The following is a 57,671-nucleotide window of genomic DNA, read 5'->3' on the forward strand; positions in this document are numbered from 1 at the left end:
GCATACCCAGTCCGTACATCAGTTGGTAATATTCAGGATTCTTGAATGCGAAGCTCCAATAGGCCTCGGCGTGTGCTTTGAGTAGTTGCTTTGGGTCCTGGTATTTTTTCTTGTTCTTTTCGAGCGTTCTTTCCAGCAACCGAAAACCATCCATAGAAAGTTCAAAAAGGATGGCTTCTTTATTTTCGAAGTGATCGTAAATGACAGGAACGCTGTACTCAATGGCATCGGCGATTTTCCGGATCGACAGGGACTGCCAACCTTCATCCTTTACCAGCTGCAAGGCAACGGACAAGATATTGGTCCGCATGTTTTCTTTCTGCCTTATTCTTCGTTCAACTATTCCCATTCTTCAAAATATACCTAACGGTGTTAGCAAAGGTAGGGGTGTTGTTTGAGTTTGTCAAGCATTAATCCCATTTGTTTTCCTCAATGTCGCTTTTCAGAATGTTATTGATGGAAACTTTTGCATCAAGGAGCACATAAATGCTCGTTCCGTGCTCCCGTGCGTAGGGGTTTTCTACTTTTCCAATGCGGCGGATTGTCCCGAAAAGCGGTTTTTCCTTGTTACGTTCCGGATCGTCATCATCTGCATTCTGAACCAGGATCAAATGTTTAATTTCTTCATCCAGAGGCACCCAGTTGATGTAATCCGCATTCATGGTCACTGCCTGGATATTTTTGAATTTGGAATAATAGTTAATCGCACCTGCCTGTCCGTAATTATCGCAAAGCACAACGGTGTGTTTTTTGTCACTGATTTTCGCGTATTCCGCATCCACTTTTTGTGCAAGTTCCTTCCAGCCAAGCATATCCGCAAAGTCCTGGGGCAGCTCATGGTCTTTTCCATCTTCCCAGCGAAGCAAGCCGAGTTTTTGATACGGTTTTGAATTTTTCGCAATTTCAGACGGACTTTTAGTCGGAAATGCCACCTGAAAAATAGGAATGAACAACGCCAAACTGATCACAATAGACACTGGCCGGAGCCATATCAGGCGATTTTGAAATAAATATTCAAGATAAACCGCTCCGAACGCGATGAAGATCGGATAGAGCCCGATGGCATAATATCCCTTGGCCCTCAGATAGGTAAACAATGCGAGCGTAAACACAAGCGACCAGAAAAATGCCTGGTATTTTCTGAATGCAGGATAGGTAAAAAAAGAAGCAAATGCAGCCAGGATAACGAAGATCGAGCCTATAAAATAAAGGAGTTGCTCTTTGAGAAAATCAATCCTGTTCACATTCACCAGCTGCGATTTGGCGAGCAGTTTCATGTGATGAATAACCGGAAAATTGTTTTGATACTGCCAAAGCAAATTCGGCAAGATGATAATCAGCGTAATGAGTGCTGCAATGTATAATGACTTGTTTCTAAGTATTTTAAAGTTTCCTGTAACCAACAGCGCAGGAGCCAGGCCAGTCACCAGGAACACAATGTTATATTTATTCAGAAAACTAAAACCAAGCACAATGCCGGCTATGTAAAGCCATTTATTTTTTTCTGTTTTGAGATAATGCAGAATGCAAAAATAGAGCAGTGTCCAGCCCAGAATGTCGGCGGAATTGGGCTGATAAAGCATATTCATGCGCAATAGCACCGAAAAAGTGATGGCTGTTGCACCTAACAGCAATGCATACAAACCACCGCCCAGCGCCTCGATGGCCTTCCAAACCGTAACCAATGTTAACACACCAAAAAGCGCCGGGAAAAATCTCACCCAAAATTCACCATTTCCCAGCAGCAGGATAATATAAGAGATCCAGGAAGTGAACGGTGGCACCGACAAATATCCCCAGGCCATATGTTTACCCTGATCGAGATGTAAATATTCATCCCGGTGCAGATCATATTCCGGCGCAATGATCACATAATGCAGGATAAATTTTACAAGTATAAAAAGGCAGAGGAACAGCGTTTTCCTATTCATTTCAAGAGGTTGAAGGCAGATTTTCTTATTTTCGTTTTGAAGTAACTAAGTTGGCAATTCGCTTGCACTTTCAATGAGCAATCCAATTTTTTTTATCATAATTAGCTGAAAAATGGAAATAACTTACAAAGCCTGCATAATGGTTCTACTTAACAGGCAGTATAGTTATTGAGTTACAGCTTTGAGCCGAATAAAACGCTTATTCGGCTCAAATTTTGTATATATTTGAGCCGAATAGAAAATCTAATCGACTCATGGCTTATAATTGGGAACTTTCGGACTGGCCCGAGTTTGTGTTTTCAAGCAACGATGTAGAGGCAATACTCTATGATTTTGCTATGGAAACTGGTGAGATCACTGGTATTCTCAGATCTCTGCCAGCGGATATTCAGCAGGAATCGCTCTTAGAACTGATGCTTTCCGAGGCTATCAAAACATCGGAGATCGAAGGAGAGTTTTTGAGTCGGCTCGACGTAATGTCGTCGATAAGGAATAATCTTGGCCTTAACGAAACGCATGAGCAAGTCCGCGATCCAAAGGCTCGTGGCATAGGCGCACTCATGGTGGATGTGCGTAAAACATTCTCCGAACCGCTTACTGATAAAGCATTATTCCACTGGCATAAGCTCCTCTTTACATCAGAAACCCGCATTCAGGTGGGGCGTTGGCGAACGGGCGCTGAGCCTATGCAAGTGATTTCTGGGAGCATAGGAAAAGAAGAAGTGCATTTTGAAGCGCCGCCATCAACTATTGTTCCGGCAGAAATGGAGCGTTTTCTTGTTTGGTTTAACGAAACAGCGCCGGCCGGAAACCGTGTCATTAGCAGCGCACCGGTTCGGGCTGCCATTGCGCATTTGTATTTTGAAACCATTCACCCTTTTGAAGATGGGAATGGTCGGATCGGCCGTGCAATTGCCGAAAAAACATTATCCCAAACGTTAGGGCGCCCCATTATGATGAGCTTGTCGCGGACCATAGAAGCCGACAGAAAGGGTTATTATGCCGCTCTGAAAAAGGCGCAACGGAGCAATCACATTACAGAATGGATCAACTATTTTGTAAACATTACATTGCAAGCGCAGCGCGAAAGCCGTGAACTGATTGATTTTACATTAAAGAAAACACAGTTTTTTGACCAGCATAAAGAGCGTCTCAATGAACGCCAGCTGAGAGTGGTTCAACGCATGCTCGAAGCAGGTCGAGCCGGTTTTGATGGAGGAATGTCAGCAAAAAAATACATGAGCATTGCCAAAACCTCAAAAGCCACAGCCACCCGCGATTTGCAAACACTGCTCGAAATGAACGTGTTACAAGCCGAGGGCGGCGGCAGGAGTGTCCGTTACAATCTCACGATTGGCTAAAAGATTATATAAAGAACTGCCAGCTTCAGCAACCTGAGCGATAATCACAACAAACAAATAACACAATGGCATGGAATCCGGAGACGTATAATAAATTTAAAGATGAGCTGACCGGGTTTCAAAGACTTTCACCTGTTCTGAATATCGAGGACTATGCGCGGATTTTGTTTGAAAACGGAGGAAGTGAGATTACGGTTTAAAAGGATCATTATATCAGCTGTATTTTAGGTCGGCAGCATGACTGGCCTTGTTGTCGGCAACCATTTCGTTTAATTCGTCAAGGATTTGTTTCATCTCCCGATCCGAAACGCCGCTATGGCGAAGCTGTAAGATGCCAGCCAGCTGTGCATTAAGCCTTTTTAATTGCCAGTATTTGGAATGATTGGGCCCAATAGGAGGGTAAAATGTGTTTTCATCAGGATCCTTCACTAGTACGATGAGCTCGAAAGCCACCCGTGAATGATTTTGTACAGCATTGGCAAAAACCTTTACACACCTCCCGGTTTTCAAGGTAATTTCACGTTCGAAGTCCATTGAGTAGTGATGCTTTTTAAGGGCGATAGTCTGACACAAGGAGTAAGGAAGCGTATCAAACGTTGCACACAAAAGCATTTTTATTCTCAGGATAAGGCATACAGGCAGCTAACTGGCTGGAACAGATAGCCATGTTGCTTTTGCAAAAAATCTTTATTTTATCAGTCAACTATTCTGCCGACGCTGTCAGCGACAATTTGAGATCGGACATAAGTTTGAACATGGCATTATTGACCCCGTCAAGGTCGGCTTTTGCATTTTTCAGGTTATTTTCCGCTTCCGTGCGTTTTTTCTTGCTTTGCTCGGTTTTGACGGCCACTTCCTTTTCCATCACGGCATCATTGTCCTTTACCCCCAGCCTGACGGGGCTGTGCGTGGTAGAAATACCGTCCAGCTTGTCAATCCGGACATTGTACTGCTGGTCTTTGCATTCAATGGTGAGGTCAAAACGGACATATTCATAAGTAATGCTGGACACTGGCGCATAGCTCGTTAGAATGAGCTTACCCAGCTGTGGGTCTTCAAATGTGACGGCGTTTTCATAATTGCCAAATGTCTTGCTGATCCAGTTCTGGGCTTCTTTAAATATTTCCGATTTCGCTTTCTTGGGCTGTCCGGAATCGGAATAGAACACATTTTTCTGCGCGTCGAGCGGGAGTAAGCCGGATTGGGGAAAGCCTTTTTGGCCAATAAAAAGAAGCAGGATCAGAAGTAATTTTTTCAAAATGATTGCGGATGTTTTGGGTGATAAAGGTAATAACAAAAGTTTTGGCAGCGTGATCGGCTGCCGGTTCCCCCGGAATTAATATATTCGGGCTGCCACTTATCCTGAACCCATATGAGAGAGTATTTATTGTTCCTGGTTATATTTTTGACTTGCCTTGCCTCGGCTCCCCGCCGGATTTCCTGGGTCGCCATCGGCGATTCGATCACTTATCTGAATGATCACCAGGACGAAACCGGCAACCGAATTACCAAAGGATATATGACGTTAATTAGCGAAAAATTTCCGCGTGTCAGCTACATTAATAAGGGTTACAACGGCTGGACGTCGATCAACATTGCGGATAAAATTGAAACGCTGGAATTGCCTGAGGCGGAAGTTTACAGTGTTTTTTTAGGGACAAATGATTGGTGGCAGGGCAAGGATCTTGGCACTATTTCTGATTATGAACAAAAAACGGGGACTAAGACCGTATATGGCGCATTTCGCGTGATTACCGACAAATTAAAGCAGTTGAATAAAAAGGCGAAGATCATTCTGATAACGCCCATGCAAAGAGGTGATTTTGTCTATATCAACAACCAGAAAAACAACGCATTCGGCTCCTATAAACCTAAAAACGGGCAGAACCTGGAAGAATTTGCAAACGCCATTTCGGCCATTGGCAAACTCGAAAAAATCCCTGTTGTGGATCTTTATCATGATAGCGGTATGACGGTTGAAAATTTGGTTAATTTTAAAAAACTCAAAGACCCAGCCACCGGCAACTACACGAACTTCACCTACCCAGACTACACCACCATCCCCTTTGATCCCGAAAAAGATGAATATCCCTATCCTCCGGAATCTATAAACATGACCTATGATGGCTTGCACCCATCCGACAAAGGCTACAAGATCATTGCGGAGATGGTTGAAAAGAAGTGGAAGGGTTTGCGGTGAATAATGAGAAGGCAAATTGCCGACAATTGGGTATATTTGAGTTAAGAAAACACGCAGGATTATGCTTACTGTTATAGAAGGCACCTATGAAAATGGACAGGTTATCCTTGATCATAAGCCAAAAATTGAGAATAAAACCAAAGTCGTAGTCATATTCGAGGAAACTGAAATGCCTGCTCAAACTTTAATAAGACGCCCTTTTGGTATTTCAAAAGGGAACATCACACTAAGCCCGGACTTTAATGATCCTCTGGACGACTTAAAAGATTATATGTAAATGAAAGTTTTGCTGGATACACATGCTATGTTATGGTTTATCGAAGGTGATCGCCAATCTCACACAAAGCCAGACAAATTATAGAAGATACGAATAATGAGGTTCTGATAAGTGCGATAAGTCTTTTCGAGATTTCGATTAAGCTCAAACTGAGCAAACTGACCCTGCGTAAATCGCTGACGGATATATTTCAAGACATTAAAAATGCCGGAATTGTAACTATCTCAATTGAAAATAGGCATCTTCTGGAGTATCATAGCCTCGAACTTAATCCAGAACACCGTGATCCCTTTGATCGTCTGATCATTGCAACTGCAATCTCGGAAAAAGCAGCGATTGTGAGTGTCGATCAGCATTTTGCTTACTATCAGAATCTGGTGGAAATTCTTTGGTAGGGTTGAAAAATTGGAGGAAACGGAACAACTGTACTGATTTTGACTGTTACCTTACAAGAGCGCAATTTTTCCACTTCAAATGGGCATTGGGAAAAAAATCAGTTACCTTTGCGCCATAATTCGATACCATGATCTACTTTTTTGCAGACGAACAGAACACTGTTTTTGCGGTCCAGATAGAGCGAACGCTAACAGAATCAGATACTTCCAAATTAAGCTGGCTTTTTGGCGGCGCGGAACTCCGGGATGAAACCGTCATCACGGAGTTTTTTGTTGGTCCCCGTGCGGCGATGATTACGCCGTGGAGCACCAATGCCGTTGAGATTACCCAGAATATGGACATCCAGGGCATCATACGCATTGAGGAATTTAAAAAAGTGTCAGTCGATTTTACGGATTTCGATCCGATGCTTTCGCAGAAATACAGCGAGCTGAACCAGGACATTTATACAATCAGCATTCAACCGGAATCTATCCTGGAAGTGGCTGATATTGCTGCTTATAACAAGCAGGAAGGCCTTTCGTTGAGTGATGAGGAGGTTGATTATTTAAATAAATTAGCTGAAAAGCTGAACCGCAAATTAACGGATTCAGAAGTTTTTGGTTTTTCTCAGGTCAACTCGGAGCATTGCCGTCACAAGATATTTAACGGAACGTTTGTGATTGACGGTGAGGAGCAGCCGGTTTCATTGTTCAAGCTGATCCGTAAGACTTCGGAAGCAAATCCGAATTCGATCGTTTCTGCATATAAGGATAATGTTGCGTTTGTGAAGGGGCCGGTTGTGCAGCAATTTGCGCCAAAAAGACCAGATGTTCCTGAATATTATGAGATTAAAGATTTTGAATCCGTTCTTTCACTGAAAGCGGAAACGCATAATTTCCCTACAACCGTTGAACCATTCAATGGTGCCGCAACCGGTTCTGGTGGAGAAATCCGTGATCGACTTGCAGGCGGACAAGGCTCTTTGCCTCTGGCAGGCACGGCGGTTTATATGACGGCATTGTCTCGATTGGAGGAAAACCGGCCTTGGGAAAAAGGCGTTGAGGAGCGCGAATGGCTTTACCAGACGCCTATGGATATCCTGATCAAGGCTTCTAATGGGGCAACTGATTTTGGGAATAAATTCGGGCAGCCGCTGATCGTAGGATCCGTGCTGACATTTGAGCATGAGGAACTGGGCCGGAAGTTGGGTTATGATAAAGTGATCATGCAGGCAGGTGGCGTTGGTTATGGCATTGCAGATCAGGCCAAAAAATCCAAACCTGAAACCGGCGATCAGATCGTGGTGATGGGTGGTGAGAATTACCGGATCGGCATGGGCGGTGCGGCGGTTTCTTCTGCCGACACGGGCGCGTTTGGTTCCGGCATCGAGCTTAATGCGATCCAACGCTCCAATCCTGAAATGCAGAAGCGCGTTGCCAATGCTGTTCGCGGGATGGTGGAAAGCGGTAACAATTCAATTGTTTCTATCCACGATCACGGCGCCGGCGGACATTTGAACTGCCTTTCCGAGCTTGTTGAAGAAACAGGCGGGCACATTAACCTGGATAAATTGCCTGTGGGCGATCCGACGCTTTCTGCCAAAGAGATCATTGGTAATGAGTCTCAGGAGCGTATGGGGCTGGTAATCGGTAAGGAAAATCTTGAAACATTGAAACGCATTGCCGACCGTGAACGCGCACCACTTTATCAGGTGGGTGAAGTGACCGGTACGCATCGTTTTACATTCGAGTCTGAGAAAACCGGTGCGAAGCCGATGGACCTGGAAATGGATGATATGTTTGGCAGTTCGCCTAAAACGGTGATGGCTGACAAAACCATTGAAAGAAATTACGGGCCTGTCACTTACGAAATTGGCAAGCTGCATGAATATTTGGAACAAATGCTGCAACTGGAAGCAGTAGCAAGCAAAGACTGGCTGACGAACAAGGTGGACCGTTGCGTGGGCGGGCATGTGGCCAAGCAGCAGTGCGCGGGACCTTTGCAGTTGCCGTTGAACAATGTCGGCGTTATGGCGCTTGATTTTCAGGGAAAAGATGGAATCGCAACATCAATCGGTCATGCACCGCTTTCGGCACTGATTGATCCTGCTGCGGGAAGTCGTAATGCCATTGCGGAAGCGCTCTCCAACATTGTTTGGGCACCATTGAAAGATAATCTGACGAGCGTTTCGCTGTCTGCAAACTGGATGTGGGCTTGCAAAAACGAAGGAGAGGATGCGCGTTTGTATAAGGCTGTGAAAGCTTGCTCGGAATTTGCGATCAGTCTGGGAATCAACATTCCAACGGGCAAGGATTCGCTTTCTATGAAGCAGAAATACAAAAATGACGAAGTGATTGCGCCGGGAACGGTCATTATCTCAGCGGCCGGACATTGTGATGACATTACTGCTGTGGTTGAGCCGGTTTTGAAAAAGACAGGCGGGTCGATTTATTATATCAATCTTTCGGGAGATACATACAAGCTGGGCGGGTCGTCATTTGCTCAGATATTGAATAAAATTGGTGATCAAACGCCTGACATTCAGGATGCAAACAAATTCAAAACTGCATTTAATGCCATTCAGCAATTGATCAAAGAAGGTAAAATTCAGGCTGGTCATGACATCGGCAGCGGCGGCTTGATCACAACATTGCTTGAAATGTGCTTTGCAGACCGTGATCTGGGCGCTTGCATTGATCTTTCAGCACTTGGTGATCAGGATATTATTGAAAAGCTGTTTGCTGAAAATATTGGCATCGTTTTCCAGGCCGACGAGTCCGCCGAATCGTTACTGGAAGCGCAGGGCGTTGATTTCCATAAGATCGGGGCCGTAAATATGGCTTCTACACTGACAGTGAAAGATGCTGCTGGCAAGTGGGATTTTGATATTGAAACTTTGCGTGATGTTTGGTTCAAAACTTCCTATTTATTAGACAGGAAACAAACCAAGCCGGAGCTTGCTAAGGAGCGTTTTGATCATTATAAAAATCATTTGCTGCGCTACACATTCCCTGCTCATTTTGATGGTAAAAAGCCTGCTATCGATGAGTCCAAGCCGAGACCGAAGGCAGCGGTGCTTCGTGAAAAAGGAAGTAATTCGGAAAGAGAATTGGCCAATGCCATGTATCTGGCTGGCTTTGACGTGAAAGATGTGCATATGACGGATCTTATCTCGGGTCGGGAAACTTTGGAAGACATCCAGTTCATAGGTGCAGTAGGAGGGTTTTCCAATTCCGATGTTCTGGGTTCTGCGAAAGGCTGGGCCGGGGCATTTCTTTACAATGAAAAAGCGAAGATTGCTCTGGAAAAATTCTTTGCACGTGAGGATACATTGTCTGTCGGGGTTTGCAACGGCTGCCAGCTTTTTGTTGAGCTTGGTTTGATCAATGGAAACCATGAGAAGAAACCCAAAATGCTACACAATGCGAGCGGTAAGCACGAAAGTATTTTTACCTCGCTGACGATTCAGCCTAACAAATCGGTCATGCTTTCCACACTGGCAGGCAGCACATTAGGCGTTTGGGTTTCCCACGGAGAAGGCCGGTTTGACTTCCCGTATTTGGAAGATCAATACAAGATCGTTGCCAAATATGCCTATGAAACTTATCCAGCCAATCCAAACGGCTCGGGTTTCAACACTGCGATGCTTTGCGACGAAACAGGCCGCCACTTGGTAATGATGCCGCATATCGAAAGGTCACTTTTCCAATGGCACTGGGCAAACTATCCGGAAGGAAGGAAAGATGAGGTGAGTCCTTGGTTGGAGGCATTTGTGAACGCCCGGAAGTGGGTTGAGGGGGTTCTCCGGGATTGAAATCCCGGGTTATGGATTTGTTGTGCCTGACGGCACTTTTTTTTGGTGGATGTTAGTGCTGTCAGGCACGGTTCATATTTCGGGTCAGGATTTATCCTGGCCTGTGTTTTTTCTCCGGGATTGAAATCCCGGGTTATGTATTGTTGTGCCTGACGGCACTTTTTTTTGGTGGATGTTAGTGCCGTCAGGCACGGTTCATGTTTATGGGTCAGGATTTATCCTGGCCTTTGTTTTTTCTCCGGGATTGAAATCCCGGGTTATGGATTGTAGTGCCTGACGGCACTTTTCCTGTTGGATGTAAGTGCCGTCAGGCACATTTCATATTTCGGGTCAGGATTTATCCTGGCCTTTGTTTTTTCTCCGGGATTGAAATCCCGGGTTATGGATTTGTTGTGCCTGACGGCACTTTTTCTTGGTGGATGTTAGTGCCGTCAGGCACGATTCATATTTCGGTTCAGGATTTATCCTGGCCTGTGGTAGCACTTTCTTGTCGGATGTTAGTGCCCTCAGGCACATTTCATATTTCGGTTCAGGATTTATCCTGGCCTGTGGTAGCACTTTTCCTGTTGGATGTAAGTGCCGTCAGGCACATTTCATATTTCGGGTCAGGATTTATCCTGGCCTTTGTTTTTTCTCCGGGATTGAAATCCCGGGTTATGGATTTGTTGTGCCTGACGGCACTTTTTCTTGGTGGATGTTAGTGCCGTCAGGCACGATTCATATTTCGGTTCAGGATTTATCCTGGCATGTGGTAGCACTTTTCTTGTTGGATGTTAGTGCCGTCAGGCACGATTCATATTTCAGTTCAGGATTTATCCTGGCCTGTGGTAGCACTTTCTTGTCGGATGTTAGTGCCCTCAGGCACATTTCATATTTCGGTTCAGGATTTATCCTGGCCTGTGGTAGCACTTTTCCTGTTGGATGTAAGTGCCGTCAGGCACATTTCATATTTCGGGTCAGGATTTATCCTGGCCTGTGGTAGCACTTTCTTGTCAGATGTTAGTGCCATCAGGCACGGTTCATAGTTATGGGTCAGGATTTATCCCGGCCTTTGGTAGCACTCTCTTGTCGGATGTTAGTGCCGTCAGGCACGGTTCATATTTCGGGTCAGGATTTATCCTGGCCTTTGGTAGCACTTTCTTGTCAGATGTTAGTGCCATCAGGCACGGTTCATAGTTATGGGTCAGGATTTATCCCGGCCTTTGCGCAATCTCAAGGCTTTCCCTAAACCTTTCGATATACCAAAGCCTCCTTAGGAAAAGTGATAATGTTCTCTGTGGTAATTGATGCTTAGTTTGCCTGCCAGATATCTAGTTCGACACACATGGCAAACACCTACTCTCAGATGTACATTCAAGCTGTATTTGCGGTCAAATACCGCCGGGCAGTTCTTGATAAGGAATGGAGGGCGGAGTTAATGGCCGTCATTGGCAATTTGATCAATGAAACTGGTTGCAAAACAATAATAGTTAACGGCGTTGAAGATCACGTACATTGTTTCTTTGTCTTGAAGCCTTCCATTTCTGTTTCAGAAGTGATGAAGAATGTCAAGGCAAAATCCTCAAAATGGATTAATGATAATCGATTGCTCGCTGGAAGATTTGAGTGGCAGAGAGGTTTCGGGACGTTCTCATACAGTCAGTCACATATCGACAGTGTTACCAAATACATTCAAAATCAAGAACAACACCATAGCAAGGCGACTTTCCGAAACGAGTATATTGAAATGCTAACGAGATACGGAATTGACTACGATGAGCAATATGTCTTTAAAGGATTGATCTAATCTTACTAATTTTCGGGTTCAGCCTCCATCACTTCCTCACATAAACCTCCAATATCTCCTGATCAATGCCCAAGCTGTCAATCTTCTCGATGCCAGTTTGGATGAGCGTGTCGCCTTTCAAACGAAGTTTGAAGTGGAAATCGCGGTTTTCCCAGTCGCGGTAGTTGCAGTATTGAAGATGTTCTGAGTATTCTTCACCTTTTAATGTGTAGGTGCCGCCGCCAGCGTCAAAAACGGCCGTATCGCCTTTGCCCTGATTGATATCGTGTTTCATGAAAGTGAAATGCGATGCCGTAAACATTTTGATCATTTCCTGGTTCTTGATCGGAAATGTGACAAGCGTGTCGTTCTTGGTGATCACTTTGCTGGAAGAAAGTGCCCATGTGCCAACAATGGAGGGAGAAGTTGTGTCAGGATCGTTCTTTTTTTCGCCGCAGGCAGCACAAATTGTCAGAAAAGCAAGGGTGTAAAATTTTGATTTCATTAAGGTTACAGAAATTAGAGTTGGATTTGGCTTTCAAGTTAATGGATTATTTCTTTAACTTTAAATACACTAAACTCAACATTTTATGAAAGGCTTAAAAAACTTGACGATGGTGCTGGTGATCTTGCTTTGCGGCTCCTTCACCATGTTGCATCACGGCTGGGCGGATTACGACCAAACCAAGCCACAGGATTTTGAAACAAAAATTGAAGAATCGATTTACGAAAACCCGCATGTGCTCGCGAAGGTCAAGTACAACAAGGAAATGTATACCGTATTTCTGGCGCCCACAAGCCGCATGACGGATCGGGGACTTACTGGCGATATGATCAAAAAAGGCACATCTGTGAGGCTTGTCGCTTATCCGCATAAGACCGAAAAAGGTGAAATGCGCGCTGAGAGGATCTTCGTGGATGGTAAGAAATTCGAACTTCGCTGATAGTGCTGGATTTTCTCGACTGGCTGGAAAAAACTTCTTGGGCAGTAGGCATCCGTCAATCATTGTGGCTGTATCCGATATTGGAAATCGTTCATATATTGGGCATAGTGATGTTGGTAGGGCCCGCCTTTATGTTTGATCTGAGGCTGTTAGGCTTCTCAAAAAACATTCCCTTGGCCAGTTTGGCTGAACATTTACTACCGTGGTCGCGCAGGTCGCTGCTGTTGATAATCCCATCCGGCGCATTGCTGTTCATCACGAACGCCAATGCGCTGGGTGTTGATCCTACTTTCTGGACGAAAATGAGCTTTATTGTCATCGGGGCGATTAATGTGTTCGTTTTTCACCGTTTTGTTTTCAGATCCGGATCAACAAATCCCGACACCTACTTTTCATTTCAAACCAAAATTACTGCCTGTGTTTCTATCGCAGTGTGGATTGCCACCATTGCCTGCGGCCGGTTGCTAGCTTATTAAATAGTCTCTTTGACCAGAACTAATTCAGCATCGCAGCCTTTTCGTCTCGGTGATATAAAACGGAATTTGCATCTTATCAACATTGATTAGAATGTATTCCTGCCGATATTTACGATGTGGCCTACCAATGATGAAACAAAAGACATTCTCTGTTTACACCCTCGCTATAAATCCCGATGAACGTATCATCCGGCTGGTTAAGACGCTCAAAAGGCGCCTGAAAACGCACTTAGGCCGTAGTTACGGGAGCGTAAATTCCCTGGCGCATATCACATTGATAGTGTTTGTGGCCAGTGAAGATGATTATCAAATGATTCTTGCTGAATTCAAGAGAGTGCTGGCCGGACTGGCGCCATTGGAAATCGAACTCTCCGGCTTCGGTGATTTTTCTGAACAACCTGAATGCACCTTCTACATAAAGCCAGGCGATGAATCCGTACAGCAAATCGCCCGGTACTGTAAAAGCATGGGAGCGAACTTTAACAAGCTTTTGAGGCAAAGATGTACAGATCGTTGGGATACGATAGGCCGGAAAAAGCCGCATATGACCATTGCATGTGAACTCACCCTCGGAGAAATAAAAGCCTCTTACGAATTCTTCTCCGGGACATTTACCGAGCAGTTTACATGTAACTCGTTCGTAATGCGCAAATACAACGAAGAAAAACGCCAATACGAATTTATGGACACCATCCCCCTGCTCGGCCACGAATATATGGTAGGGCAGCAGATGCGGTTGTTTTGACATAAAAATTTACAATCAATACAGACTACATGGAGCAATACTCCCTAGCCATCATGCCCGGCGCGGCGATTTCGGTTGATGTTGCTGAGATGAAGCAGCAGTTGAAAAGTGCTTTTGGTAAAAGTTATGGCAGTGTCAATGCGGAGGCGCATATTTCTTTGGATGGATTTGAGGCCGATGAAAATGATTATCCGTATATCCTGGCCGAATATCGCCGTATCGTTGCTGAGCTGGACCCTTTCGAAATCCACTTTTCAGGATTCGATGATTTTGATAAGGGTAATTATTCTGCGTTTTACATTAAGCCAACCATTGATTCTTCCAATGCGATCAGGCAGCGTAGCGAGGCTGTGATGAAAGCATTTGATAAAAAGCTTAAAAAGCAATACACCCGGAAATGGGCCGATGAGTCGAAAAATCCGCATATGTCGGTTGGTCGGAGGCTTACGAGGGAGTGGGTTGAGCTGGCATATGCCACGTTGCCGACGTATGAAGCAACTTTCTGGTGCGACTCGCTTGTTATTCGGAAATACAATGAAAAACGTCGCCAGTATGATGTGGTGGATGTGCTTCCGTTAATGGGATCTCCTGAACCACTTGCGCAGCTGGATCTTTTTCAACCTTGATTTACAACATAACAATGCCGGTAATTATCCAATCAATGTGCATAATGGGTATATTAGTCGCTGGTGACATTATGGATGTTGGATAAATTCTTTTGCTGGGATGTTTCAGAAGGCTGTTAGCTGGGTGCTTATTATATGTTTTGCCGCATTTTTTCAGGGTGCATTTGGCCAGTCGGTTCCGGTTCCCGGGAAGCCATGGCTTTCAGAATACAATGTATATAAAGAGTACAAAGGTGTATATGTTGTCAAGAAGATAACCATTCCCTGCCGGGCTTACGAGACTTTTCTGGTTGATAACAATGGCAAAAAGCTGACGCCCGCTTACCGGGATATCGGTGAGTTTTCAGGTGATCTGGCGGAGTTTGTGCCGATGGAATTGGATGAGGAAAAGCTTGGCCGCCACGGTTTTATCAATAGGAGAGGCGAGGTAGTGATCCAGCCGGTTTATGTTTCAACAGATAAATTTTACGAAGGGAAAACCTGGGTAATTTATCGCGCCGGAAAGCAAAACGGTCTTTCCTACATCGATTCCACGGGAAAGGAAATTTACAAAGTCCCCATCCAGTATTTCAGAAAAGACTTTTTAATCTCCGCCGCTAAGGTGGATATGATTTGCAACCAGGACACGCGGGAGGACATTCTCTGGTGGAAAGGCCGCAACTATTTCATCCTGAACTGGAATTTCAGTCCATTCATTGAGAAGGAGGTGAAGAGCTCGAAGTACATCTATCATTTTCTATATGAAGGGAAATACGGGATTATTGATAACAAAATGATCTTGCGCGTGCCCGTTTCGCTGGACGACATTGATCCGGAATATAAGTTTTCGGGGCAGGGGATGGAGCGGGTAAAGTATGGGGATAAGTTTGGTTATATCAATGTCTTCACCGGTGAACTTATCACCGATTTTTTATACACGGACACACGTAAGCCGACTTCCGGGCTATTTTGGGTTAAGAAAAATAACAAATGGGGTTGTATCGACAAAACGGGCAAAACGCGCATTCCATTCCGATACGACGAGGCAACAGGCTTCACCAGCGAAGACCGCTCGGCCGTAGCGATAAACGGAAAATTTGGTCATATTGACAAGAAGGGAAAAATCCGGACGCCGCTCAAATACGATTTCGCATCCTACTTTAACCGCGGTATTTCCATGGTCCGCATCAATGATAAATACGGTTATATCGATATCAATGATCGCTACATTATCGAGCCCATTTACGACGAAGCACTTCCATTTGATAAAGAAACAACCGTAGTGGAACGCCTTTGGCTGCGCTTCGAACTCTCCATGAAAGGTGAAGAAAAATTTATAGGCTTCTCCTACAAGCTCAATGCCATTTTTATCCTGATCGGCTTGGTGCTGTTTGTTTACATTAACAGCTTCATTTTCAAGCGTGTGCAGCAAGCAAGGGCAAGGAAAAAGAATTAATAACCATACCGTAAGATTGTTCTGTTAACCCACCTTCAGCCAGCCCGTAATGCTCATCCGGGGCCTGTTTGTTAAGAGTACTTCGTGTTCCAGTTCGCTGCTTTTGAAGAAGACACTTTTGCCGTTTGTTGGGATAATATCTTGTTTATGATCGGTGTTGTGAATGCGGAGCTGGCCGCCGTCGGCCGAGGTCCAGTTGGTGTTCAGGTACATGATCATTGAATACTGGCGGCTGGGATTATTCCGGAACTGGTCAAGATGCTTTTTGTAAAAACTTCCTGATGGATAAAACGCATAATGAAATTCGTATCCAGTGATGCCTGTGTAACATGTGCGGTTCAAATGTTCCACAAAGCGGTCTATCAAATCAAAAAAATCATTTTCATAAGGATCATTATGTTTGCGGTCCAGCCAGTAAATGCTATCGCTGCGGTATAATGTGTTGTGAACGACTTCGGTGTCGTTACCGGTTCCGGCGGAGAGAAGCTGGTTGGTTTCCAGCAGCGACGTGAGGTTGGATTTGAGATTGGACGCGAGTGAAGTGCTCAGAAAGTCCGTGGCTATGCCTACTTTGTTGTCGATGTAGCTGTCGATCAGTTCATTAAAGATGGTTTGCAAACGATGTTGATAACCGATCCGGTGATTTCCGGGTCTGGTGAAGATAGCATTTTTCGCTTACATTATCGCCTAAGGTCAGTTCTCATAAAACACCTGACAATTTTCGCAGAAGTAGCTTCGTCGTTTCGTTTTGCCAAGATATTCTTTGTGAAATGGAATGAGACAGCGTGGACATGTTTTCTTGGTGTGTGCAAGCCAGTGTTTTTTTAGGGTAAATTCTTTTTTCCAATGCAGAAAATGGAAACTGTAATGGCTGGTTTCCCTGACCAATTCTTTGAGTTTTGCTTTTGGCAGCGCGCCAATGTTGCTGAGCGGGTGCACTTGAATGCGGAACAGCACCTCGTTTTTGATAATGTTGCCGCTTCCGGAGAAAATGTTCTGGTCTAAAAGTGCGTCGCAAGCCAGCATTTTCGGCTTGTCTTGCAATTTGTTGATTGCTTTCTCGGGGCTCCATTGATCCGACATGATATCGCTGCTCCAATCATAGATCGCATCGGCAGGCTGTTCCAGGATTGCCACGGAGCAGGCGTAGAAATTCATCTCGGCGTCGTCGAAAACAAGCGTGAGACGTGGTGGTGTTTTCTTGCGCTCGTTGATGAGATAGGAACCAAACAGCATGAAATGGATTCGTAAGGTAAAGTCCTCGAAGCACACCAGGAAATGCTTTCCCCAGGATCGGAAAGCGAGCACTTTCTGGTCGGTTAGCCGGTCCTTGTCAATCTTGGAATTGCCTTCTGCAAGTCTGATAACCTGACTTTCCAGATGCAGCGCATCGATTGCTTCTCGTAAAATAACAATGGACGGTCCCTCGGGCATGGTATAGTTGGTTGATGAATAACTGGCTTGGCCTTCTCAAAAATTAATGCCAATCGCAATGCTGTTTGCAGGCACACTTATTGAGTAAGTCGACATGCACCTTTACTTTTAACCAAAACCAACAAATAGCAATGGGAAAAGGCAAAGATCTTTTTGGATATTATAACGATTTGGCCAAGACGAAAGGTCCGCAAAGCGAAGAGAGCACTTATGCAGGCGTGTTGTTCCAGGCGCTTCTGATGGTAGGAGAGCGTCGCGTTTTCGAACTCCTGGAAGAAGCCGATGCGACTGGCAAAAAATTGCAGTTGCAAGCCTCCGCAGTTCCGGCGGGGAAAGACGATTGTCCCGACTGCATTGTGCTGGTTGACAAGGACTGAGGCCAATCGGGATAGGTCCTTGCTTTGCGTATAACTTGGCACGGTTGCTATTAAGGCGGGCCGCTGGTATGATTTTTAGTTTGAAAAAAGGGTTTTAATGTTCCTGCACAGCTAGAATTCATATGACCAAAAGTAAATTCTTTTCAACACTCATTATAATATTGCTGCTTTCACTCCGGATTGCAGCGCAAGACACCACAAAAAAGACTACACGCACAGTTGCTATTCCCGATACGCTTTTATTTAGAATTGAAAAAGCACAGGCGGTCATTACCCAAATTAATGGCGCTAATAAAAAGGGTTACGACAGCGGTTTAATCAAAGAAGAACTGGTAGGCGTTAAGCGCAATGTCGACCAGATTCAGGCAGCAGTAAGCGCCGAAAATGCCATTCCAAGCAGTAAAGATTTGCAGAATTACAAGCTGATGCTCACCGATGTGCAGCAGCGCACAGGGCAGTGGCGCAAGACGCTGAGCAAGCATAATAATGACTTACAACTGCTTTCCGAACAAGTTATTGAATTTAGCCGCGATTCACTGCTGGATATCAAGGCGGGTGACAGCACCCAAAAGAAGCTTTACTCCGGGCAAATCGCCGATTTGAAGCTGAAATTGCAGGATGCAGGCAAAACTACGACTGCAAATCTGGACACAGTGAGCAGCCTTCTGGCCGAGGTCTCTGAGGTTTTCTTTCGCGCAAACGATCTGGAGACTACTATTAATGATTATATCAAAGAGTCCGGTCGAAACCTGCTGGGGAAGGAGTCGAGTTACATTTGGAAAGCGCCGCCGGGCAATATGAACCGGAGCGCGAATGACATCATTAAAGTTTCATATACAGGCCAAAACAAGATCCTGCGCTATTTTTTGCAGTCGACCTGGGATAATCGCGTGCTTCTATTTCTGTTTTGTATAGGATTCTTTGTCTGGATTTTCGTCAATTTCCGGCTGGCTGCCTCTGCTGCGATCAGCAGGGAAATCGGGCAGCTCGATTTTAAATACATCAATCCAAAGCCAGTTCTTGCCACGTTTATCGTCCTTTTCAATATTACGCCCCTGTTTGAACCGCGGTCGCCATCAATTTATATTGAGCTGAACCAGTTTTTGCTGCTGATAACGATGAGCATCTTCTTTATGAAGAGGCTTTCCGGCAAACAGTTGGTATGGTGGTTTTCGGTGCTTGTTATTTATGTGCTAACCATCATCAGCAACATCATTGTAGGCGAATCCCTCTTATCACGCCTGGCACTAATGTTACTGAATGTTGGCTCTATTGCCTTCGGAGTCTGGTTTTTCAGGAAGTTGCGGGAGGTGAAAATGGAGGAAAAATTCATCAAGCCGGTCTTGATCATCTACATTGTTTTAAACATTCTGGCAGTAATCCTCAATGCGCTGGGACGCATATCACTCGCGAAAACGTTCAACATTACAGCCATCAGCGGGCTTATTCAGGTATTAAGCCTCGGCATTTTTGTACACATTGTATTGGAAGCCCTAGACTTGCATATGAAGGTAAGTGTTGCTTCAAAGAGGCTTTTTTCGCGTGTTAATATTGAGAAGAGCCGCGTTACTTTCACTAAGCTGATGTCGTTCGTTTCCGTGCTTCTATGGATCCTGGTTTTCTGCATCAACCTCAGTATCATTGAACCCATATTTGGTTTTCTGCTGGATATCCTTGAGAAAGAGCGCACATTTGGTTCGGTGACATTTACCCTTGAAAATGTGGTGTTCTTTTCGGTAATCATCTGGCTGGCTAATAAGTTACAAAAACACATCGATCTGCTGTTTTCGGGGCCGGATGTTAATTTTACGGCAGATTCTGTCCATAAGGGCTCCAAACTGGCGCTCGTCCGGCTGGTTATCATTGTGGTTGGTTTCCTGGTTGCCATTACCGTTTCCGGGGTTCCGCTCAGCAAAATTACCGTGTTGTTAGGAGCATTGGGTGTGGGTATCGGACTGGGTATGCAGAACATTGTCAACAACTTCGTGTCCGGTATTATCCTAATTTTTGAAAAACCCTTTACGATCGGTGACTACATTGAACTGGCCGACAAAAAAGGGAAAGTGCTTGATATCGGGATCCGGTCGAGCCGGATGCTTACGCCTCAGGGTTCAAAAGTGATTATTCCAAATGGCGATCTGCTCTCGGGCAGGCTGGTCAATTATACGACCAGCAATGCGCGTTTGAAAGCGGAAATTACTTTTAAAATCAGCACGGATGCAGATCTGGAACAAGTCAAAAAGATAATCAACGACATTGTCGACAAGGCAGAGGGCGTCGTTAAAAAAGCGCCCCGGCAAGTGTTGTTCAATGCCATTACAGGTGACAGCATTGAGCTGAAAATCCTGGTTTGGCTGAATAGCGTTTACTCAGAAACCACTTACAAAAGCTATGTTTTAGAGCAGATCTTGATCCGCTTTAAGGCGAATGACATCAAGGTGATGTAATAACGTATTTCAAAAGGCACATTAACCCGCATTTTCAGGTTGATGTGCCTTTTTTATTATTTTATATAAAAATTACAGGACAACATTTTGCTGTTTAATCGTTTAAACATACATTTGACGGCATTAACCTGCCACAAATGAAGAAAATATCCCTTAAAGACATAGCTCAAAAAGCAGGCGTATCTACTGCCCTGGTTTCCTATGTCCTTAACGGCAAAGAGAAGGAAACCAGAGTCGGTGAAGCGATTGCTAAAAAAGTGAGAGAGATTGCCAAAGAGCTCAATTACCAGCCTAATCATCTCGCTAAAAGCCTCAGAAGTGGCAAAACGCACACCATAGGGCTTATTATCGCCGATATTTCCAATCCATTTTTTGCCAACATTGCCAGGGTCGTAGAAGACGAAGCCAAGCGGAATGGTTATACCGTGATCATTGGCAGCTGTGATGAAAATGCAGAGAAGTCCTGGGACTTGCTCAATGTCCTCATTAACAGGCAGGTCGACGGTTTTATCATCGTTTCCTGTGAAGGTTCGGAAAACCAGATCCGGTATCTTAAAGAACGCAACCTTCCATTTGTGCTGCTGGACAGGCACTTTCCTGACATTGAGACAGATTTTGTCGCGACCAACAATTACAAAGCTTCCTATGATGCGGGAATCCATTTGATAGAGTCGGGTTACGAACGCATTGGCTTAATTGCTTATCAATCAGAGATGTATCATATGGTCGAAAGGATCAGGGGATACAAACATGCGCTGAATGATAACAATATTGCTTTCGATGCTAACTGGTTAAAGGAGGTTACATTCGAAAACATGGAGCAGGAAGTTAAAACTGCTATTGATGCGTATCTGGCGGCGGATTATAAAATAGAAGCACTGATTTTTGCCACTTATGGCCTGGCGATCAACGGATTAAAATATATCAATGAGCTGCGCCTGAAAGTGCCATCGGATCTGGCAATCGTTAGTTTTGGCCAGGCAGAGGTTTTTGATCTTTATTATTGCCCAATTACTTACCTGCGTCAGCCATTGGAATTATTGGGCAAAACATCCGTAGAATATCTCCTGAAAAAAATGAAGAATCCCGAAGAAGGAATGAAGCAAACTTTGATGGAAGCCAAGCTGATTGCAAGAGATTCCTCCATGGCCAAATCCACATGGATGGCTGAATAAATAATAAAACACAAGTTATGAACGATCGTACATTTTCCTGGGAATTGTTTAACAAAGCGCCTTTGGTGGGCATTATCCGCAATATTTCACCCGATGATGTCCAGAAGATCCTTCCTATTTATAAGGAGGCCGGACTGACGACCATTGAAATTACCATGAACACAGCCGGTGCCGCCGAGATGATCAGGTTGGCTCTGGAAACGGAAGGTGAAGGGCTGAATATTGGTGCAGGGACCGTGTGTACAAAGGATGATCTGGAAATGGCGTTGGAAGCTGGCGCGCAGTTTATTGTAACGCCGATCATCAATAAAAAAGTAATCAAATCGTGCGTAAAAAAGAAGGTGCCTATTTTCCCGGGTGCATTCACGCCGACAGAGATTTACAACGCCTGGACCTTAGGCGCGACGATGGTGAAAATCTATCCTGCAACTTCACTTGGCCCTGAATATATCAAGGATCTCAAAGCGCCGATGAACCAGCTGAAACTGCTGCCGACCGGTGGCGTAAGTCTCGAAAATATGAGCGCCTTCCTGAAATCCGGTGCCAATGGTCTGGGGGTAGGAGGGCAGTTGTTTGATAAAAAACTGATTCAGGAACAAGACTGGGAAGGCCTGAAAGCACATTTCCGTCAATTCCACAGCAAACTCGCTTTGTAATTTAATGAACAAAGGCCGCTTGCAAGTTTGCAAGCGGCCTTTGTTCATTAATGCATTGAATGTCAATCATTTCAGGCCACGGCCCGTTTTGTGCTGCAACTTATCGATTCTCTTGGACGCTTCTGCTTTGCTTAATGTTTCATCAAATTCTTCGCCAGCTTCGTCGGAAAGCGTTTTGAGATAGGATTGTTGCGCACCCGTCATCGGTTCGTCGCCGGTTGTCCACTCGTTAGGATCTTTTACAGTATTGGATCCTTTTATCTGGTCATTTTCGTCAGACCCGTTTTTATTTATATCAGCCATGATTATATCGGTTTTTTAAGCTGATATAAAAAAACTGAGCCAGGCATTTAAGTTAGTCGCAGAATAGCTTTTGATGATGGAGATTCGAATTGTAGATTTGGGGTATGGAAAACATTCTGATTACAGGCGGCACAGGAAATCTTGGTAAAACAGTTGTAGAAACATTAGCAGAAAGTGGCTATCACTTGCATCTCGCAGTCAGAAAAGATGTCGGGGATAGCGCTGAAAATGTGTCGTTTTATCCAACAGATTTAGCTGATAGTAAGCAGGCTGATGCATTTGTGCAGAACATTTTAGATACAAATGCAAAGATAAAAGCAGGGGTTTTCCTTGCTGGCGGTTTCCAGCCCGGTAATCTTGCTGAAACTTCCATGGATGACATTACGAAGATGGTGAACCTTAATTTCGCGACAGCATTTAATGTTGCCCATCAGCTCATTGCCCATTACAAAACAGTCGGCGGCGGCAAGCTTATTTTTGTCGGGTCGAAAGCGGCCATGGATTTCAAAAATGCAGGCAGCAATTTCGCCTACTCATTGTCGAAACAGCTGCTCTACAACTTCTCGGATCTCATCAATCAAAGTGAAGCAAATGCCGGGATCACTTCGCACATACTTCTCCCTGGAACCATTGACACAGTAACAAACCGCGAAGCCATGCCCAACGCGGATTTTTCCGAATGGACAGATCCGGCCGCTATTGCCCTTACTATCCAGGATATTCTATCAGGAAAAGAGTCAAATGCAGAGATACAATTCTGATTTTAGGGATCAGTATCCGGCTTGCAATGCTGAACCGTTGGTGCTGATTGTGAACCGCTTATGTAAAGTAAGTTAGCTGGGAAAGTAGTTTGAGGGGTTGTTTGTTTTGTTTTATAGATGCAGAAACAAAAGGAACAGCACCAGCTAAAACACTTTCCAGACTATGCAAAACCGCCCTCTATCCCGTGACTTTTATTCCTTCGCTATATTTTTCGTAGCAAGTTATATTGTTGTCAGCCTGATCCAGGCCGTTATAAGCTTATTACTCGGCAGCAGGTTTATAACTTTTCAATCGTTTCATTCGTGGCTTGCCGTGTCGCAGTCGGTTTTTGCTATCTCATCTTTTGCGCTGCTTAAATATTACTGGTCTAAGGGTTACAAAGTTGTTTTTGCCACGGCGTTGGTAAGCGCTTTGGTCTTATTTGTGCAGATGACCATGATTTATTTTTTGCTGATGCACCGCGATCTGAAATCGTTTTACATGAATTTGACCGTTGCAGGACTGGCTCTGAACGTGCTCTACGGAACAAGTTTGGTATTTTCCAATGCAGGGCAACGACCATGGTTAAAACGGGGTGGCTGGCTGGCAATTCTGACGGGGATCCCTTTGTGTGTGATTGCTTTGTGGTCCATAAAATCCCAGGATATTGAATTGCGATTGTTGCTGGACAAGACTTACAGGGTTATCGCTTTTTTCGGCATCTTGGTTCCGGTTACATTTTTGCTGGATTTATTAATGGAGAGCAAAAGCTTGAACAACGAGCGCGAAAGAAAGCCGGTAATTTTAAGGGAAGCTCTGAAAGTGGCGGCGATCATTAGCATTTTGTTCTTTGGAATGAGTTTCGTCGGTGAAAGTTATCGTTCCGGGACGCACCGGGCTTATGTCCCGTCAATGCAAGTGTTGAAACAAACGGCAGAATTCGGGCCGAGACATTATGTTGACCATAAGGGTGATACATTGCGCTATCGACTGGTCCCGCCGGTTGCCTATGACTCAACAAAAAAATATCCACTTGTTGTGTGTCTGCACCACGGAGGAGCGCATGGCAAAGACAATGTACGCCAGCTCTCCGCTGATCCCGCACCATTTCTGCTAAGCGACTCGATCAGATGGAAATACCCGGCTTTTATTCTCATACCACATTGTCCCAAAGGCGCAGGTTTTGGCGGCATTTCAGAATTTCCTGACATTGATACACTTGTTTTTGAGACCATCACAACGTTAGAAAAAGAATACTCCATTGATACAACCCGGCGCTATGTAATGGGTATTTCGGGAGGCGGTTATGGCTCGTGGCATTTCATCAGCACGCGTCCCGACATGTTTGCAGCGGCCATTCCCATCTGCGGGGCCGGTCACCCGGAATTAGCAAACCGCCTGACGAAAAAGCCGATCTGGGCGTTTCATGGCGCCAAAGACCCCCTTGTTTCGGTTGATGCCACACGGGATATGATCCATGCGATTGAAAAAGCAGGGGGCAAACCCAAATACACGGAATTCGGAAATTCAGGGCATGATATCTGGCGTTACGTACAGGCCGAACCTGGGTTGATGACCTGGTTGTTTGCACAAAAACAATAGGCTTACTAATGGCGGCAAGGTCGCTGAGGAAATCAGCGACCTTCGTATATGCTGCATTTATGTCAATGACCCTGTTGCGGGTAATTGATCATCCAGTTGATCCCGAATTTGTCCCGGAAACTGCCGAAGTAATCACCCCAGAAAGTATCTTCCAGAGCCATTTCAATTTCACCGCCCTCAGAAAGTCCCGCAAAAAGACGGTTTGCTTCCTCACGGCCATCGGTAAACACGGAAATATAGGCATAGTTGCCTAACTCTAATTTATGTCCCATGGAAGGAACGATGTCGGAGGCCATCAGCACATCGTCTTTGCCAATAGGAAGCGAAATGTGCATGATATGGCTTCTTTCATTTTCAGGAAGCTGCTCGGCTCCGGGCATGTCCGACATCCGTTGAACCATCAGAAATTCACCTCCGAAAACCGATTTGTAAAAGTTGAATGCCTCCTCGGCTTTGCCGTCGAAGTTAAGATAGGTGTTTAGTTTTGGCATGACGAAAAAATTGAAGGTTGATAGAAATTCGTATTAACAAAACAAAATTAGTGCGTTGCCAGAAACTGCATCGTCCGTAATAAGGACAATCGCAGGGGGAGGTTGGGACAATTGTGGAAGAAAGCTTATATTAGGGTAACCAAGCCTTTTAGCTATGACTTATAAAACCTCCTGGGATACGCTCGCCAAAATCGTGACCGCCGCTGTGACTGCATTGTATATTGGAATTTTCTTGCAGGTCTTCCTGGGCGATGGCGAGATTTCGCAAGGCTCGACCTACGTGATCGGCGTCATACTCATACTTAGTTACGGCCTGGCCTTTGCATTCCGGCCGGTGGATTACAAGGTCACACCCAACGAGCTAATCATCCGGAGATCATTCGATAAAGTGGTGATAGAGCGCAGCAATATTGCGAAAGTGGAAGCGCTGGATAGCGACAGGTTGCGATGGAGCCTTCGTACGTTCGGCGTGGGCGGGCTTTTTGGCTACTTCGGCAAATATTATCATCATAAAATCGGAAACATGACCTGGTATGCAACCAGAAGAAACAATGCTGTTCTGATCAAGACAGTGAAAGGAAAAAATATCATTATTACCCCAGACCAGGTCGATGCTTTTGTGGACGAATTCCAGATAGCAGGTAACGTATTGTCTTAGACGGTAATGATTAATATATTTGTTCTTCAAGTATTGAAAGAATATGGGAGAAGGACAGACAGTTCACCTCGCCGATGATGACGAGGATGATAGAATGCTGATTAAGGACGCTTTACAAGAAGCCAATCCCAATCTGACGGTGATCGAAGCGGAAAACGGCAAGGAATTGATTGAGAATGTTAAGGAGTCCGGCGACCTCTCTGAAACCGTTGTGCTCCTGGATATGAATATGCCCAAAATGAATGGCATTGAGGCAATTCAGGAAATAAGGGCAGAGCCGGGATTGAGCGAGCTGCCCGCCGTAATGATGTCCACTTCCAGCAATCCCGAGCTCAAAAAGAAAGCGCTGGCCGCAGGAGCAAATGATTTTATCGTAAAGCCCAACACATTCAAAGCATTGCTGGATGTGGCAAAAAGCATCCTGTCCCGATTTCTGGGGAAAAAATAACTTATACTTAGCGCAACTTATTCGATTTCACCTTGGAACTCTTCACTCTTCTATTTAACTTTGTTATGCAAAGTACTTTTTATTTTTAATCCAAATGACTAGTGGGATGAAATGGTTTGTGAAAGAAGATTCTGTTGTACGTGAGATTTGGGGAAATGCAGATACGATCCTTTTTATTTTCGCCGGGGCTTCGGCTGAGTTCGCAGTTAACAAATCCGTGGACTGGCTTTATTTCACAGGAAAACTTCCGGCCGATCCGCTGGCGCGGCTGTTTTCGACGGTTACTTACTCCCGCCGGATTGTGTTTTCCGAATATCACGCAGCATTGCAAGCGATTGACCAAATCACGGCCATTCACCAAAAAGTTGAAAAGGAGCGGGGCGCACAGATCCCGGATTGGGCCTACCGCGATGTGCTCTTCATGCTCATCGACTATTCAATACGCTCATTCGAACTTTTGGAAAGAAAGCTGACAAAGGTTGAAAAGGCTGAGGTTTTTGAAGTCTTCTACCAGGTCGGTTCGAGAATGGGTATCGGCGGCTTGCCGACCGATTATGAAGCATGGCTCGTCATGAGAAATCAGCAGCTGGATGAAAACTTTGTTAAAAGCGCATTTTCCATTGATTTATATAAACAATACAAAAAACATCTTGGTCTGCCGCGTTATGTCATGCTCAAAGAAGTGCAGGTCCGGCTTGTACCGCAGCACATAAACCAACTGCTTTCCCTGGGAAGCTGGTCAGTCCTGAAAATGGTCCTTCCGGCCTACAAAATTGCCCGCAGTTTTCGCCTGCACCAGTTTGTCAAAGATTTGATCCTGCCCGCAAAATATAAAATGGAAATAGCAGGACTGGATGCCCGCTGACATAGGAATCGCTTATAATAAATCGTTAGCCGCAACATTACACAGGGTTAGCCGCGGCATTAAGCAAGTTCAAATTCTTGATCGCTTCTCCCATGGTGTTGTTGAAATAGGCATAAACCGTCTTCCCTTCCGCTATCCAATCCTGAACCTGCTCGCCCGATTCGTATAAAAAATCATCTTCATAAGTGCCCCGGTAGTTGCCCTGCGGGCCGTGAAAGCGCAGATACTTAAAAGTCGAGTCCGATTCTGGAATGCCTGGTGCTGAGCCGGGTTTGTCATGCCTGACGATTTCACAACCAAATTGTTCTATCAGCTCAAAAAGCGCATCGTCATACCATGACTCATGCCGAAACTCCAAGGCAAGATTCCAATGTTTGTCAGGATCGGCGGCAGCAATCGCAATCAGCAGACTTTCTAATTGCGGCAGCATGATCGCTTTCAGGCTGGGAGGGAACTGCACCAGCAGCGCACCTTTTTTGTCACCAATGTTATCGATCACCTCAACAAATCTTCTTACATCATCCGGGTTAAAAACAAGCCCCTTGTTGTGCGAAATCTCACGCCAGAGTTTGAAGGTAAATTTGAAGTCATCCGGCACTTGTAACGCCCAATTCCTGACTGTTGAAGCCAGCGGAACCTTATAGAATGAACTATTGATTTCAATGCTGTTAAACATGGAGGCATAGTAAGTAAGGCGGCTCTTGTCTTTGAATTCTTCCGGATAAAACTGCTTGTTAGGCACCGGCAGCATTAAGCCGCTGGTGCCTGCGTAAAATGGGAAATTGGGCATATCTGTCATATTTATGCCAAACGTATTAGAAATTCATTCCTGCAGTGACCTGTATTGTCCTCGTCTTCAAGTTATCATAACCCGGGGATTCATAAAAAAGGACCTTGGTTTCATACTTGCCGAATCCCTCCTGGATCCGCACCGAAATGGGAATAGTCACTTTCCAAAGGTCCACTTCCAACCCTGCACCTGCTGTGAGGGCAATGGCTTAGGAATGTGGGGCACCTGGAAGATCCGTATCAATTTATAGGACAAAATGTCGATATTTAATAAAAATTGATTGATCTGAAATCTAAAAAACAAATTGACATGAAAAACAAATTCATCTTAAAGGGTTTTGTAATGTTTACCTGCATGCTGATTGCCTTTGCAGGCCATGCGCAGGACAAACCGAAAGCGAGTCCGGCCAAGACGGCAACCGGAAAAGCAGGCGGCGCCAACATTACCATCAGCTATTCTGCGCCTTCGGCGAAAGGCCGGAAAGTGTTTGGAGAACTCGTTCCGTTCGACAAAGTATGGCGTGCCGGTGCAAATGAGGCCACGATATTTGAAACCGACAAAGACATTATGGTTGAAGGCCAGAAACTCCCTGCCGGTAAATACAGCCTTTACGCGCTTCCGGGAGACAGTGAATGGTCCTTTATTTTCAACTCACAAACCGGCCAGTGGGGCATCAAACGCGGCGGCGAAACATCCAAAGACGCTTCCAAAGACGTCCTGACCGTAAAAGCCAAGCCAGCCAAAAGCGCTTCCATGGCTGAAACATTAGCCTACGAAGTAACCCCAACCGGCTTCCTCCTCCGCTGGGAAAACACCGAAGTGCCTGTAACGATCAAGTAATCCTATTGACTAGTGAAATCCCCGCAAACCGCAAGTTTGCGGGGATTTTTGGTTTAAAAGCATTATTTCACAGGACACAAGCGCGATCACGACAATGCTAGGTTATGAAACTTTGTGTATTTTAGAGCTATGAAAACAAAGTCAAAAGATTCGGCGGCACAAGCTATAAGCGTTGGTGATCCATATCTTACAAAGCGGTTGTTGGTCAGTAGAGCACAAAGTGCGGGCAGGGCGGCGGCAAAGGAAGCGATGGAGCTGATGGGTTATGTTGTGACCGTCAAAGATGGCTGGGTCGGGAAACTATATCCGGATGGTTCCTTTCAAAAAATGAAGCAACTGGACGGCTAGCTTTAACACGGAATACTATCATACATACTTGGAACACACTATATCTAATCAATCGCAGCTAAGGCTTCGTGTTTTTGCAGGTCCTAACGGTTCAGGAAAGAGCACTGTAATTAAGTCGATCGGAACAACCTTGATCAACGGCAAACCGCTCTATTTAGGCATTTATGTTAATGCAGACGATATCGCGGTTGCGATAAAAAACGGTCAATTCGATTTTTCCACTTACGAAATTGAATGTTCAAAGGAAGAGATTCTTCTTTTCGCCTCTACATCCGGTTTGCTGACAGCCAGCTTCAACGAAGACCAGATTGCAAAGTCATTTCATATAGAAACTAACAGACTGTACTTGCTCGCGGCTCAGTATGCAGAGCGTCTGGCGCAGATTATAGCCAGATTGTTAAGGGAAAAACTATTATTGGCAAGAAAACGGTTTTCGTTCGAAACAGTCTTTTCGCACGAATCCAACTTGGATATAATGCGGGCCGCAGCCGAACAAGGCTATAAGGTCTACTTATATTTCGTTTCAACTGAAGATCCGGAAATCAACAAATACCGGGTGGCGCTGCGGGTGAGAAAGAACGGCCACAATGTCCCTTCTGACCGGATCGAGAGCCGATATTACAGATCCCTTCAATTGGTGAAACAAGCCTCCGAACTAGCCTATCAGGCGTTTTTCTTCGACAATTCCATTGATAATGAACCCTACAAGCTCGTGGGACATTTCAAGCGCGTCGGCGCAGAAAAAATTTGGTATCCCACCAATATAAATGATACATCCAACTGGTTCCGGAAATATTGCATTTAACCTAATCGTAAGAGCGTAAATTCGCGCGGATCAGCAAGTGCTATCGCTGAGGGAAGTGGGGAAAATGGGGGGCAGATAGATGCTTGTGGTGGGTTGATTCGGATGGCATGAGATTTGGACTGATGTTTAATGAGGCCCGGTTGGTGCCGGGACTGCAAAGACAAATCGTCAACGGATTTGTAAATCATTAAACATTTTTAAATTATGAAAAAATTATTATTGGCTGCCGCACTGCTTATCTCAGTACAGTCAGCATTTGCCCAAAAATTTAGCATTGGACCAAAAGCCGGTCTGAACATCAGCAACTATACTGGCGGTGACATTGAATCGGATGCATTGGTAGGATATCACCTCGGTGGGATTATTAACTATGGTTTCGGCAAAGTATTTTCATTGCAGCCAGAGGTTTTATTCTCTACACAAGGAGCAAAAGTTGACAACGCGGGAAATAAATCTGACTTTAAAATTAGCTATGTTACCGTGCCTGTAATGTTTAAATTTAAGACAAATGGCGGGTTTTATGTGGAATTTGGCCCACAAGCGGGTTTCAGGACATCTACCGACATTCCGGATCAGACGATCAATAATTTCGCTAAAAACCTTGATCTGGCAGCAGCGGGTGGCATTGGCTATCATTCACCGATCGGACTTGGTGTAGGCGTTCGTTATATTGCAGGACTTTCCAAGGTTGGTAATTTCTCCGGCCAGAACATTGATCCTGACTTTAAGAACAGCGTAATCCAGGCCAGCATCTTCTGGGCTATTCCGTTGGTGAAATAAGGCATCTTACCTTCTGAAAAGAATTTGACAGGGAATGGGTTTTGACTCATTCCCTTTTTTTACGCCGTGTTTTTAACCGCTCTAAATTAGCATCAGCGCTGGTTGAAGTGAATTGGTTCTGATATTTTTGATTTTTGAACGATTCAAAAACACCCTTGCGCTCACTATGCAAATGATCCGTTACACTGTTCACAATGAAACAGTTCTGTATAATCTGAATGATTACATCAACCTTCTCCTGGAAGCGAAGGTATTGCACCCCGCCATGCCGCAGCTCCGAAAGAGCCCTAAGTCCGGAAAAACGCCGATGCAGATCGTTTTGGAAAAATTAGAGAAGTTCGAACCCATGTATTACATGCGCTACAACCACGATTTTTATGTGAATTGGGTGCTGTTTGAATATTTCTTCCGGCCATTAAAACCGTTGCTGGTTAATGTTGCAGACTGGCGAGATGATGATAGTATTTTTAAACAAACACAGCTTTTCATCAACGAGTCAACGCTTAAATCCCAAAAGAAAAGCGGTGCTCAGGCCGCTTCCTACTTCCAGAAAGTTACCTTGAAGCTGGCCGCCACCAACTGATATCTCCATTCAACGCTTCCGAATTTAACCTTCCTGTATACCACCAAAGCTTCGCTGAATAGTGATCTTAGGTTGGCATAACCGTACAAATGCTGTTCACTATCGGACATCGTTTGCAAAAGTTTTATGTATAACTATTTAACTTACAGTTGCTTATTGCGAGTGGCGCTAGCTGGCAGTGTTTTTTACCGGTAACATTGGTCCTAGAAAGACTAATTCCCCCGTTTTTCTCCGCCCAGTATCAGAACCTTAAAGCAAAAAACCATGATTGTAACCTACGTAAAAATCGCCTGGCGGAACCTGTTGAAGAACAGCTTTTATTCGCTTATTAACTGCATTGGTTTGTCGGTAGGGCTTGCAGTCGGGATTTTGATTTTGCTTTGGGTGCAGGATGAGCTTACTTATGACAGTTTTAATACACAGTCGGAAAGCATTTATAAGCTTGAAAACCGCGTGGGTACCGGCGCCAGCCAGCAAATCTGGACCGGGACGGTTGCACCTATCTCTGAATTTGCCAAAAGAGAAGTTCCCGGGATCAGGGATGCCGTAAGGATGACTTATAATGGCGCGTATACATTGTTCAGATACCAGGATAAAGTTTTCAATGAAGAAAACACCTTCTTCGCTGACCCGACCTTATTCACCATATTCGATTTCCGCCTCATTCAGGGAAACCAACGCAAGCCTTTTCTTGATAACCATTCAGTAATCCTGACTGAAACCACTGCCAGACGCTATTTTGGGAATACAAATGTTGTAGGCAAATCAATAGCTTCCGACAAGACCCAATTTACAGTAACGGGCGTGGTGGCGGATTTTCCCGAAAATTCAAGTATAAAGGGGGACATGATCTTTCCCATTTCGCTCAGGTTCAAAGACCGTTATTCGGCGGTCACAGATGGCAAAACGCAGGACAACGATTTTCATGAATTTGATTACACCACCTACTTTTTGATTCAACCAGGAAAAGATGTCAAAAATATCGCGAACACCCTCCGCAACATTCACTTGCGCAACAAGCCCGACGATACAGACCTTACCTATCTTTTACAGGCATTGCCCAATGTTCATTTATATAAGTCCGACGGCAGCGAGCAAGGCATTGAAACGGTCAGGATGTTCCTGATCGTGGCATCACTTATTCTGATCATTGCCTGCATCAATTACGTCAATCTTTCCACGGCCCGCTCGCTGCTGCGTTCACGCGAGGTGAGCATGCGAAAGATTATCGGCGCGGCGCGCACGCAGCTTTTTGTGCAGTTCCTGATAGAGACAATTCTGCTGTTTTCGCTATCGACATTGGTGGCCATTATGTTAATGTATGTCCTGATGCCGTTTTTCAACCAGATCTCCGGCAAAAAACTGGTGCTAGATTTCGCCAGACCGCATATCTGGCAGGTTTTAGGCGTAACCATCACAGGCACGCTGATCGCTTCCAGCATTTATCCAGCATTGCTGTTATCTTCTTTCGAGCCGCTTAAATCACTGAAAGGCAATGTCTCTGCCGGGCTTAGCGAATCAATGTTCCGCAAAACGCTGGTGGTGATACAGTTTACCGTTTCAGTTGTGCTCATTGCAGGCACATTAATCATCAGCAAGCAGCTTAAATATATCCGTTCCAAGAGCTTGGGTTACGACAAAACACACGTGCTCTCGTTCTACATGCGGGACCTGCCCAGGCACTATGACGTAGTCAAAAATGAATTACTCAGCCAGCCGGGGATAACGGACGTCAGCAGGTCTAATTTCAATGTGGTCCAGATCGGCGGGCAAACGGGAAGCAGCAACTGGGATGGAAAAGAGCCGGGAGAAACCATGATGATCCGGTTTATGAGCGCGGATAAATCGTTCATTCCATTCTTTAAAATGCAGCTGAAAGAAGGCGCTAATTTTACAGACAAGCCATCCGACACCAAACATTATATCCTGAACGAAACGGCCGTAAAAACAGCACGGATCAAGGACCCCATCGGGAAACGTTTCAAGCTCTGGGACAACGAAGGGACGATTATCGGTGTGGTAAAAGACTTTCACTTTGCTTCGATGAAGCAAAAAATTGAGCCCGCCGTTTTTCTCTATGACCCGGGTAATATGAGTCGTATTTATATAAAAACGACTGGTAATGATGCCCAGGAGGCGATTGCAGCCGCAGAGAAGGTTTGGGAAAAATTCAATGCAGATTCCCCGTTCCAATACGCCTTTCTGGACGAAGCATTCAACAGTCTCTACAAATCCGAAGAGCAGACTGGCCTTTTATTCAACATTTTTGCTTCCATCGCGATTCTTATTTCCTGCCTGGGATTATTTGGGCTGGCTACTTACACGGCACAAGTCCGCAGGAAGGAGATCGGCGTACGCAAAGTCTTAGGATCAAGTCTGGCCGGGATTGTTCAGCTTTTGGCAAAGGATTTTGTCAAGCTGGTCTTCATAGGGATCATTATTGCCACGCCTATTGCCTGGTATGCTATGGATAAATGGTTAAAGGATTTTGCTTACCGGATGGAAATGCCCTGGTGGGTCTTTGGTTTCGCTGGTCTGCTCGCATTGGTTATTGCCTTGCTTACAATCTCTTTCCAAAGCATTAAAGCCGCACTAATGGATCCGGTAAAAAGCCTGCGCAGCGAATAGGACTTTTTAAAATATTGTTTTAAAAAACAGACTATGGAATCGACATACTTATCGAGTGTAGTAAAGCAATTTGAATACTACAAAATGCTGGGTGAGAAGGCGATGATGCAGCTGCCCGACGAAGCGATTTTCTGGCGATACAATGCGGAAAGTAATAGTATTGCATTGATCGTTAATCACATTGTTGGAAATATGCTGTCGCGCTTCACTGATTTCCTGACAACTGATGGCGAAAAACCCTGGCGCAACCGGGACGCAGAATTTGAGGATATGTTCGCCAACCGCGAAGAGCTATTGACTTACTGGAACAAAGGGTGGGTTTGCTTGTTGAATGCCTTAGGCGAACTCACGGAAGCAGACCTCGAAAAAATTGTGTATATCCGCAATGACGGGCATAGCGTTGTGGAAGCCATCAACCGCCAGCTCGCACATTATCCCTATCATATCGGGCAAATTGTATTCATTGCCAAAATGGCTGCCGGTGAAAAGTGGGAAACCCTTTCAATTCCACGGAATAAATCCAATGATTACAATGCACGCAAGTTTACTAATGAAAAGTCCGTCCGCCATTTTACAGATGATCTTTGAGTAAAATGCCTTTAACGCCGCTCCGATCGCTTGCCAGTTCAAGATAGAGCGCCTGGGGGAGGGCCTCCGGCGGGCCGGGAATTGTCTTTGGGAAGTGGCACGAATTCGTGATTGTCGGCCGGGGGTAAAATAATCCGGCCCTGTTTCCAATCCTCTTTTGCCTGTTCAATTCGTTCTTTCCGGCTGGAAACGAAGTTCCACCAGATGTAGCGGTCACCCAAATGTTCGCCGCCCAGCATCATTAGCGTGCTGCTTTCCTTAGCAATGATCAACGGATCCACGCCTTTTGTAAACACAATCATTTTACCGGCAGCGTAAGCAACACCATTCACTTCCACACTGCCCCTTACAATGTATACGCCCCGCTCGCTATGGCCAACCGGCAAGCCAAACCTTGCGCCCTGGTCTAAAACCACATGGAGATAAAACAATGGGGAACTCGCACTGACATTGCTTTTTAAACCATAGGCATCGCCTGCTATCAAGCGCATCCAGATCCCTTTTTCCGTAAATACCGGCAGCTGATCGGCCGTGTAATTTTTAAATGCTGGTTCCGACTCTTCGTCTTTTTCGGGAAGCGCCACCCACGTCTGGATCATTTCGAGTTCGCCTCCGGCCAGCATAGCCGGATCCTCAAAGCGCTCACTATGTGCAATCCCTTTGCCCGCCGTCATCCAGTTGACTTCACCAGGTTTGATAACCTGCTCTACACCCAGGCTATCCCTGTGCGTAACATTGCCACTGAACAGATAGCTTACCGTGGAAAGGCCAATGTGTGGATGTGGCAGGACATCCAGGTTTGTTGCAGTGGGTGTGGGCAGGTTAACCGGCCCGCCGTGATCCATAAAAATGAATGGCCCTACCATTCGCCGCAGCTGATAGGGTAGGATGCGCTTTACTTCAAAACCCGGGACAATTTCAGCTCTTCGTGAGTCAATGACGATATCTAGCATAAACGAAATTATAAAATAATGTCAAAGCGAGGGTTTCCGGACGTGCAAAGTTGTGGATTGCGGTGAAAATTTCACTTCGCAGGCTATATATGGCACGGTATTCGTAGGGAACTACTCAAACAAACTAAACAAAAATATGGCACTTACAGAAAATGCATCTGGCGTATTTAGTGATCTGATTGAAATTAACAATGACCGCGTTGCTGGTTTTGAAAAAGCAATCGCAGATATTAATGATGAAAATATCGACCTGAAACACCTTTTTGAAGAGTATGCACAGCAGAGCCGCAAAAATGTTCAGGAATTGTCTGCTATTGCTGGTTCAGCTCCACACCTGGAAGATGATATGAGCGTAAGCGGAACATTGCACCGCGCATGGATCGATGTGAAAGCATTGTTCGGCGGAAGCGACCGCGCAAGCATTCTATCCGAAGCAGAACGTGGCGAGGATGCAATCAAAAAAGCTTATCAGGACGCATTGAACGGCAGCGTTCCATTGCAATCTGCTGAAATTATCAGGAGCCAGGCTCAGGGCATTAATGCTGCCCACGATAAAATTAAAGCTTTGCGCGATGTTGCAAAAGCTTAATTAGCTGATTATTAGAAAAGCTGCTTCGAAAGAAGCAGCTTTTTTTGTGTAATGACAGGTCGTAAATCTCAAACCTTTATCACTGATATGGCAAAGAAAAACTTAAAAGCCAGTTACCAGAAAATGCTCGAATGGAACCAGTATCGGGCAGAAGAAAATTCAGGGTCACTTAAAAAACTTCTTCAATTGCTTTCCGAACTGGACCGTGAGTCGGAAGCTGACGAGACGTATGAAAAGGACATCGACGATTTGGAGTCACTGAAATTTATTTACGAAACCGGCATCCGAAAATTTGAGAGCCAGGTCGATAAATATAAGGCGCTTATTGCCCAACTTCCCTGAGAAACCGGGCATTTGCTGCTCATCAGGATTTCGATTTCAGCAGGGAAACAACTTTCTTAAATCCTGTAAAGATCAGGAAAGCAGCGAGCCCCATCACCAGCCCAATTCCAAGTTCTTTGACCGTAGCCGGAATTCCTGGGAAAAGATGATGGAAAAATTCAATGTTGTGCGCGAAAATTCCTCCGGAAACCAGAAGTAATGCAACCGTTCCAACGGCGCCCAGGATTTTGATAATCACCGGAAGTGCCCGCACCAGCAAATGGCCCAGTGCATTAAAGAAGCCCTTACCTCCTGATTTTTTAATGAGCTTATGACCGGCGTCGTCCATGCGGACAATCAGCGCTACAATTCCGTAAACGCCAACTGTTGCTACGAGTGCAACCGTGGCAACAGTCAGGATCTGGATCGTCAGGTTTTGGTCCAACACACTGCCAAGGGCAATGATGACGATCTCCACTGATAAAATAAAGTCAGTAGTGATTGCAGATTTGACTTTTGTCTTCTCTATATCGGTTTTCGCGATTGTTTCTCCCTGTTCCGTTTCTTTGATAACGGAATGTTCTTTTTTGGGATGATGAAAAAAGTATTCGATTATCTTTTCAACACCTTCATAAGCCAGGTATAGCCCGCCCAGAATAAGGACGTAACTGATCGCCGCTGGCAGAAACACATTGAGCAGCAATGCTACGGGGACAATGATGAGCTTGTTGATCAGCGAACCTTTTGTGATCGCCCATAAGACCGGCAATTCCCTGTCGGACAAAAAACCGGTTGCTTTTTCTGCATTTACCGCCAGGTCGTCCCCCAGGATCCCCGCTGTTTTCCTTGTTGCCACTTTGGTTGCCAGCGCAACGTCATCCATCAGAAAAGCGATATCATCTAAAATTGCAAAGAAACCGGACGCCATATTGATATTTAAATTTCAAGATTCATTCAAGACCGGTCTTCACCGTCAGGATTTGTCAGAACACCTTCCCGGTGCTAATAACAGGCTAATGTAATTTAAAATATTATACCATCATGCCGGCAGGATGCATTCCAACGTGCTCGGGGCGACTATTTTTCGTCTGCCGGAATATGTTTCCAGCGGTCATGTGACCAGAGCCAATGTGCAGGTGCGCGGATGATGTTCTTTTCCAGTAAGTTATAATAGCTGGCCGTAATGTTCAGGGGAAGGCTCTGTGAAGAATGATCGGAAACAAGGTGGAAGGTGTAATCGTAATGAAAACGCGCCTTCTTAATGCATTCCAGATATACCACAACGGCATCGGATACGACGGCCAGCCGCTCGGCACCGATCTGGGCAGAAGTTTTCTGGCCCAGGAAACTAACGAAGTGTTTCCCGCTGGCAGGCGCCGGACGCTGGTCTGCGATCACAACCACCAGCGATGGCCGTTTGAGTTGTTTCAACGCCGATAATGCACCGCGGTAAAAATATTGTTTGGCAATCAGATTGACGCCAAAAAAGGAGCGCATTTTAAGCAGCTTGGCATTGAGCCAGTGATTAGATACGGGCGTGAAAGCAGTAAAAACTTTAAATTTTACGACCTTAGGCAGATTGATCAGATATTCCCAGTTACCATAATGTGAAGCTAGTAAAACAACATTCCTGTTATCGCTGTAAAAATTTTCCAACAGCTCCGGATTTGTGTAGTTTGCGAGCTCTTTTCGCCTTTTTGCACCGATAATCATATGCAGAAACGGTTCGACGACAAGGTCGCTCAGATGCCGGTAATAATGCTTAATGAAGACTTTTATCTGCTGCTCTCCACGCACGGGGAAAGAGCTGGACAGGTTTTTCCGGATTACGTCATACCTGTATTTAAGTACATGGAAAACAATAAAGTAAACCATAGCTGATAATGCTCCCGCTATGGTGAGCAGCAAGTTAAAGAAGGCAGAAGTAAGCCATTTTTTTATAGGCTTAATAAATTCCATATGTTGTAAAGGGATTGACTTTTTGCATTGTATTGCTCTAAGAACATTATTAGGGACAGCTATGTTTCCTTTTTTTACTAAAGATAAAATGCGATGTCCCAAAAAACGCATTTCTTGCATCAGAATACGACTTGCTGAACATGGACTACCCTTCTGAAAAACCATCCGAAAATAACGATCATCTTATCCTGGAAAGAGAGCGGAAAGTGCTGCAAGAAATCCAGAAAAGCGAAAGAGAAAAGTCGTTTTTACTGGATTTTAGTAATGATATGACTGCCGTCCGCACGAAAGACGAGCTTGCAGCGGTGATCAAAACAGCATTGCGAAAGCTGGACCCGCATGGTGGTTATGTGATCCGGTGCATGAATCCGGACGGGAAAACGATGACTGCTTACCTGCACGATCCCGGATCATCAACATTTGATCCGGCTTTAATGGATAGCGTGCTGGCGGAAAAGCACCCCATCGAGGATGGTCTGCAGAACCGCATATTGGACAGCAACATTCCTTTGTTGTTCAATGTCGAGCGGGAGCTGGCCCGGGGAAACAGATTATCGTATCTCGAGCTTTGGAAAAATATGAATTTCAAAACGATGGTTGGCATTGCGCTGCGCAACCATAACAGCAACATTGGATTGCTTTGGCTAAGCATTGATGAGATCAATATTCCGATTCTGCAAGGGATATGCGCGCAGATTTCCACAGCCATTTCCAATATTGTAGCCAACGAACAAATACTGCATTATAAGCGGCAGTTAGAAGAAGAGAATGATTATCTCAAAGAGCAGCTTACCAGCAGTTTTGCTGAAATCGTAGGCAGCGGCAAGGCCATGCAGGAAGTGTACCGATTAATCTCTCTGGTATCGAACAGCAACTCCACTGTGCTGCTTTTAGGAGAAACTGGCACAGGCAAAGAGTTGATCGCCAGGGCCATACACAATGCGTCGCCGCGGAGTAAGAAGTTGATGATCAAGGTTAATTGTGCCGCAATGCCTGCCAGTCTAATCGAAAGTGAGCTGTTCGGGCATGAACGCGGCGCTTTTACAGGTGCTGTGGAACGGCGGATCGGGAAGTTCGAGCTGGCCGATCACAGCACGCTTTTTCTGGACGAAATTGGTGAAATGCCGCTCGAAGCACAGGTGAAATTACTGCGTGTTTTACAGGAAAAAGAAATGGAGCGGGTAGGGGGCAAAAGCACCATCAAGCTCAATGTACGCGTCATCGCCGCAACCAATCGGGATCTGGAAGCAGAAGTGAAGGCAGGTCGTTTCCGTTCCGACTTATATTACCGCCTCAATGTATTTCCCATCAATCTGCCGCCCTTGCGCGACCGGGCAGAAGACATTGAGAACCTGACCGGCTTTTTTCTATCCAAATACAGTAAAAACGCAGGCAAAAAGAGCATGCGTATTTCGGCGAATGCATTGCGGCAATTACAAAGCTACGTTTGGCCTGGAAATGTACGCGAACTCGAACACCTTATCGAACGCAGTGTGCTGCTTGCTGCGGGTAATGTGATCAGCGAAGTGTTTTTGTCACCAAGATCCAACGATAACACAGAGTTGGCCGGAATGCTTCCCAGCCGTTCGTTGGAGGAGATGGAACGGGCTTATATTATCCAGGTCCTTAAACGCTGCAAAGGGAAAATCTCAGGAGTGGGAGGCGCCGCAGAAATATTGAAGATCCCTGGAAACACACTGCATTCCAAGATGAAGAAACTGGATATTTCCAAAGCCGAATACTACGGAGAGTGATTGATGCCCGATTTGCCGGTGTTGTTAGTAACACTTTATTTAGTGAATTACATCGTGTTTTCACTGTATTTAGTGAAAATAGAAAGTCTTTATTTTGTGTAAATCATTGAAATTCAATAGATTGACTCTTTGGCATTATATATGATAATTACATAGTGTTTGCAAGACTTTAAACACTAAAATTTCAAGTTATGAAAATTGTAATTATCGGCGGAACAGGGTTAATCGGTTCAAATGTTGCCAAAAAACTTCGCCAGCTGGGTCACACAGTTATAGCAGGATCTCCTTCAACCGGCATTAATGCATTAACGGGCGAAGGCCTTTCCCATGCGCTCGAAAATACAGATGTCGTTATAGACTTGTCCAATTCAACTTCTTTCGAAGAAGGCCCTGCGATACAGTTCTTTGAAACCGTGGGCCGCAATATTCTTGCCGCAGAAACCAGTGCAGGTGTAAAACATCACTTGATACTTTCTATTGTAGGCACGCACGTAATGGGCAGCATGGGTTATATGCGGGCGAAGAAAATCCAGGAGGACCTGGTTCAAAAGTCGGGTGTTCCTTATACCATCATCCGAAGCACGCAGTTCCAGGAATTTGTTCCTACCATTACAGCCGGCTCTGCTTCCGGTGACGCAGTGCACATTTCAACCGTCGATTTTCAGCCCATTGCTGCTGAGGACGTTGCGGCATTTGTTACGCAATTCGCCGTGTCGGAGCCAGCCAATGCCATTGTTGAAATCGCTGGTCCCGACCGGGCTTTTATGAGCGATTTTGTTGCAAAATATTTGGATAAATCCGGAGATGAGAAAACCGTGGTGGCAAATGATCGGAATGAATATTTTGGAGTTGTGATTCCTAAGTCTGCATTGGTTCCGGAAGGAAAGGCAAATTTGGGCAAAATCCATTTCAGTGATTTTCTGGATTCGCTGGCGGTTAAAGCTTAGGTTTACGCGTAACGGGAGTTATTTTGTTTAGCATTAAAAAAAGGGCCGCCGGTTTTGAAACCGGCGGCCCTTCTAATGTTCGATGATTAAGCCGGGATTTTTCTTGGCTTTTCACGTTCCCAGAACCTGTGCTGGGAGATAGCCAGAATAAATTTATCCGCAAGCTGATCAACGTCATCTAAAACAACCAACCCTTCTTTCAGGATGGTTGCATCGTCATAATCAGCTGGAAGCTTTTTGCTGAAATAAGTTGCCTCCAAAACCTGGATCGCGGAAAGATCGGAAGCAATAGGCTTACAATGTTTAAACGCCTCATTCAGGAAATGGACTGCGTCTGCTTCTGCCTCAATGCTGGCGACCGAGTTCGTTCCGCCGGGCACATATACCGCATCGTAAAGGACAGATGCTGCTGTCAGAAATGTATGGTCGACAGGAAGCTTGGTATCACTTTCGGTCATAATATAATTGTGACGGGTCGAAATGATTTCCACAACTGCCCCAGCAGACACGAGTGCATCTCTCACGGTCGTTATTGACTTCTCGTCCACACCATCAGCAGCAAGAAACGCTATTTTACGCGTCTGAATGCTGTCTTTCGGCGTATTTACCATGCTCAGCGCATCTGAAATGGTAACCACTGATTCCTGCATTACTGAATCGTAATCAGCCGGATCGCCATCTGCTGGTATGCTGTGGTTAATCGGAAGTTCCGGATCCTGAGGCACATGTACACGAAGGGCGAATGCAACCTCTGCAGCAAGACCTTTATCGATCAGCGAAAGAATGCCTACCATCCGCTGACGGATCTCAACGGTCTTCACTTTTCCCAGTTCGAAGCTAAGCGCGTCCACAATGTGGTTTTTTTCAGGATCAGACTGACTGTCAAAAAACAGCTTGGCCTGGCTGAAATGGTCAAAGAAGCTTTTGCTTCTTGCCCGTATTTTTTTTGCATCAATCCTTTCGGGATAAGAAGTAAAACCACCTTCCGACGCCTTAGCCTGAGCAGGGAAACCGCCGCCTAATGTGTTCGGGTTGTAGCTGGATTTACCTCTGTTAATCGTCTGGCGCATATGCCCGTCGCGCTGATTGTTGTCAACCCGAACGATCGGCCGGTTAATGGGGATCTCCTGAAAATTAGGTCCACCCAGGCGCAGCAGCTGCGTATCGGTATATGAGAATAATCTGCCTTGCAAAAGTGGATCGTTGGTGAAATCGATTCCCGGTACAATGTGTCCCAAATGGTATGCAACCTGCTCTGTTTCTGCAAAGAAGTTGTCGGGATTGCGGTTAAGGGTCATTTTACCAATGCGCTGCACCGGAACGAGCTCTTCTGGAATGATCTTCGTTGGGTCCAGCAAGTCGAAATCAAATTTGAATTCATCCTCTTCCGGAACAATCTGCACGCCAAGTTCCCACTCCGGGAAATTGCCCGATTCGATGGCATCCCATAAATCTCTTCTGTGGAAATCAGGATCTTTTCCTGAGATCTTCTGCGCTTCGTCCCATGCAACGGAATGCACACCCAGCAGCGGCTTCCAGTGGAATTTTACAAAATGTGAAACGCCTTCTTCATTGATAAAACGGAAAGTATGGACGCCAAAACCTTCCATCATTCGGTAACTGCGCGGTATAGCACGGTCGCTCATGAGCCACATAATCATGTGTGCAGACTCCGGCATCAGGGAGATGAAATCCCAGAATGTATCATGAGCTGAGGCTGCCTGCGGCATTTCATTGTCCGGTTCAGGCTTTACAGCATGAACCAGATCCGGGAATTTGATGGCATCCTGGATAAAAAACACGGGCATATTATTGCCTACAAGGTCAAAATTACCTTCCTGAGTATAAAACTTTACAGCAAATCCCCGGACATCACGGGCAAGATCCGTAGAACCCTTAGAACCGGCAACTGTCGAAAACCGTACAAATACAGGCGTCTCGATCGATGTATCATTCAGGAATCCAGCCTTGGTGACAGCCGACATCGGCTCATAAACTTTAAATACGCCATGCGCTCCGGACCCACGTGCGTGAACAACCCTTTCCGGAATACGTTCGTGGTCAAAATGGGTGATCTTTTCGCGAAGGATAAAGTCTTCCAGTAACGTTGCGCCCCGGTCTCCCGCTTTCAGGGAATTCTGGTCATCGTTGACCCGAAGTCCGGTGTTGGTGGTCATAAACTCACCGGTACTATCGGTTGTATTGGGCGCCAGGTTTGCCGTTTTTTCGTTTTCCTGGTTGGCGTTAGAGCCCTCTGATTCTTTATTATCTATCATAATATTCGTTGAAGGTTTTAATTAAGCTTCCTCAGACGCTTTGTAATTGACATCATTTTCAGCAACCTCGGTCAAAAGTTGATCGGCCAGTTTCTCTTCTTCCAATGTTTTGGCAAGAATTTCGGCCACATCTGTCAGATTCAAAGTGCTTGCCAGCTGCACCAGGCCGCCATAGGTAGCAATTTCATAATGTTCCACTTTCTGAGAAGCCAGAATGATCCCTACGTCGCGCGTAGCGGTTCCTTCATCCGTGCTTTCAATAATTCCTTCGCCTTCTTTCGAAAGGCCTTCCATAGCATCACATTTTTTGGCAATTGCATCCACACCCAGCAAGTCGAAAATTACGACCAACCGGCTTACATGCTCAACAGTTTGTTCAAGATGCTGCTCAATTGTAGAAGCCAGTTTTGGCGATGTGGCAGACTTGATCATTTTTGGTAGTGTCTTAACTAAATGATTTTCAGCCCAGTAAATATCGCGAAGGCTGTCCAGAAACAGCTCCATCAACGCCGGCTCAGCGCCTGCGGAAGTTTTTGTTTTAAATTTTGGCTCAGAGCCCGTGCTAGCGTCCATATGTTATTGTCGTTAGTTGAGCCACTCTTATAGCAAAACCCGTACCCGTTCGGGGATTGCTCTGAGAATAGTTGTTTTTTATTTAGTATGACATTCTAAGCAAAGTAATTTGAAGTTTTGAACAAAATGAACGCGCACCGGAACGGGTAATTTTGTCCTATCACAATTAAATAAAAATGACATGGGACAAAACAATGATCAGGGAGCTTTACAACAGCCAATTGGCTCGGGCTTTCATGCAACATCAACTGCGAACGACGTAATCAAAGGAATCGACCTGACGGGAAAAATCGCAATCGTAACTGGCGGCAACACGGGTATAGGCCTGGAAACCACCCGGGTTCTGGCCACAGCCGGCGCAACGGTGATCGTTCCGGCCAGGGACATAGAGAAGGCCCGGAAAAATCTCGCAGGCATTCCGAATGTGGAGTTGGGGAAAATCGATTTTATGGATCCGGCTTCCATTGATGCATTTGCCGAAAGTTTTATGGCAACAAACAGGCCGCTCCATATATTGATCAACAATGCGGGCATTATGTGGGTGCCTTTACGCCGGGATGTCCGGGGAATAGAATCACAGCTGGCAACCAACTATTTAGGTCAATATCAACTCACCGCGCGGTTATGGCCAGCCCTCAAAAAGGCCAACGGCGCACGGGTCGTTAACGTGTCATCGCTCGGGCATCAGATGGCACCGTTCGATTTTGAAGATCCTAATTTTGTTCATCGCGAATATCAAACCCTGCAGGCTTACGGGCAATCGAAAACGGCCAGCAACTTATTTACGGTGGCGCTCAATAGTCTGGGTGAGCAGTTTAATGTGCGTGCATACTCGTTACATCCCGGCTCCATACACGGCACGGAGCTGGGCAGGGAAGCCTCTCTGGAATTATTTCAGCAAATGGGTTTTATGGATTCAGCAGGTAATTTGTTACCCGAAGTTTTAGCAGCATTGAAAACGATCCCGCAAGGTGCAGCAACCACCGTTTGGTGCGCTACCAGTCCGATGCTCAAAAACATGGGCGGCGTGTATTGCGAAGATGCAGACATAGCCCGGCTCAGCCCGAAAGGAGATACAGGGCAAAGTGGTGTCCAGGCCTATTCGTTGGATCTGGAAAGTGCCAGGAAATTATGGGTATGGAGCCAACAGGTAACCGGCATCCCATTCGGCGCGGGCGCTTCACTTGTGCAATCGTAAAGCTTGTCAGGGCGGGGAGCGGAAGCAACCCGCAACTATTATTTTTAGTTGATTATTATTACATTCAAAATCTCACACATGCCGCCCAGGCATCAGAGGCCCGCTTATATGGATCACATTTCAAAATACCTGACCAGGGAGATCAAGCTTTCCAGCTATGACGACAAGCTTTTTAAATCGGACCTTATGTTCGATGATCATATGCTGATTTGGTTTATTTCAGGTGAAACCAAAATCATACAGGCGGATACAACCTACTACTTTAAAACGGGGGACATTTTTCTGATTCCCAGAAATGAGCTGGCGACCATTGTAAATTATCCCAAAAACGGACAACCGCACAAAACAGTGGTTATGCATTTGTCCAAAGAGCGGCTCAAACGGTTTTACGAAAAGATTGAGATTAATAAAACGAGCGGACAGCAGCGGAAGATTTTCAGCTTTACCAATCACCCGTTTCTGGAAAGTTGTCTGGCTTCCTTGGTCCCTTACTTCGATGTTACCGGCCAGTTTCCGGAAAGTATTGCCACCTTGAAAATTACCGAAGCCATTACCATTTTGAGGGAAATCGACAAAACGGTCGACAGCGTGCTGGCAAACTTCGATGATCCAGGAAAAATCGACCTGATTGATTTTATGCAGCGCAATTTTATGTTCAATATGCCGATGGAAAAATGGGGTTATCTGACGGGCCGCAGTTTGTCGACATTCAACCGGGATTTCAGAAAGTTATTTCAGGTAACTCCGCAAAAGTGGCTGACGGATAAAAGGCTCGAACTGGCACATTATCAATTGGCAGAAAAAAAGAAAAAACCCACAGAAGTGTATCTGGAAGTTGGTTTTGAAGATCTATCTCATTTTTCTTTTGCATTCAAAAAGAAATACGGGATTGCACCTACGCAGTTGCTGCATGTGACACATACCCCTGCCTCTTCCTATCGTCCCGACATTGTTACTTCATGATGCCTCCGCTTTTTTGTCTTGTATTCCGTCGGCAGCATGTTGAACTTGGCTTTAAAGGATTTAGCAAAATAATTCGGCGCGGTAAAACCCGTCATGTAGGAGATCTGTGAAATGCTTAAATCACTGTTTTCTAACAGTAATGCTGCCTTTTCAAGTTTGATTGAGCGGATGAACTCGATGGGCGTTTGTCCGCTCATTTCCAGGACCTTGCTGTATAATGTTCCCCGGCTCATGCCGACGTGCTTGCTGAGATTTTCCACGCTAAGCTGGGCAGTGTGCAGGTTGTCCTCAATGTAAGACAGCATGTCTTTCAGCAGTTTTTCCTGGCTGGATTCCATCTGCGGCGCTTCACCCGATACCTGGATGTGCCGAGAGTAAACGCCTTTGAGAAGGCGGTTAAGCAGGATCAGATTGTTGATCTTGGCATTTAATATTTCAAAATTAAAGGGTTTGGTCAGATAATCGTTCGCTCCGGAATTGAGGCCTTCCAGCTGCTGCTGCTCACCTGTGGATGCCGTCAGAAGAATGATAGGGATGTGTTTGGTGCGCTTGTCGGACTTGATTTTCTGGCTCAAAGCAATGCCGTCCATTTCGGGCATGGCCACGTCGCTTACAATCAGTTCGGGATGGTGGCTGAGCGTTTTTTGCCAGCCTTCTTTGCCGTTGCTCGCTTCTATAACATGATAGAAGGGCATCAGGCTTTCTTTCAGATAATGTCTGAATTCGTCGTTGTCCTCAATGATCAGCACATTGGACGGATCTTCCAGATTGGCCTTTTCCGATTTAGCGAAGCCACTTTCCGTTTCATTCAGTGTTTTAGGCATTGAGGCAGGCTGTTCGGTCACAGGAATAAGTTGCTCTGCAATCGGCAGCTCCACCGTAAACGTGCTGCCCGCGCCTGGCTGACTTACAACATTTATTTTTCCCTGGTGCAACTGCACAAACTCGCGCACAATGGACAAGCCGATGCCGCTGCCCTGGTTCAGAACCGTCAGGTCCGTATCGCTCTGGAAAAAGCGGTCAAAGATCTTTTCGTGCTGATCCTCCGAAATGCCTATTCCGTTATCCGAAATGTTGATTTGAAGCCAGTGCTTTCCTTCAACATCCGTTTGCTGCTGAACATTTAAAGCCACTTCGCCGCCTTTTGGGGTGAATTTAAATGCATTGGAAAGCAGGTTAAACAAAACCCGTTCGAGCTTGTCCGCATCGAAATCCATCGTAAGCTGATCCTGCGCACTATCAATTTTGAACTGAATCCCCTTACGGATGGAAAGATCACTGAACTGGTCGCAGGTGTCTTTAATAAACAGAATAATATCACGGCGTTTCAGGTCGAGCTTCACTTCCTGTTCCTGCATATTTTTGAAATCCAGCAACTGGTCCACAAGGTTCAGCAGCCTTTTCGCATTGCGCTTAATGGCATTGACGGGCGGATGCAGCTCGGTGGATCTGGTCTTGACGAGCAGGTTGTCAACAGGGGCAAGGATAAGTGAGATCGGCGTCCTGAACTCGTGGCTCAGATTGGTCAGAAACTTGATTTTCATCCGGTCCAGTTCCTGCGCACGTTCCACTTCCGCACGCTGCTGCTGCTCTTTAAATTGCCGTTGCAGCTTTTGAATGCCGCGCCGCCGCATATAGTATACAATCGCGAATGGCGCAAGAATGTAAAAAATGTAAGCGTAAATGGTCAGGTAAAAAGGTGGTTTCACGATCACGGCCACCGACTTGGTCTGCGGACCCCAGTTAATGCCGTCACCGCTGGCCTGCACTTCAAAAACGTATGTGCCCGGGCTCAGATTCGTATAACTGGCAAAGTTGGTAAGCCCTGTTTCGTTCCATTCCGACTGCATGCCCACCAGCCGGTGCCGGTAATGCATTTGTTTTGGATTGGTATAATCGAGCGCGGCAAAACCGATTGAAAAATTCTGTTTGTAATCCAGGCTAATGGTCCTGGCAACGGTAATGTCAGCATCAATGAAGTTCGAATCGGCGGGGGGAATGCTGCGATTACCAATTTTCAGGTCTTTTAAAATGATCGGCGGAATCCGTTTGCTGTCAGGCAAACTCCGTGTATCGATGTAGTTAAACCCTGCAATGCCGCCGAAAAAAAGCGTGTTATCAGCCGCGCGGATGCCCGAGCCAAGCACGAATGTCCGGTCCTGAATGCCGTTATAGGAAGTGTAGTTGATGAATTTTTTATTTTTCAAATCAAGATAGCTGATTCCCTGGTTGGTACTGACCCAAATCCGCCCCTGCGCATCTTCCAGCACTTTGTTGACAATGTTGCTGGCGAGCCCTTCCTTTGACCCATAAGTTGAAAACTTCCTGGTACGCGGGTTGTATAAAGCCAGCCCTTCACCCGATGTGCCCGCCCAGATGTTCCCTCTGCTGTCTTCCAGAAGAGAAAAAACAATGTTGCTGGGCAGTTCGCTGCTTTGCTTGTCCAGCAACAGCGTTTTCTTCGTCACCGGATCATACACAGCAATGCCGGTGCCGTGCGACGCCACCCAGAGTTTGCCTTTACTGTCCAGCATGAGATCACGGATATAGCCGTTCAAGGGAATGCTGCGCTGCAAAACGGGAACTCCCGCATCGTGAAATCTGGTAAACCGTTTCGTTGCAGGATCAAACAAATGCACACCGCCACCATTCGTGCCCACCCACAATTGGCCAGACTTATCTTTTTCCAGGCAGAAAATCTCGTTGTTACTCAGGGTGGATGAATCTTTTCCCCTCATATATTGGGTATAAGCGCCCGTTTTAGGGTTAAACTGAAAAAGCCCGTCCTGAAAGGTCCCGATCCAAAGCTCGTTGTCCGCAACCAGTTCCAGCGTAAGGATAGCAAGCCCGGACGCTGCATTCTTGTTCTTTGGATTAATTGGAAATTTCCGGAACAAATTCGTTTGCCGGTTATAAACATTTAACCCGCCGCCGTCGGTGCCTACAAAGAGCTCGCCCGATCCGGTTTCCGCGAAAGATGTCACAAATGGCGCGCTCAATCCGTATGGGTCATTCACATCTGACCGCTTCAAGCCAAAGATCGCCAGGTTTTTATCGTATTTATTTACCCCGCCCTTATAAGTGCCAAGCCAGCAAATCCCCTCATTATCTATGAGTATACTCCGCACCGATTTGTTGCTTAAACTAAACTGCGTCCTTGCATCCGGGCCATAGCGCGTAATGTTGCCGCTTCGGGTATCCAGCATATTCAAGCCGGCATCCGTGCATATCCATAGTTGATAGGCGTTTTCCCAGGTAACAGCAAACACCATATTGGTGCTCAGGGAATTCTTGTTGTTAGGGTCATATTTAAAATGCTTGATAATCTGCCCGTTAGCGTTGAGTTTGAACACTCCGCTGAATGTGGCGGCCCAAATGTTCCCCTCGCGGTCTTCAACAATAGACTTCACCGTGCGCGCACCGGCTTCGTCGGGCAGTGATTGCAAATAATTGATATATTCCTCGCTTTTATCCGCCGGATCCATTTTGAACAATCCATTCCTGGATCCGATCCAGACTCTTTTTTTGCTGTCTATCGCAATGCCGAGGATCATTCCTTTGGAAATCTGGTCAGGCATGTTGGGCCTGGATGCGAATGTGCTGATCTGATGGCTTTCCGGGTCCACATTGATCAGCCCTGCCGTCGTGCCGACCCAAAGTTTTCCCGTGGCATCGCTTGTTATGCTCGTTACGCTATGGGGAGACGGAATGATCTCGAATGAATCTTTTCTTCTATTATAAAGGTGCAATCCGCCTTCGATCGTGCCAACCCAGATCCGGCCTTTGCGGTCCTGATGCAGGCAGGAAATATCATTGGATCTTAGTGAGGTGGAATCCTTCTTATCATGCCGGTAAACGATGACATCCGTACCGTCGAACCTGCTCAAACCATCGTCCGTTCCGAACCACATTAGTCCATACTGATCTTTCAGAATGGCCGTCACAGTATTTGATGATAACCCGTCTGTTGATGTCAGCGACGTAAACTTGGGCTCAGAAGGCTGCGCCCATGCTGCAAATGTCGCTGCACAGCATGCGATTATCAGGCAGATAAAACGGAATGTGAGAAGAATCTCTGAACGCATTGATATGATAGGGTTAAAAACGGAGCCCGAGTCGAAAGTTATCCCAAAAATGCAAGTTTGTCCCAGAATCGGGCATTTTTTTAGCCCTTTTGAACAATTGTATCCTTAATATGAACAAATGTGCTCACAGCAGGCTGCCTCGCTGCGCTACTTTTGTCGACAATAAATCAAATAATATCTGGAAAAAGTGATGCACTGAAAATGTCGACAAGGCCAAAGTTACACCCAAATTGAATATTGTCAAATTGACACTTCCATAACAACACCAAGACGACCACATGATTCAATCTAATTTAAACATCAAATCATACACAAAATGCATGAACGTTTATTAAGCAATAACATGCTCGCCAGGATACTGGGGTTTTCTGGCCTACCTATTCTGCTGCTCGGCGGCATTTCCATGGATGCAGTTGCCGGTAATGCTGCATGGGCAGATTACGGCAACCGGCATCGTTCGGCTCCGGCAGCGGACATTGAAGTTACCGGAAAAGTAACCGGCCCCGACGGTGAGGCGCTGCCTGGCGCCAATGTGCTCATCAAGTCCACAACAAGAGGCACCAGCGCCGATCAGGACGGAAATTTCCGGCTCAGCGTCCCGGATGCGAATGCCGTTCTGGTGTTTTCGCTCGTGGGTTACGCGCCCAAGGAAGTGGTTGTAGGAACGCAGCAGATCATTAACGTGACTTTGGCGGTCGACAATAAGACGCTCGAAGAAGTAGTTGTCGTGGGTTATGGCGTTCAGCGCAAGCGGGACGTGACGGGCTCGGTGGTTTCAGTGAGCGAAAGCACATTGAAAGAAGTGCCTGCGCCCAACCTCGTAAGCCAGTTGAAGGGCCGTGCGGCGGGTGTCTCCATTATTAGCAACGGAAGCACGCCAGGCTCGCAGGGCCAGATCCGGATCCGCGGAAACCGTACATTAACCACCAGCTCGGGTTCCAGCGATGGCCTGGATGGTCCGCTAGTGGTCGTGGACGGGATACCGTTCGGTGGCTTGAATGACATTAACCCGGATGATATTCTAAGTCTGGAAGTTTTGAAAGATGCGTCAGCAACAGCGATTTATGGCTCGCGCGGTGCGGGTGGCGTAATCCTAGTAACAACCAAAAGAGGAAAAGTCGGCAAGCCTGTTTTCAGCTACGACGGTTACCACGGACAAACGCAGGTGATGGGCAAATTTAATGTCATGAATGGACAGGAATATGCACAATTCAAAGCCGATGCAGCCAAATACAACCGCACAGCGCCGGGCACATCGGGTTATTTGCTGACCCAGAAAGAGCAGGAAGCACTTGATAATGGTGTTTCAACAGACTGGCAGGATTTGATTTACAAACCCGGCTTCATGACCAACCATCAGCTGGGTGTGCAGGGCGGCGTTGAAAACACGCAGTATTCACTCGGATTGGGTTACTTCAACGAAACCGGGATCATTCCGAACCAGAGTTTCCAGCGTTTCAACATTCGCGCAACCATTGACCAGAAGATTGGCAAAAACGTCAAAATAGGTCTGAATACATTAAATACGCTGACTTACACGAACACGCCGGGCGGCGGGGGCGTGCCGGGCGGCCTGGTGCGACTGACTCCATTGGCATCACCCTATAATGCAGACGGAACCGTTAATAATTTTCCGGCCGAAGGTTCTATTGATGCTGCAATCGTGAGTCCGCTGACGATTATGTCCAAAAAGGAATCGGCCCTGGGCCGCACGCGATCATTGCGGACATTCAACAGCCTTTACGCGGAAGTTAATATTTTACCGGGATTGAAATACCGTTTCAATGCAGGTCTGAATTTCAGCCAGTCCAGCCTGAATAATTACAACGGCCCGCTGACCTATTTCAACACGGCCACGACGCAAGCCGGATCCACCGCCGAGATCAGCAACACCGAATATTGGGACGTGAACTTGCAGCATTTGCTTTATTTTGATAAAACATTTGCAGACAAGCATAAGCTGGGTTTCACTGCGCTTTACGAATACACCAAAAACCACTCGCTGGGAAGCCGCTTTACGGTAACTGGTGTGCCTGCCGATTATATCAAAACGTCCAACTTCTCGCTCGCTGCGGGCCAGCCGGTCGCGCCGTCGGATTTTGGAAACTCGTTTTCAGAGACTGGATTGCTGTCTTACATGGGAAGGCTTAATTACAGCTATGCAGACAAATATTTGCTGACATTGACGCTGCGCCGCGATGGTTCGTCCACATTATCTCCGGCAAATCAATATTTCAATTATCCCGCGATCGGTGTAGGCTGGAATGTGGTGGAAGAAGGTTTTATGAAATCGGCTCCGTTCATTTCCAATCTTAAATTACGCGGCGGCTGGGGGATTTCCGGTAACCGGAATGTGGGCGCATACTCGACATTAGGTGCATTATCCGCGGGTTATTACAACTTTGGATTGGGTACGGCTGGTCAGCAGCTAGCTTACACTGTGACAAGTTTGCCTTCGAGCGACCTGAGCTGGCAGTCGACCTCGCAGCTGGACATTGGTGTTGATTTTGGTTTGTTCAACAACCGCATTACGGGTTCTGTGGACTGGTATCACCAGAAAACCAAAGACATTCTGCTCTCCGTGCCGCTGCCGCCAAGCAATGGTGCAGGCTCAACATTGAAAAATTTGGGTAAAACAGAAGGCAAAGGATTGGAAGTGGCTGCCACTTTTGAAATTGTCAGAAAACCAAAAGGGTTCAATTGGAGCATTGACGCAACCTATTTCTTTAACCGGGAAAAAATCACGCAGCTGACCACGCCCGACGAAAAGTCCAATTTGGGTGCGGGATGGTTTGTAGGACAGCCGCTTTCCGTGATTTTTGACTACAAAAAATTAGGAATATGGCAGACTGCAGACGCAGAGAACGGCAAATTAGCGCAGCAAACATCACCTGTTCAGTTCGCCGGACAGATCAGGGTGGAAGATTTAAATGGCGATAACAAGATCGACGCCAATGACCGCCAGATCCTGGGTAATTTCCAGCCCAAATGGGAGGGTGGCTTAACCAGCCGTTTCAGCTTCAAAAACTTTGATGCATCGGTGGTAACCTATGCAAGAATGGGCATGAAAGTGCTTGTGCCTTACTTAACGGGTAACTCCACAGGTTCAGGAGGTTTCGCATTCTTTAACCAAAGCCGTGTAAATCAGGTAAAAACCGATTACTGGACCGAAACTAACCCCACGAACGCATTCCCGGCTCCCGACGCAAGCGGCGCTGTGGCCAACTTCGGCTCAACATTAGGTTACTACGACGGCTCATTCATCAAATGCCGCAGCATCAACCTCGGTTACACATTTGAGAGCAATGTTATCAAGAAGATCGGCGCGACTTCGGCGAGAATTTACGTCAACCTTACCAACCCGTTCATCATTTACGCACCGTTGGTGAAAGACGACCTGGCGATTGATCCCGAAGGAAACAGCTATGCAACAGGCCAGTCAACGCTGAACCCGCAAGGCGCCAGCGACCGTGGCGCACCGGAACGCCAGATCTCGGTCAACCTGAATTCTCCGCCGGTAAGACAATTCACTGTGGGCGTAAACCTTAAATTCTAATCCGACTATGAAATCCATAAAAAACATTATAACAGCAGCCTTAATCGCCTCATTGAGTACGGGTTGCGAAAAGGTGCTCGAAGAACATCCGCAATCTCAGATCGTTCCTACCTATTTCAACAGCCCGGCGGGTGTGCTGGGCGGCATCGCCGGGGTTTACAATGACATCCGCGGTCAGTGGGGAACCGAAGGTTTCACGGTTGAAATGCAGGCCGGGACCGACGAATTCATTCAGGGCGTGAATGGCGGCGGAGGTCCGGCTTACACTTACAATGGTCTCAACAGCAGTAACTTCGGCTCGGCTTGGGGCGTTGCTTTTCAGGACATTAATACATTGAACGGCGTGCTGCAATACGGCGCAACCATTGATCTGCCCGAAGCCACACGGAAGCAATATCTGGCGCAAGCGAAGTTTTTGCGGGCATTCTGGTATTTCTATCTTGTACAGACCTGGGGCGATGTTCCCTTGCATACCGAGTTTATCACCGTGCCTTCGCAAGCCGCATCACGCCAGCCGGCAGCGGACGTGTATGCGCTCATCATCCAGGATTTGACAGAAGCAGCCGCCGACTTGCCTAACCAGCCAACGGCTCCTTTCCTGGGCAAAGCCGCCACCAAACCCGTAGCGCAACTCTTGCTCGCAAAAGCATATCTGACACGCGGCTGGCTGAACAACACGGCTTCCGATTTTACACAAGCCGCAACGATCTGCGACGACATTATTGCCAAAAAAGCGGACTACGGGCTGGATCTCTGGCAGGATTACGGCGATGCATTCGTGCCTGCCAATGATTATGGCAAAGAAACGATGTTTGTCAGTGACCACGTGCTAGACCCGAAATACGGCTATTACCAGGTCGGCGGACAGGCTGGGGGTGGAGCAGCGCAAAATCTGAGCCCATGGTTCACCAACTGGAATTACCCGAATAACAGCGGCATCAATTCGATTAAAAATGCAGCAGGCGCTTTTGTAAATAATGGCACTTCTGGCATGATCCGGGATTCCTATTATGGCCGTCCGTATGTTCGGATGCGTCCGAATTCAGATAAAATCGCCAACGGGCCTCGTGCAGGCAAGAACTATTTTCTGGATCAGGCATTTACCAACCGCAAGGTGGATTCACGTTATGCCAATTCCTTTTACACGGTTTATATTTCAAATACTGCGGTGAAAAATGAGGCAAATACTGCCAATAACCTCCGCGGGATTTCCTATACGACGGTTCCCGGCGTGGACACGGCCGTTTGGCTGCCCGATTATGAAGTGCCGGGTGCACCGCAGTTTGTGGGAACGAGGCCGTTCAAGGGCATTGTGGTGCCGCCAAGTCTTTGGAACAACGGTATTTTCCCTGCTTTGAAAAAATTCATGGATCCAAGCCGTGGCGCCAATTTCAATGATCCTTCCACACGCCCGGCTGTTCTGTACCGCTTTTCAGATGTGTATATGACCGGCGCCGAGGCCTATTTCAAGGCAGGTAACAACGCCAAAGCAGCCGCATTGATCAATGTGGTAAGACAGCGCGCCGCATTCCGCAAAGCAAATACAACGGCCGAAAATGCCGCCGCCGCAACCGCTATGACGCTCACCGCAGCACAGGTTACGCTGGACTTTATCCTTGACGAACGCAGCCGTGAGTTTTTCGGCGAATGGCAGCGCTGGCATGATCTGGTGCGGACCCGCTCGCTCGTGCGCAGGGTGCAGGAGTGGAACCAGGAAGCAGCACAATATGTGAAAGATTTCAATATGCTGCGCCCCATTCCCCAGTCGCAGATTGACCGGGTCGTAGAAGGTCCGAAGTTTCCGCAAAATTCCGGATATTGATAAAAAAATTCAAATGATGATAAATCGTAATGCATTAGCAGTAATATCTGCGTCGTTGCTGGCCTTCGGTGGCCTCGGAATTCAAACCACTTTCGGTCAGGGAACCAGCATTAAACCGCTGGTCACCGACCTCTACACCGCCGATCCGTCGGCCCACGTTTTCAACGGGAAGATCTACATTTATCCATCCCACGACATTGAGGCCGATGTGCCGCAGGACGATGAGGGCGGGCACTTTCAAATGCGCGATTACCACGTTTATTCCATGGATAAGATCGGTGGTAAAGTAACAGACCACGGTGTGGCGCTGGATGTAAAAGATGTCCCCTGGGCCGGTAAGCAGATGTGGGCGCCTGACGCTGCATTCAAAAATGGCACCTATTACCTTTATTTTCCTGTCAAAGACAAGGAGGGCGTCTTCCGCATGGGTGTGGCCACCAGTAAATCACCAACTGGTCCGTTCAAGGCTGAGCCTCAGCCGATGAAAGGAAGTTACAGCATCGATCCGGCCGTTTTTACAGACACGGACGGTAAAAGTTACATGTATCTGGGAGGGATCTGGGGCGGTCAATTGCAGCGCTGGCATACTGGCACCTATAACAAAAGCTTGATGACGGACCTGGGCAAAGGCCATGAAAATGAGCCTGCACTAAGCGCCAAGGTAGCAGCCATGAGCAATGATATGCTATCCTTCGCCGAGCCTTTGAAAGACGTTCAGATCCTGGATGAAAACGGGAAGCCAATCTTAGCGTCTGACACCAAACGCCGCTTTTTTGAAGGCGCCTGGATGCATAAATTCAATGGTAAATATTATTTCTCCTATTCTACCGGAGATACACATCTGCTATGCTATGCCGAGGGCGACTCTCCTTATGGGCCATTCAAATACAAAGGTGTGATTATGAATCCTGTAGAAGGCTGGACGACACATCATTCGATTGTTGAAGTCGAAGGCAAATGGTATATTTTCTATCACGATGCGGCGCTTTCAGGCAAAACGCATTTGCGCAATGTGAAGGTCAGGGAATTGCTAAGGGATGCCAGCGGGAACATTACAACCATCAATCCTTGACAAAGTAGGTGAACATTCCCTTTGGCTTATTAAATAAAAAAAACATCCTATGCATATCGAGAGGCGTGATTTCATATCAACATTGACACTGGCCGGGGCGGCCACATTATTCACAGGAAATTCCCTTCTGGCGTCCACAAATCCCAAAAAGGATAAACTGGGCATTGCGCTGGTCGGCCTTGGCTATTACAGCACGGACTTGCTCGCGCCCGCGCTGCAGATGACAGAGAAATGTTACCTGGCCGGCATCGTTACGGGCACCCCATCCAAAGCCGAAACCTGGAAAGCCAAGTACAACATTCCCGACAAAAACATTTACAACTACAAAAACTTCGACGATATCGCCAACAACCCGGATATCGACGTCGTGTATGTGGTTTTGCCGCCATCCATGCACAGGGAGTTTGTGGTGCGCGCTGCCAAGGCAGGTAAGCACGTATTTTGTGAAAAACCAATGGCTCCGTCCGTCGCTGATTGCGAAGCCATGATCCAGGCTTGCAAAGCCAATAAAGTAAAGCTCGCCATCGGTTATCGCTGCCAGCACGATCCGAACATTCAGGCCATTATGAAGATTGCCAAAGATCCTAAGTTCGGGAAAGTGAAAATGGTCAGCAGTGCGGCGGGTTATTTTGATGCGCGGACCGATCATTGGAAACAAAAGAAAGCATTAGGCGGCGGCGTAATGGGCGATATGGGTGTATATGCATTGCAAGGCGCCAGGCTCGCCACGGGAGAGGAGCCCATCAGTGTTTTCGCCCAGGCTTCCACAACCCGTCCCGACATTTATAAAGAAGTGGAAGAAACGATGATGTTCATGCTCGATTTCCCAAGCGGCGCCAAAGCATCCTGCCAGACAAGTTTTGGCATAAATATGAATTATCTGCAAGTGAATTATGAAAAAGGCTGGGCCAAGCTGGAACCGCAGTCGGGTTATAATGGCAATAAAGGCAGCTTGTCGGATGGGACAATCATCAATTTTCCTATAAAAAGTCAGCAGGCAAAACAAATGGATGAAGACTGCACTGCCCTGATGACCAACGCGGACCTTATCGCACCCGGCGAAGAGGGGCTGCGGGACATTCGTGTGGTAGA

At 46.2% G+C, this 57,671-nt stretch carries 55 protein-coding genes (2 of these 55 only partly in view); 38 read left to right on the top strand and 17 right to left on the bottom strand.

Annotated features, from left to right (window positions below; all coding sequences use genetic code 11):
- On the bottom strand, positions 1–310 hold the 5' portion of the coding sequence (locus L0660_RS13445) for a TetR/AcrR family transcriptional regulator (protein WP_233796483.1). Its footprint begins 251 nt before the window's first position; the window shows 310 of its 561 coding nt (coding positions 1–310); the start codon lies at positions 308–310; its stop codon lies off the left edge, out of view.
- Positions 311–410: 100 nt separating this feature from the next.
- On the bottom strand, positions 411–1,931 hold the full coding sequence (locus tag L0660_RS13450; protein ID WP_235159930.1) for a glycosyltransferase family 39 protein: 1,521 nt from the start codon (positions 1,929–1,931) through the stop codon (positions 411–413).
- A gap of 254 nt (positions 1,932–2,185) precedes the next feature.
- Between L0660_RS13450 and L0660_RS13455 the strand changes: the two genes are divergently transcribed.
- Both L0660_RS13455 and L0660_RS26160 read left to right on the top strand, forming a co-directional pair.
- Positions 2,186–3,292 (top strand): Fic family protein, encoded by a 1,107-nt coding sequence (locus tag L0660_RS13455; RefSeq protein WP_235159931.1) that lies wholly within the window; start codon positions 2,186–2,188, stop codon positions 3,290–3,292.
- A gap of 65 nt (positions 3,293–3,357) precedes the next feature.
- On the top strand, positions 3,358–3,492 hold the full coding sequence (locus tag L0660_RS26160) for a hypothetical protein (protein WP_255712329.1): 135 nt from the start codon (positions 3,358–3,360) through the stop codon (positions 3,490–3,492).
- Between the two features lie 13 nt (positions 3,493–3,505).
- On the opposite strand, the gene L0660_RS13460 is transcribed toward L0660_RS26160, so the two are convergent.
- Entirely contained in the window at positions 3,506–3,826 is a 321-nt protein-coding gene (locus tag L0660_RS13460; RefSeq protein WP_235159932.1) for a hypothetical protein, read from the bottom strand.
- A gap of 169 nt (positions 3,827–3,995) precedes the next feature.
- Positions 3,996–4,550, bottom strand: a complete 555-nt coding sequence (locus L0660_RS13465) for a DUF4468 domain-containing protein (protein ID WP_235159933.1) — start codon at positions 4,548–4,550, stop codon at positions 3,996–3,998.
- Between the two features lie 114 nt (positions 4,551–4,664).
- Here L0660_RS13465 and L0660_RS13470 point away from each other — a divergent pair, with 114 nt between their 5' ends.
- The 4 genes from L0660_RS13470 to purL all read left to right on the top strand — a co-directional run bounded on the left by L0660_RS13470 (position 4,665) and on the right by purL (position 9,961).
- Positions 4,665–5,492, top strand: coding sequence for an SGNH/GDSL hydrolase family protein (locus L0660_RS13470; protein WP_235159934.1), 828 nt, complete (start codon positions 4,665–4,667; stop codon positions 5,490–5,492).
- 61 nt (positions 5,493–5,553) lie between these two features.
- Positions 5,554–5,769, top strand: a complete 216-nt coding sequence (locus tag L0660_RS13475; protein WP_235159935.1) for an antitoxin AF2212-like protein — start codon at positions 5,554–5,556, stop codon at positions 5,767–5,769.
- Positions 5,770–5,885: 116 nt separating this feature from the next.
- Positions 5,886–6,164 carry a type II toxin-antitoxin system VapC family toxin gene (locus L0660_RS26370; RefSeq protein ID WP_409013401.1) on the top strand — a complete coding sequence of 93 codons (279 nt, stop codon included), beginning with the start codon at positions 5,886–5,888 and terminating at the stop codon, positions 6,162–6,164.
- 128 nt (positions 6,165–6,292) lie between these two features.
- On the top strand, positions 6,293–9,961 hold the full coding sequence (purL, locus tag L0660_RS13480; protein ID WP_235159936.1) for a phosphoribosylformylglycinamidine synthase: 3,669 nt from the start codon (positions 6,293–6,295) through the stop codon (positions 9,959–9,961).
- Positions 9,962–10,841: 880 nt separating this feature from the next.
- Here purL and L0660_RS26165 read toward each other — a convergent pair.
- Positions 10,842–10,970 carry a hypothetical protein gene (locus L0660_RS26165; RefSeq protein WP_255712330.1) on the bottom strand — a complete coding sequence of 43 codons (129 nt, stop codon included), beginning with the start codon at positions 10,968–10,970 and terminating at the stop codon, positions 10,842–10,844.
- A 315-nt stretch (positions 10,971–11,285) separates the two neighbouring features.
- Between L0660_RS26165 and tnpA the strand changes: the two genes are divergently transcribed.
- Complete coding sequence (tnpA, locus tag L0660_RS13485; RefSeq protein ID WP_255712331.1) at positions 11,286–11,747, top strand: IS200/IS605 family transposase; 462 nt, start codon at positions 11,286–11,288, stop codon at positions 11,745–11,747.
- Positions 11,748–11,775: 28 nt separating this feature from the next.
- Here the strand turns inward: tnpA and L0660_RS13490 are convergent, their stop codons facing one another.
- Positions 11,776–12,231: a hypothetical protein gene (locus L0660_RS13490; RefSeq protein ID WP_235159938.1), complete on the bottom strand. Its 456-nt coding sequence runs from the start codon at positions 12,229–12,231 to the stop codon at positions 11,776–11,778.
- Between the two features lie 85 nt (positions 12,232–12,316).
- On the opposite strand from L0660_RS13490, the gene L0660_RS13495 reads away from it, so the two are divergent.
- From L0660_RS13495 to L0660_RS13515, 5 genes are all read left to right on the top strand, one after another.
- Positions 12,317–12,670, top strand: coding sequence for a DUF6152 family protein (locus L0660_RS13495; RefSeq protein ID WP_235159939.1), 354 nt, complete (start codon positions 12,317–12,319; stop codon positions 12,668–12,670).
- Positions 12,671–12,672: 2 nt separating this feature from the next.
- Entirely contained in the window at positions 12,673–13,146 is a 474-nt protein-coding gene (locus tag L0660_RS13500) for a DUF6644 family protein (protein WP_235159940.1), read from the top strand.
- Positions 13,147–13,273: 127 nt separating this feature from the next.
- A complete protein-coding gene (locus L0660_RS13505; protein WP_235159941.1) occupies positions 13,274–13,891 on the top strand; it encodes a 2'-5' RNA ligase family protein in 618 nt (205 codons plus the stop codon).
- Between the two features lie 29 nt (positions 13,892–13,920).
- Entirely contained in the window at positions 13,921–14,517 is a 597-nt protein-coding gene (locus L0660_RS13510) for a 2'-5' RNA ligase family protein (RefSeq protein ID WP_235159942.1), read from the top strand.
- Positions 14,518–14,617: 100 nt separating this feature from the next.
- Positions 14,618–15,952: a WG repeat-containing protein gene (locus L0660_RS13515; protein WP_235159943.1), complete on the top strand. Its 1,335-nt coding sequence runs from the start codon at positions 14,618–14,620 to the stop codon at positions 15,950–15,952.
- 24 nt (positions 15,953–15,976) lie between these two features.
- Here L0660_RS13515 and L0660_RS13520 read toward each other — a convergent pair whose 3' ends face one another.
- Complete coding sequence (locus tag L0660_RS13520; protein ID WP_235159944.1) at positions 15,977–16,570, bottom strand: 2OG-Fe(II) oxygenase; 594 nt, start codon at positions 16,568–16,570, stop codon at positions 15,977–15,979.
- A gap of 75 nt (positions 16,571–16,645) precedes the next feature.
- On the bottom strand, positions 16,646–17,386 hold the full coding sequence (locus tag L0660_RS13525) for a DNA-formamidopyrimidine glycosylase family protein (protein WP_235159945.1): 741 nt from the start codon (positions 17,384–17,386) through the stop codon (positions 16,646–16,648).
- Between the two features lie 131 nt (positions 17,387–17,517).
- On the opposite strand from L0660_RS13525, the gene L0660_RS13530 reads away from it, so the two are divergent.
- The 4 genes from L0660_RS13530 (at position 17,518) to L0660_RS13545 (ending at position 22,041) form a co-directional block, all read left to right on the top strand.
- On the top strand, positions 17,518–17,763 hold the full coding sequence (locus L0660_RS13530; protein ID WP_233796464.1) for a hypothetical protein: 246 nt from the start codon (positions 17,518–17,520) through the stop codon (positions 17,761–17,763).
- A 122-nt stretch (positions 17,764–17,885) separates the two neighbouring features.
- Positions 17,886–20,210 (top strand): mechanosensitive ion channel family protein, encoded by a 2,325-nt coding sequence (locus L0660_RS13535; RefSeq protein ID WP_235159946.1) that lies wholly within the window; start codon positions 17,886–17,888, stop codon positions 20,208–20,210.
- Between the two features lie 137 nt (positions 20,211–20,347).
- A complete protein-coding gene (locus L0660_RS13540; protein ID WP_233796462.1) occupies positions 20,348–21,385 on the top strand; it encodes a LacI family DNA-binding transcriptional regulator in 1,038 nt (345 codons plus the stop codon).
- A 17-nt stretch (positions 21,386–21,402) separates the two neighbouring features.
- Entirely contained in the window at positions 21,403–22,041 is a 639-nt protein-coding gene (locus L0660_RS13545) for a bifunctional 4-hydroxy-2-oxoglutarate aldolase/2-dehydro-3-deoxy-phosphogluconate aldolase (protein ID WP_235159947.1), read from the top strand.
- A 66-nt stretch (positions 22,042–22,107) separates the two neighbouring features.
- Here the strand turns inward: L0660_RS13545 and L0660_RS13550 are convergent, their stop codons facing one another.
- A complete protein-coding gene (locus L0660_RS13550; RefSeq protein ID WP_235159948.1) occupies positions 22,108–22,344 on the bottom strand; it encodes a DUF3072 domain-containing protein in 237 nt (78 codons plus the stop codon).
- A 104-nt stretch (positions 22,345–22,448) separates the two neighbouring features.
- Between L0660_RS13550 and L0660_RS13555 the strand changes: the two genes are divergently transcribed.
- Both L0660_RS13555 and L0660_RS13560 read left to right on the top strand, forming a co-directional pair.
- A complete protein-coding gene (locus L0660_RS13555) occupies positions 22,449–23,105 on the top strand; it encodes an SDR family NAD(P)-dependent oxidoreductase (protein WP_235159949.1) in 657 nt (218 codons plus the stop codon).
- A gap of 163 nt (positions 23,106–23,268) precedes the next feature.
- Entirely contained in the window at positions 23,269–24,687 is a 1,419-nt protein-coding gene (locus L0660_RS13560) for a dienelactone hydrolase family protein (RefSeq protein ID WP_235159950.1), read from the top strand.
- A gap of 62 nt (positions 24,688–24,749) precedes the next feature.
- On the opposite strand, the gene L0660_RS13565 is transcribed toward L0660_RS13560, so the two are convergent.
- Entirely contained in the window at positions 24,750–25,178 is a 429-nt protein-coding gene (locus tag L0660_RS13565) for a VOC family protein (RefSeq protein ID WP_235159951.1), read from the bottom strand.
- Between the two features lie 154 nt (positions 25,179–25,332).
- Here L0660_RS13565 and L0660_RS13570 point away from each other — a divergent pair, with 154 nt between their 5' ends.
- The 3 genes from L0660_RS13570 (at position 25,333) to L0660_RS13580 (ending at position 27,149) form a co-directional block, all read left to right on the top strand.
- Positions 25,333–25,836: a PH domain-containing protein gene (locus L0660_RS13570; protein ID WP_235159952.1), complete on the top strand. Its 504-nt coding sequence runs from the start codon at positions 25,333–25,335 to the stop codon at positions 25,834–25,836.
- A gap of 43 nt (positions 25,837–25,879) precedes the next feature.
- Entirely contained in the window at positions 25,880–26,284 is a 405-nt protein-coding gene (locus L0660_RS13575) for a response regulator (RefSeq protein ID WP_233796455.1), read from the top strand.
- A gap of 106 nt (positions 26,285–26,390) precedes the next feature.
- Complete coding sequence (locus L0660_RS13580; RefSeq protein ID WP_235159953.1) at positions 26,391–27,149, top strand: oxygenase MpaB family protein; 759 nt, start codon at positions 26,391–26,393, stop codon at positions 27,147–27,149.
- Between the two features lie 37 nt (positions 27,150–27,186).
- Here L0660_RS13580 and L0660_RS13585 read toward each other — a convergent pair whose 3' ends face one another.
- The gene (locus L0660_RS13585; RefSeq protein ID WP_235159954.1) at positions 27,187–27,939 is read right to left on the bottom strand and encodes a DUF72 domain-containing protein; all 753 of its coding nucleotides are present in this window, start codon (positions 27,937–27,939) and stop codon (positions 27,187–27,189) included.
- Between the two features lie 309 nt (positions 27,940–28,248).
- On the opposite strand from L0660_RS13585, the gene L0660_RS13590 reads away from it, so the two are divergent.
- The 7 genes from L0660_RS13590 (at position 28,249) to L0660_RS13620 (ending at position 34,511) form a co-directional block, all read left to right on the top strand.
- On the top strand, positions 28,249–28,779 hold the full coding sequence (locus tag L0660_RS13590) for a DUF2911 domain-containing protein (RefSeq protein WP_235159955.1): 531 nt from the start codon (positions 28,249–28,251) through the stop codon (positions 28,777–28,779).
- A 129-nt stretch (positions 28,780–28,908) separates the two neighbouring features.
- Positions 28,909–29,127, top strand: a complete 219-nt coding sequence (locus L0660_RS13595) for a hypothetical protein (RefSeq protein WP_233796451.1) — start codon at positions 28,909–28,911, stop codon at positions 29,125–29,127.
- A gap of 28 nt (positions 29,128–29,155) precedes the next feature.
- Complete coding sequence (locus tag L0660_RS13600) at positions 29,156–29,932, top strand: hypothetical protein (protein WP_235159956.1); 777 nt, start codon at positions 29,156–29,158, stop codon at positions 29,930–29,932.
- A gap of 204 nt (positions 29,933–30,136) precedes the next feature.
- Positions 30,137–30,712: a porin family protein gene (locus tag L0660_RS13605; protein ID WP_235159957.1), complete on the top strand. Its 576-nt coding sequence runs from the start codon at positions 30,137–30,139 to the stop codon at positions 30,710–30,712.
- A 166-nt stretch (positions 30,713–30,878) separates the two neighbouring features.
- Complete coding sequence (locus L0660_RS13610; protein ID WP_235159958.1) at positions 30,879–31,295, top strand: hypothetical protein; 417 nt, start codon at positions 30,879–30,881, stop codon at positions 31,293–31,295.
- 264 nt (positions 31,296–31,559) lie between these two features.
- Complete coding sequence (locus tag L0660_RS13615) at positions 31,560–33,923, top strand: ABC transporter permease (RefSeq protein ID WP_235159959.1); 2,364 nt, start codon at positions 31,560–31,562, stop codon at positions 33,921–33,923.
- Between the two features lie 33 nt (positions 33,924–33,956).
- On the top strand, positions 33,957–34,511 hold the full coding sequence (locus L0660_RS13620) for a DUF1572 domain-containing protein (protein ID WP_235159960.1): 555 nt from the start codon (positions 33,957–33,959) through the stop codon (positions 34,509–34,511).
- Between the two features lie 38 nt (positions 34,512–34,549).
- On the opposite strand, the gene L0660_RS13625 is transcribed toward L0660_RS13620, so the two are convergent.
- On the bottom strand, positions 34,550–35,464 hold the full coding sequence (locus L0660_RS13625) for a pirin family protein (protein ID WP_233796447.1): 915 nt from the start codon (positions 35,462–35,464) through the stop codon (positions 34,550–34,552).
- Positions 35,465–35,600: 136 nt separating this feature from the next.
- Between L0660_RS13625 and L0660_RS13630 the strand changes: the two genes are divergently transcribed.
- Both L0660_RS13630 and L0660_RS13635 read left to right on the top strand, forming a co-directional pair.
- Positions 35,601–36,053: a PA2169 family four-helix-bundle protein gene (locus L0660_RS13630; protein WP_235159961.1), complete on the top strand. Its 453-nt coding sequence runs from the start codon at positions 35,601–35,603 to the stop codon at positions 36,051–36,053.
- A gap of 87 nt (positions 36,054–36,140) precedes the next feature.
- A complete protein-coding gene (locus tag L0660_RS13635; protein ID WP_026629803.1) occupies positions 36,141–36,395 on the top strand; it encodes a hypothetical protein in 255 nt (84 codons plus the stop codon).
- 22 nt (positions 36,396–36,417) lie between these two features.
- On the opposite strand, the gene L0660_RS13640 is transcribed toward L0660_RS13635, so the two are convergent.
- Both L0660_RS13640 and L0660_RS13645 read right to left on the bottom strand, forming a co-directional pair.
- Entirely contained in the window at positions 36,418–37,302 is an 885-nt protein-coding gene (locus L0660_RS13640) for a DUF808 domain-containing protein (protein ID WP_235159962.1), read from the bottom strand.
- 149 nt (positions 37,303–37,451) lie between these two features.
- Positions 37,452–38,333 carry a lysophospholipid acyltransferase family protein gene (locus tag L0660_RS13645; RefSeq protein WP_235159963.1) on the bottom strand — a complete coding sequence of 294 codons (882 nt, stop codon included), beginning with the start codon at positions 38,331–38,333 and terminating at the stop codon, positions 37,452–37,454.
- 140 nt (positions 38,334–38,473) lie between these two features.
- Here L0660_RS13645 and L0660_RS13650 point away from each other — a divergent pair, with 140 nt between their 5' ends.
- Entirely contained in the window at positions 38,474–40,087 is a 1,614-nt protein-coding gene (locus L0660_RS13650; protein ID WP_235159964.1) for a sigma 54-interacting transcriptional regulator, read from the top strand.
- A gap of 191 nt (positions 40,088–40,278) precedes the next feature.
- Complete coding sequence (locus L0660_RS13655) at positions 40,279–41,034, top strand: SDR family oxidoreductase (protein WP_235159965.1); 756 nt, start codon at positions 40,279–40,281, stop codon at positions 41,032–41,034.
- A gap of 86 nt (positions 41,035–41,120) precedes the next feature.
- Here the strand turns inward: L0660_RS13655 and L0660_RS13660 are convergent, their stop codons facing one another.
- A complete protein-coding gene (locus L0660_RS13660; RefSeq protein WP_235159966.1) occupies positions 41,121–43,310 on the bottom strand; it encodes a catalase in 2,190 nt (729 codons plus the stop codon).
- A gap of 21 nt (positions 43,311–43,331) precedes the next feature.
- Entirely contained in the window at positions 43,332–43,883 is a 552-nt protein-coding gene (locus L0660_RS13665; protein WP_026629808.1) for a ferritin-like domain-containing protein, read from the bottom strand.
- Between the two features lie 181 nt (positions 43,884–44,064).
- Between L0660_RS13665 and L0660_RS13670 the strand changes: the two genes are divergently transcribed.
- Both L0660_RS13670 and L0660_RS13675 read left to right on the top strand, forming a co-directional pair.
- Entirely contained in the window at positions 44,065–45,081 is a 1,017-nt protein-coding gene (locus L0660_RS13670) for an SDR family NAD(P)-dependent oxidoreductase (protein ID WP_235159967.1), read from the top strand.
- A 108-nt stretch (positions 45,082–45,189) separates the two neighbouring features.
- Positions 45,190–46,044: an AraC family transcriptional regulator gene (locus L0660_RS13675; protein WP_235159968.1), complete on the top strand. Its 855-nt coding sequence runs from the start codon at positions 45,190–45,192 to the stop codon at positions 46,042–46,044.
- On the opposite strand, the gene L0660_RS13680 is transcribed toward L0660_RS13675, so the two are convergent.
- The gene (locus L0660_RS13680; RefSeq protein WP_235159969.1) at positions 46,017–50,129 is read right to left on the bottom strand and encodes a hybrid sensor histidine kinase/response regulator transcription factor; all 4,113 of its coding nucleotides are present in this window, start codon (positions 50,127–50,129) and stop codon (positions 46,017–46,019) included. The genes L0660_RS13675 and L0660_RS13680 overlap by 28 nt on opposite strands.
- Before the next feature lie 316 nt (positions 50,130–50,445).
- Between L0660_RS13680 and L0660_RS13685 the strand changes: the two genes are divergently transcribed.
- The 4 genes in view from L0660_RS13685 to L0660_RS13700 are tightly spaced (at most 49 nt apart) and all read left to right on the top strand, a layout consistent with a single transcriptional unit that may run on beyond the window.
- Positions 50,446–53,685 (top strand): TonB-dependent receptor, encoded by a 3,240-nt coding sequence (locus L0660_RS13685; RefSeq protein WP_235159970.1) that lies wholly within the window; start codon positions 50,446–50,448, stop codon positions 53,683–53,685.
- Between the two features lie 7 nt (positions 53,686–53,692).
- Entirely contained in the window at positions 53,693–55,507 is a 1,815-nt protein-coding gene (locus L0660_RS13690; protein WP_235159971.1) for a RagB/SusD family nutrient uptake outer membrane protein, read from the top strand.
- A 13-nt stretch (positions 55,508–55,520) separates the two neighbouring features.
- Positions 55,521–56,579: a glycoside hydrolase family 43 protein gene (locus L0660_RS13695; RefSeq protein WP_374759189.1), complete on the top strand. Its 1,059-nt coding sequence runs from the start codon at positions 55,521–55,523 to the stop codon at positions 56,577–56,579.
- Between the two features lie 49 nt (positions 56,580–56,628).
- A protein-coding gene (locus L0660_RS13700) for a Gfo/Idh/MocA family protein (RefSeq protein WP_233796434.1) crosses the window boundary here: on the top strand, positions 56,629–57,671 show its 5' portion. Its footprint extends 46 nt past the window's final position; the window shows 1,043 of its 1,089 coding nt (coding positions 1–1,043); its start codon is at positions 56,629–56,631; its stop codon lies beyond the right edge, outside the window.

It is taken from the genome of Dyadobacter sp. CY351, from assembly GCF_021502625.1.
GTDB lineage: Bacteria > Bacteroidota > Bacteroidia > Cytophagales > Spirosomataceae > Dyadobacter > Dyadobacter chenhuakuii.

Bases quoted from the DNA above. Each gene is read 5' to 3' on its own strand.
- L0660_RS13450 (WP_235159930.1), bottom strand. From the start codon at position 1,931: ATGAATAGGAAAACGCTGTTCCTCTGCCTTTTTATACTTGTAAAATTT.
- L0660_RS13455 (WP_235159931.1), top strand. From the start codon at position 2,186: ATGGCTTATAATTGGGAACTTTCGGACTGGCCCGAGTTTGTGTTTTCA.
- L0660_RS26160 (WP_255712329.1), top strand. From the start codon at position 3,358: ATGGCATGGAATCCGGAGACGTATAATAAATTTAAAGATGAGCTGACC.
- L0660_RS13460 (WP_235159932.1), bottom strand. From the start codon at position 3,826: ATGGACTTCGAACGTGAAATTACCTTGAAAACCGGGAGGTGTGTAAAG.
- L0660_RS13470 (WP_235159934.1), top strand. From the start codon at position 4,665: ATGAGAGAGTATTTATTGTTCCTGGTTATATTTTTGACTTGCCTTGCC.
- L0660_RS13475 (WP_235159935.1), top strand. From the start codon at position 5,554: ATGCTTACTGTTATAGAAGGCACCTATGAAAATGGACAGGTTATCCTT.
- purL (WP_235159936.1), top strand. From the start codon at position 6,293: ATGATCTACTTTTTTGCAGACGAACAGAACACTGTTTTTGCGGTCCAG.
- L0660_RS26165 (WP_255712330.1), bottom strand. From the start codon at position 10,970: ATGGCACTAACATCTGACAAGAAAGTGCTACCACAGGCCAGGATAAAT.
- tnpA (WP_255712331.1), top strand. From the start codon at position 11,286: ATGGCAAACACCTACTCTCAGATGTACATTCAAGCTGTATTTGCGGTC.
- L0660_RS13490 (WP_235159938.1), bottom strand. From the start codon at position 12,231: ATGAAATCAAAATTTTACACCCTTGCTTTTCTGACAATTTGTGCTGCC.
- L0660_RS13495 (WP_235159939.1), top strand. From the start codon at position 12,317: ATGAAAGGCTTAAAAAACTTGACGATGGTGCTGGTGATCTTGCTTTGC.
- L0660_RS13505 (WP_235159941.1), top strand. From the start codon at position 13,274: ATGATGAAACAAAAGACATTCTCTGTTTACACCCTCGCTATAAATCCC.
- L0660_RS13510 (WP_235159942.1), top strand. From the start codon at position 13,921: ATGGAGCAATACTCCCTAGCCATCATGCCCGGCGCGGCGATTTCGGTT.
- L0660_RS13515 (WP_235159943.1), top strand. From the start codon at position 14,618: ATGTTTCAGAAGGCTGTTAGCTGGGTGCTTATTATATGTTTTGCCGCA.
- L0660_RS13525 (WP_235159945.1), bottom strand. From the start codon at position 17,386: ATGCCCGAGGGACCGTCCATTGTTATTTTACGAGAAGCAATCGATGCG.
- L0660_RS13530 (WP_233796464.1), top strand. From the start codon at position 17,518: ATGGGAAAAGGCAAAGATCTTTTTGGATATTATAACGATTTGGCCAAG.
- L0660_RS13535 (WP_235159946.1), top strand. From the start codon at position 17,886: ATGACCAAAAGTAAATTCTTTTCAACACTCATTATAATATTGCTGCTT.
- L0660_RS13540 (WP_233796462.1), top strand. From the start codon at position 20,348: ATGAAGAAAATATCCCTTAAAGACATAGCTCAAAAAGCAGGCGTATCT.
- L0660_RS13545 (WP_235159947.1), top strand. From the start codon at position 21,403: ATGAACGATCGTACATTTTCCTGGGAATTGTTTAACAAAGCGCCTTTG.
- L0660_RS13550 (WP_235159948.1), bottom strand. From the start codon at position 22,344: ATGGCTGATATAAATAAAAACGGGTCTGACGAAAATGACCAGATAAAA.
- L0660_RS13555 (WP_235159949.1), top strand. From the start codon at position 22,449: ATGGAAAACATTCTGATTACAGGCGGCACAGGAAATCTTGGTAAAACA.
- L0660_RS13560 (WP_235159950.1), top strand. From the start codon at position 23,269: ATGCAAAACCGCCCTCTATCCCGTGACTTTTATTCCTTCGCTATATTT.
- L0660_RS13565 (WP_235159951.1), bottom strand. From the start codon at position 25,178: ATGCCAAAACTAAACACCTATCTTAACTTCGACGGCAAAGCCGAGGAG.
- L0660_RS13570 (WP_235159952.1), top strand. From the start codon at position 25,333: ATGACTTATAAAACCTCCTGGGATACGCTCGCCAAAATCGTGACCGCC.
- L0660_RS13575 (WP_233796455.1), top strand. From the start codon at position 25,880: ATGGGAGAAGGACAGACAGTTCACCTCGCCGATGATGACGAGGATGAT.
- L0660_RS13580 (WP_235159953.1), top strand. From the start codon at position 26,391: ATGAAATGGTTTGTGAAAGAAGATTCTGTTGTACGTGAGATTTGGGGA.
- L0660_RS13585 (WP_235159954.1), bottom strand. From the start codon at position 27,939: ATGCCCAATTTCCCATTTTACGCAGGCACCAGCGGCTTAATGCTGCCG.
- L0660_RS13590 (WP_235159955.1), top strand. From the start codon at position 28,249: ATGAAAAACAAATTCATCTTAAAGGGTTTTGTAATGTTTACCTGCATG.
- L0660_RS13595 (WP_233796451.1), top strand. From the start codon at position 28,909: ATGAAAACAAAGTCAAAAGATTCGGCGGCACAAGCTATAAGCGTTGGT.
- L0660_RS13605 (WP_235159957.1), top strand. From the start codon at position 30,137: ATGAAAAAATTATTATTGGCTGCCGCACTGCTTATCTCAGTACAGTCA.
- L0660_RS13610 (WP_235159958.1), top strand. From the start codon at position 30,879: ATGCAAATGATCCGTTACACTGTTCACAATGAAACAGTTCTGTATAAT.
- L0660_RS13615 (WP_235159959.1), top strand. From the start codon at position 31,560: ATGATTGTAACCTACGTAAAAATCGCCTGGCGGAACCTGTTGAAGAAC.
- L0660_RS13620 (WP_235159960.1), top strand. From the start codon at position 33,957: ATGGAATCGACATACTTATCGAGTGTAGTAAAGCAATTTGAATACTAC.
- L0660_RS13625 (WP_233796447.1), bottom strand. From the start codon at position 35,464: ATGCTAGATATCGTCATTGACTCACGAAGAGCTGAAATTGTCCCGGGT.
- L0660_RS13630 (WP_235159961.1), top strand. From the start codon at position 35,601: ATGGCACTTACAGAAAATGCATCTGGCGTATTTAGTGATCTGATTGAA.
- L0660_RS13635 (WP_026629803.1), top strand. From the start codon at position 36,141: ATGGCAAAGAAAAACTTAAAAGCCAGTTACCAGAAAATGCTCGAATGG.
- L0660_RS13640 (WP_235159962.1), bottom strand. From the start codon at position 37,302: ATGGCGTCCGGTTTCTTTGCAATTTTAGATGATATCGCTTTTCTGATG.
- L0660_RS13645 (WP_235159963.1), bottom strand. From the start codon at position 38,333: ATGGAATTTATTAAGCCTATAAAAAAATGGCTTACTTCTGCCTTCTTT.
- L0660_RS13650 (WP_235159964.1), top strand. From the start codon at position 38,474: ATGGACTACCCTTCTGAAAAACCATCCGAAAATAACGATCATCTTATC.
- L0660_RS13655 (WP_235159965.1), top strand. From the start codon at position 40,279: ATGAAAATTGTAATTATCGGCGGAACAGGGTTAATCGGTTCAAATGTT.
- L0660_RS13660 (WP_235159966.1), bottom strand. From the start codon at position 43,310: ATGATAGATAATAAAGAATCAGAGGGCTCTAACGCCAACCAGGAAAAC.
- L0660_RS13665 (WP_026629808.1), bottom strand. From the start codon at position 43,883: ATGGACGCTAGCACGGGCTCTGAGCCAAAATTTAAAACAAAAACTTCC.
- L0660_RS13670 (WP_235159967.1), top strand. From the start codon at position 44,065: ATGGGACAAAACAATGATCAGGGAGCTTTACAACAGCCAATTGGCTCG.
- L0660_RS13675 (WP_235159968.1), top strand. From the start codon at position 45,190: ATGGATCACATTTCAAAATACCTGACCAGGGAGATCAAGCTTTCCAGC.
- L0660_RS13680 (WP_235159969.1), bottom strand. From the start codon at position 50,129: ATGCGTTCAGAGATTCTTCTCACATTCCGTTTTATCTGCCTGATAATC.
- L0660_RS13685 (WP_235159970.1), top strand. From the start codon at position 50,446: ATGCATGAACGTTTATTAAGCAATAACATGCTCGCCAGGATACTGGGG.
- L0660_RS13690 (WP_235159971.1), top strand. From the start codon at position 53,693: ATGAAATCCATAAAAAACATTATAACAGCAGCCTTAATCGCCTCATTG.
- L0660_RS13695 (WP_374759189.1), top strand. From the start codon at position 55,521: ATGATGATAAATCGTAATGCATTAGCAGTAATATCTGCGTCGTTGCTG.